We start from the raw sequence: 48,688 nt of genomic DNA, 5'->3' as shown, positions 1-48,688 counted from the left end.
TGAGTGCTGAGTGCTGAGTGCTGAGTGCTGAGTGCTGAGTGCTGAGTGCTGAGTGCTGAGTGCTGAGTGCTGAGTGCTGAGTGCTGAGTGCTGAGTGCTGAGTGCTGAGTGCTGAAAAAATACATGCTCCCATAAAACTTGTCACTTTTTACTATTTATTTTTTTCACTAACTATTTACTCATCACTCATCACTATCTTTAACACATGAAATTCATTGACGAATACAGGGACCCTGAGGTCGCGGCAACAATCATTGCTGAAATCCACAAAACCGTGACCCGCCCGTGGGTCATCATGGAAATCTGCGGCGGCCAGACCCACGCCATTGTCAGAAACGGCATCGACCAGGTACTGCCCAAGGAAATCGAACTGGTTCACGGGCCGGGCTGCCCGGTGTGCGTTACCCCTCTGGAACTCATTGACAAGGCGATTGCCATCGCGCGGATGCCTGATATCATCTTTACCAGTTTCGGGGATATGCTCCGGGTACCGGGAAGTGAAAAAGACCTGTTCATCGCAAAATCCGAAGGAGCCGATGTACGAATCGTTTATTCTCCCCTTGAGGCGGTAAAAATCGCCAGAGAAAATCCCGAAAAGCAAGTGGTCTTCTTTGCGGTGGGCTTTGAAACAACCGCACCGGGAAACGCCATGGCCGTGCTCCAGGCAGACCGGGAACATCTCGACAATTTCAGTATACTTGCAAGCCATGTGCTGGTGCCGCCGGCAATCAACGCCATCCTTTCCTCTCCGGAAAACCGGGTCCAGGGATTTCTTGCTGCCGGCCATGTCTGCGCGGTCATGGGATGGGAAGAATACGAGCCGTTGGCCCAAAAATACAAGGTACCCATGGTGCCTACGGGTTTTGAACCCATCGACATTCTCGAAGGCATACTCATGGTGACAAAGATGCTTGAAGCCGGAACATATGAAGTACAAAACCAATACAAACGCATTGTCCACCGGCAAGGTAATCCGGCTGCACAAAAAGCAATGTTTACGGTTTTTGAAATTATTGACAGGACCTGGCGCGGCATCGGCGAAATTCCTGCAAGCGGCCTTCAGGTCAAAGATAATTTTGCAACTTTTGATGCGGAAAAAAAGTTCGAAGTTTCAGGCATCAACACAAAGGAATCGGAAAAATGCTTAAGCGGTAGAATTCTTCAAGGCCTGATCAAACCAGGCCAATGCCCGGTCTTTGGAAACGACTGCACCCCGGAGCATCCCCTGGGTGCGACCATGGTTTCAAGCGAAGGGGCCTGCGCCGCCTATTACAGTTATCAGAGGACCAGATAAAATGCCATTTGACCCTGAAAAACTCTCCTGCCCCATGCCGATCATCAATCACCAGCGCGTCCAGCTTTCTCACGGCAGCGGCGGCAGAATGTCTGCCGAGCTCATCGACAAACTCTTTCTGCCCAGATTCGGCAACCCGATCCTCAACAGGCTCGAGGATCAGGCAACCCTTGATATAGGGCCAGGGAGACTGGCATTTACCACAGATTCCTTTGTGGTGGATCCCATATTTTTCCCGGGCGGCGATATCGGCGACCTGGCGATAAACGGCACGGTTAACGACATTGCAGTGAGCGGTGCCAAACCGCTTTTCTTAAGTGCAGCCTTCATTCTTGAAGAAGGCCTGCCGATGCTTGATCTGCACAGAATTCTGGTTTCCATGGAAATTGCCGCGAAAAATGCCGGCGTTGTTATTGTCACCGGCGACACAAAAGTCGTAAACATTGGGAGTTGCGACAAGATATTTATCAATACCACAGGGATTGGAATGATACCGGAGGGGACGATGATTTCCGCGGCAAGCCTCAAACCTGGTGATGCGATTATTGTCTCGGGAACCCTGGGTGATCACGGCATGGCAATTATGACCAGCAGGAAGGGGTTATCCTTTCAAAGCAGAATCCTTTCCGACACCGCACCGCTGAATCATCTGGTGGATGCAATGCTTGCGGTTTCAAAAAATATTCATGCATTGCGCGATCCCACCCGCGGCGGCGTTGCCGCAACGCTGAACGAATGGGCCAAGGCATCCAATCTCGGCATCGTTATTGATGAAGAGAAAATCCCGGTGCGAGAGGAAGTACGGGCTGCATGCGAAATACTTGGCATTGACCCGCTTTATGTGGCAAACGAAGGAAAACTCGTTGCCGCGGTGCCTGAGGAATGGGCCGAGCGGATAATCTCCTCGATGAAAAGTCATCCCCAAGGCAAGAATTCTGCAATCATCGGCAGAGTGGTGGAGGATCATCGGGGCATGGTTACGATCAGAACAGCCCTGAGAGTTGAGCGGATTGTTGATATGCCTTTAGGGGAGCAGCTGCCAAGAATATGCTAGCCGGAATAATTCTTCCATCAAAGTTGAATCCTTAAGGAAAGTTCAAGCCTTGCTTTTCTCACCTGTCTCCTGTAAATTTGTGCGCTTTCAACCTACAGAAGAAATGTCTGGTTCTGGAACTTAATTTGAATCCTTTTGAGGATATTTTTTACAATGATATCACTTCTTGATTACGGCGCCGGCAACGTCAGAAGCGTCAGAAACGCCATAAAAAAGCTTGGGTTTGAGGTACGGGATGTCAAAACCCCCGAAGACATTATCCGGGCAGAAAAACTGATATTCCCCGGAGTCGGCAGTTTTGGCAGCGCCATCTCCCGCTTAAAGGAACTGGGCTATATTGAACCCCTCATCGCCCATATTAAATCCAACAAGCCATTCCTTGGCATCTGCCTGGGCCTGCAGACCCTTTTTGAAGGCAGCGAAGAGTCTCTGGGGGTTGCCGGACTGGGAATCATTCCCGGCATGGTGAAACGGTTTACCGATACCGGGCTTTCTATTCCGCAGATCGGCTGGAACGGCATCAAGCCGGCAAAAGCTTCCCCACTGCTTGACGGCTATGAAGGGGAGAAGCTCTATTTTGTCCACACTTACCGGGCTGCAGAAAACGAACAAAACCGCGACTGGATCCTCACTCAGACCGATTACGGCGAAGAATTCATCAGCGGTGTCCAGAAAGGCAATATCGCCGCCTTCCAGTTCCACCCTGAAAAAAGCGGCGAGGCGGGGCTCAACATTCTCAACAACTTTCTTACCTCGGATTCCCTTTTACCGGCAAGCCTTGCTCCCGGACAGCAAGGAAAAACAAGAATTGCCAAAAGAATCATTGCCTGCCTCGATGTACGGACCAACGACAACGGCGATCTTGTGGTGACCAAGGGCGACCAGTACGATGTCCGCGACCAGGGCGAGGTGCGGAATCTCGGAAAACCCGTGGAACTTGCGCGCCGGTATTATGAAGAAGGCGCCGATGAAATAACCTTCTTAAACATCACCGGCTTCCGGGATTTCCCCATGAAAGACCAGCCCATGCTCGAGGTCTTGAAACGCACTTCAGAAAACGTCTTTGTGCCGCTTACCATCGGCGGCGGGATAAGGGAGTATACTGCATCAGACGGCATTTACTCTTCCGCTCTTGACGTGGCCTCGGAATATTTCCGCTCCGGTGCCGACAAAATTTCCATCGGCAGCGACGCAGTTTACACTGTTGAAGAATATCTGCGCACCGGCAAAAAAACCGGCAAAAGTTCCATCGAACAGATATCCCATGTCTACGGCAACCAGGCAGTGGTCATCTCCGTGGACCCGCGCAGGGTATATGTGTCGAGTCCGGAAGAGACCGCTCATCACACCATAAAAACCGATCTTCCCGGACCAGAAGGTGAGGGATACTGCTGGTATCAGTGCACGGTGAAGGGCGGCCGCGAAGGCCGGGACGTGGATGCGGTTCAATTGACTCAAACCTCTGAAACCCTTGGAGCCGGAGAAATTCTCCTAAACTGCATTGATAAAGACGGCACCAACAGCGGCTTTGATATCGAACTGATAAATATGATCAGGAAGGCGGTGACCATCCCGATCATTGCCTCAAGCGGCGCTGGCCGGGTTGAACATTTTTCCGAGGTTTTCGCAAAAACCGATGTGGAGGCAGCCCTGGCTGCAGGAATCTTTCACAGAAAAGAAATCCCGATCAGTGACGTAAAAAAACATATGCGCGACAAAGGAATCGAAACCCGATGAATTACCCCGCAGCAGGAAAGCTATGACTTCGAGCTACGGGGCATCAGGAGTCAGAAACCAGAAGAACAGACCTTTAAAGTTCCCATTCTTTTGTTTTTTATTCTGAATTCTGGCTCCTGGCTTCTGGATACAAAAAATCCTTCTTACGCGTTGCTTTCAGCGGCTCTATCGAAACGCTGCAAGCAACGGGGTATTAAACCCTAAGAAAGAATAAAAAAAAGGCGGTCCGGAGTAAATTTCCAGACCGCCTTTTTTTGTATATCAGAGAAACCGTCTATTTCTTCTGATTTTCAAGGGCTTCGTTAAATTCTTTTATAAGCCCTTCGAGTCCCAGTTTCTGTTTTTCAGTCAATTCACCGAACCGCACGCCCCGCCGCCGGATCTTTCTTTTTTCCGATCCATGCTGCACGAGAAGCTGGTAAAAAGTATTGCTTTCGTCATTGATTACAGCATCAAATACTGTTTCCATGGCCACCCTTTCCACATTGAACTCGTAGCCGAAAAGATGGAAAAGCTCATCAGGGTCCTGGGGCCAGTTCTCGCCATCGTAATAAATAAAAGCCAAACCACCCATGCTGATGTCGATTATCAAACCCGGCATCACTTTAATGTCCTGCCGAAAAATAGCAAATGATCCCAAATCAACGTCATAACGTCGAAACTGGCGTTTCTCGTCAAAATTTGTTTTATCTGCCGCCATAAAAAAACTCCCCCATAAAATTTATGGAATAGTAACACTAACACTTCAGTCAATCAAGATATTGATGCTCTCCTGGGTCAAACGCCGGCAGCTTGACCAGGACTTTACGCGGGAATCAAATAATATCGTCTTCCTTGCTTCGAAAGATCTTCGGCAGTTTTGAATAAATGAGACTCAGGTTGGCGGGTGAAAATGACATTGGAATTCGTTCCTTGCTGGTCCGGATCAAAAAAGCCCCCGGAATTCTTCTCATAGATTATCCCGGGGGCTTTTTCCTGATTTACTTGCGAATATACGATTTTGAGGTCAGACAAATTTAGAACGATTCAGTCCGTCTTCGAACAATCCTATTCCCAACCATTCATTGCGGTTTCATAGACCTGGATCACGTCTTCAAGGGACGGTTTGCGGGGATTGTTTTCAATCGGCCTGGTGACGGTGAGGGCAATCCTGGCCATTTCTGGAATTTTTTTCGCAGGAATTTTGAGATCAGCAAGGGTTGCCGGGATGCCGACATCGGCATTCAGATTATACACAGCCTCAACCGCAGCCAGGGAAGCTTCCCGCAAAGAAAGGCCCTCAGTGTCCTCGCCCATGACTTCCGCAATGATTGCGAATTTTTCCGGGTTGCCGATAATATTGTAAGCCACAACATAGGGAAGCAGTACGGCATTTGCCAGTCCATGGGGAATACCGAACATGCCGCCCAGGGGATAGGCCATGGCATGAACCAGACCGACTCCGGCAGTGGCCAGGGCCTTGCCGCCAAGCAGGCTTCCCATAAGCATTGCTTCACGGGCCTGCATATTGCCGCCATGGGCATATGCCAGGGGCAGATTCCTGCTGATCAGATCGATCGCCTCAATGGCGTACATGTCGGAAACCCTGTGTGCCTGGGTTGAGGTGAATGCCTCAAGTGCATGGGTAAAAGCATCGATGCCGGTGCTTGCGGTGATATGTCTGGGCATGGAAACCGTCAGTTCCGGATCGAGAATCGCCGCATCAGGATACAACGGATCACCGTTCATGCCACCTTTGGATTTTGTTTTTTCATTGATAAACACCGCCGTAAAGGTAACTTCAGCGCCGGTGCCCGCGGTGGTCGGCACCATGATCTTCGGTACTCCGGGTTTCTTGATTTTACCGAGCCCCAGATAATCCTCCGCCTTGCCGCCATTGGTAAGCAGAATACTTACCGCCTTGGCGACATCCATGGCCGAACCACCGCCCACGCCGACCACGCAGTCACATTTGGCCTTCGTGGCAAGGGTGGCGCCGTTATCGGCAAGCTTCAAGCCCGGTTCCGGGTCGATAGCATCGTAGATCTCAAATTTCATTTTAGCTTGTATCAACGGCGCAGTGATTTTTTCCACAAGACCCGCGCCCTTTAATCCCGGGTCAACCACCATGAAAACTTTCTTGCCGCCCAAATCCTTGACCATTTGCGCAAGATCATTGATTGCTCCCTGTCCAAAGCGAATCCGGGTCGGCTGATTGATCAAAAATTTGTCTGCCATGATATTCGTTCCTTTATAGTTTAAAAAAAATGATACGAATGATACCTTAAAATAGTATAGTCCGGTTGGATGTCTGCTGATCTCTCCAAAAAAATGCATGCTGTTTTGGAGTGTATTGAAGCGTGTTTCAGTATTTTCTTAGTCAAAACCTACCAGGAAATTACTTACTACCAGTACTTAACTAAAGCAGATTCTACTGCAGGCCGCAATCGAATGGCAACTTAAAAAAAGACGGATACTTTTTTATGGAAAATAAAACGAGTCGCTCGGAGCTGAAACGCCGAGCCCAAAGAATCGAAGACCTTGCCCAGGAATTGGTAAAACTCTCGGTGAAAAATATTACAAATTTACCGTGCCCTGAATATCTGGTACCAGAGATACTTGCGGCGCAAAAAATCAAGGGCGGCGCAAAAAAGAGGCTTATAAAATATATTGCCAAAGAACTGCGAAATATTGAGACTGATCCGATTCTCGATTTTCTTGAAGAAAAAAGAGGTTCCAAGCTCAAAGAAAATCGGGACTTTCACGAACTTGAGCATCTTCGTGACACAATTCTTAACGAAACCATCGCAGCGTTTGATGAGGCAAGAAGCCAGAATGAATCATTATCACCCAAATGGGAAAGCCCTTCTCTCGCATCTTTGAGGGAAACTTTTCCTGATCTGGATTTGCTTTCGATTCAACAACTGGCGTTCCGCTTTGCAAGAACCAGAAAAATCACCCTGAACAGAGAAATATTCAGAATGCTCAAAGGGGCGTTTGAAAAGGCAAAGTTTGGGATTTAACTCCCGAATGACTGTTTTCCTCCACTGCCAAATACTGGAGGTATATATTTAAAAAGATCGGTGCCCCCGACAAGGGCGACATTGAACCGCAGAACATCGAACAAGGAATAATGAACTGTAGATGTTTTCCAAGGATATAGATCAAATCATTTAAGAAGATATATTTTACCATTTGTTTTGCAGAATTCACCAAAACAAAATCTATATGCAATTACCCTCTATAATTGCGGTATATATTCTAATGGTCAGATTAGTTCGTTCGACATTCGATATTCCTTGTTCGATATTCGTTATTCCTAAACATACTCGTGTAAATCCTGAAAATATTATAATATCACCTAAAACTGGACACTATTAGGAACAATTATGGACTACAGAACCGGAACCATGGGCAGGGTATTCTCCGCCCGTTTTGATCACCAGGATGATTTTCTTGGAGAGTTGAAAGAACTGATCGTCAGAGAAAATATCCGCTGCGGCTGGTTCCAGGTTTTGGGGGGAATGCTTGAAGCTGATGTGGTGACCGGACCCAAGGAACCGGTGATGCCTCCCGAGCCGGTATGGAAACACGAAGACACAGCCCGTGAGGTATTAGGCGCAGGAAGCATTTTCTGGGATGAAGTAGAACCGAGAATTCATCTCCATGCCGCTCTGGGCCACCACGGCGACACCTTGACTGCATGTGTCCGCAAAGGCACAAAGGTCTATTTGATTCTTGAAGCAATAATTTTTGAAATCTGCGGCATCGATGCCACCCGGCCCTGGTTTGAAAAAGGGGGATTCAATCGAATTACTTTCAAGTAACATTATTTTTTCATTGACTCCACCCTAACTTTTCCCACATTATTGTTTTTGAGATATAGACGAATGACACAAATTCGAGGCGCATGTCAGGTCCTGAACAAAGGCAGGGACCTGCAGAACAGCCTTGCAGCGCGGTGAGCAGGCAACCGCAGAGAAAGACACAGCATGCCATGATGAATCGGATTTATAAAGCTGTGTATAATAATGATATGTTTCACCTTTAAGGGAGGATTCAAACATGGCAACAACGCCAAAAACCAAAACAATTAAAACCAAAGCCACTGCAAAGCCCCAAAAAGCCGTCGCAGCCGTTGCAACACCAATCGCCACCAAAACAGCAGTACCGACAAAAAAGGCGGCCGCTCCCAAGCCGAAAAAAACAATTCCATCAATTGAATTCAAGGTATGCGCTCCGGGCGCCAGTAAAGTTTTTCTTGCCGGAGATTTCAACGAATGGAACACGAGTTCACTGAAAATGCAAAAATCCAAGGGCGACATTTTCAAAAAAAGCATGAAACTTAAACCGGGGCGCTACGAATACCTTTTCCTGGTTGACGGTTCCTGGTGGACCGACCCGGAAAGCCCTGAGAAATGTTCCAACCCCTATCACGGAGAAAACTCGATCATCACCGTCAGCTGAAAAGGCTGAGAGTCGTAAAACAAAATGAACCGCGGCAGATAATTCATGACTGCGAGCCAGGAGGTATCTGAATCCAGGAGTCAGGAGTCAGGAGTCAGGAGTCAGAATAGCTTGTACCGGACATATTGCAACATTTGTCTTCTGGATTCCTGATACTGACTCCTGGATTCGAAAGTTTATAAGCAGAACATTGCTTGGTGCCAAAATCTTTATTATTCAGCAAGTGGCATGGCATTAACCCTAAAAAAATAACAAAAAAGGCATCCCGGATCGCGGAATGCCTTTTTATTTTTGAAGTTTATCTGGATCTCAGCATAAACATACAAATTTATTTCATCGTTATAATTTTTGCTTAGATATCACTCATTTTAAATATTTTCAACTTTTTTCTAACGCTGCAACAACCTGCGATTTATTCGCCTCCAACCTCGATTTTCAGGAGTTTGTCGCCAGGTTTCACTGCAACCCCCGCCTCGGTGGAAATCTCCGCGACCTTTCCTGACACTTCGCTGTTAATCGGGGTCTGCATTTTCATTGCTTCAAGCATGACCAGCTGATCGCCTTGCTTGACAGTATCGCCTACCTTGACACTTATTTCACAGACATTGGCCCCAAAAGGCGCCCGGATATCTCCGGCCTTGGCAAGAGCTACAATCTCCTGCTTGCTCAACTGCGGAGCTGCGGCCGAGACCGTGCCCTCGGCAACTTCAGCCTGAAACTTGAATACCCGCTGATGATGGTCGATATTCAGATAGGTACTGAACTCTCCGTCTTCATTCTCCTGTTCAGGACCGATCTCGATAATATGTTCTTTGCCATAATGATCTTTGAACTTAATGGTTTCACCGAGCTTGAAACCGCCGGTCTTGAGAAGAATACTCGGTGGCAGAACATAGACTTTTCCAAATTTTTCTTCGAATTTAAAAAAGTTAACCGCATCATTAGGATGCTGCAGATAGGTGACAAGCTGCTGCTCGGTGGGTTCAACTCCGAGTTTTGCGGCAAGGGCTTTTCGTTCCTCTTCGATATCCATATCGCCGATATCCTCTACACCGCCCTGTTTTTCAAGAATGGTCTTCCAGTCGGCGCCGAACACCTTTTCATATATCCAGTCGGGAGGCTGATAGAATGGAAAAGGCCCGTATTTGCCAAGCAACAGGTTTTTAAGATCCCCGGAGGGATTCCCGTAACGGTCACCGCCAAGGACATTGCTCACCGCTGTTGTCCAGAGAATCTGCGAGCCGGGGGTGACACTCCACCAGTTGCCGAGCTCTTTCTGGACTTTAGGCAATTCATCGTGAAGAATGGTGGGCATCCTGTCAAGGAAGCCGCCCTTGACGGCCTGCTCAAAGCTGCTCCCCATTGCGCCGCCGGGCAGCTTATGAATCTGCACCGTGGGCAGGAACCCCTTGAACTGCGACTCAAAATATTCATAATACTGGCGTTCATCACGGAGAATATCGGATGTTTCAATAACCGCAGCAACATTGACACCAACCGCGGTCTTGCCGTAGTCCTTCAAGGTATCGATTACCGTAAGAATCGGCGGCGGACCGAAATAGCCGGTAAATGCATGGTCTGCTGCATCAACAATGGTTGCTCCGTTCAGCACTGCTGCAGTAATTCTGCCGATATCATTGCTGTCGGTGTTATGGCCGTGGTAGTGAATGACCATATCCGGATATTTATCCTTGATGGCAGCGACAAGATCCCCGATGCGCTTGGGAGTCCCGAGTCCGCCGTGGTTCTTGATACAGAGGAGAATATCTTCGCCGGTGACATCGATGATCTCACCGACCTTCCTGACATAATATTCATCCGTATGCTCCGGACCGGTGGAAAAACAGATGCTGGGTTCGAGTATTTTGCCGGCCTTCTGCACTTCCTCGAAAACCGCCTGCATATTGGGGATATGGTTCATGAAATCGAACACCCGCCACACATCGACATATTTAGCAAATTCACGGACGACAAGGCGAATGACATTCTGAGGATACGGCCGGTATCCAAACAGATTCACCCCCCGGCACAAGGTCTGAAACATGGTGTTGGGCATCTGTTCCCTGAGCAGCTCGAGTTTCAGAAACGGATCCACCTGCTTTCTCAGGATATCCACATGAACGGAGGCGCCGCCGGTGATCTCAAGGGAGAAGAAATTAGCATCCTCCCTGGCTTTGGCAGCCAGAAGGTCCGTGTGCAGGAGTATCCTGTTTTTAAAATCCGACTGGGAAAGGTCGCGGGCGGTATTGGTAATGTAATACCCGTCCGCTGCCCGCATAATCCTTAATACTTCCTTGATATCCATACCCTGAACAATTCGTTCCATGGTGACTCCTTATCGTTTAACTGCCGTACAGGTCTGCCGGCGAAAAAATTACGTATCTGTCGATCCTCAACTTATATGGCGTAGGGGTTTTCCTTTTTATGATGAATCTCGGCTATCAAGCGCGCCAGCTTGTTTCCCTCGGTGCATTTTTCCTCATAATCCATAAGATACTGATGGGTCTCAAGATAGGACGTATTAAAATCCCCTTTCTGAAAATCCACGTCGTTTACCAGATTTATATAAAAAGGGATCGTCGTCTTGGGCCCGGTGATGACAAAATTCTTCAAACAGCGGCGGAGCCTGTCAACGGTTTCGTTCCAGCTGAAACCGAATACAGTCATTTTAACCAGCAGGGAATCATACGCTTCAGGAATTGTGTAGCCCTGGTAAACAAAACCGTCCAGACGTACACCGTATCCCCCCGGCGAACGATAGACGGAAACAGTCTTGCCGGCTTCGGGCATAAAATTATTCTGCGGGTCCTCGGCATTGATCCGCATCTCGATGGCATGCCCTCTGAGCTGGATATCCTCCTGCTTGAAAGCGAGTTTTTTACCCAGTGCAAGTTTAATCTGGGTCCTGACAATATCTATGCCGGTAATCATTTCGGTGACCGTATGCTCTACCTGAACCCTGGTATTGATCTCCATGAAATAATATTTCATATCCTTGTCGATGAGGAATTCAACGGTGCCGGCATTGGTATAATTTGCCGCCCGGGCGGCCTTGACCGCGGTATGACAAATTTCATCAAGAAGTTTCTGATCCTTGATCAGCGAAGGCGCAATTTCTACGAGTTTCTGATTACGGCGCTGAATGGAACAATCCCTGGTGCCCAGGTGCACGGTGTTTCCGAAATTATCGGCAATGATCTGAACCTCAACGTGCTTCGGCGTGAGTACGACCTTTTCGAGATAGACGCTGTCATTACTGAATGCCGCCTTTGCCTCTGACCTGGCAATGGGAATCTCTTTAACCAGCTGGCTTTCATCCTCGATTCTGCGGATTCCGCGTCCACCGCCACCGGCAGTTGCCTTGAGCATAATGGGATAGCCGTATTTCGCTCCGAAGGCCTTGGCCTCATTGAGTCCGTCATCTCCCTGGGCAAGATTCTGAGTTCCCGGAACCATGGGGATTTGCGCATCATGCATAATCCTGCGCGCCGTAACCTTGTCGCCAAGGTTACGGATAACTTCCGGAGTCGGTCCGATAAAAGTTATACCGGCATCCTGACAGGCCTGGGAAAAATCCGGGTTTTCCGCGAGAAAACCATAGCCGGGATGAATGGCGTCGGCCCCTGCCTTGCGGGCTGCGGCAATCACCTTGTCGATATTTAAATAATCAACCCGTGGTCCTTTACCAAGCCAGATGGCTTCGTCGGCAACTCGTATATGCAGGGCATCATTGTCCGGAGTTTCATAAACCGCAACAGCAACGTAGCTGAGCTCCTGAATGGCCCGAATCACTCGAATCGCAATTTCACCTCGATTAGCAACCAGTATTTTTTTCAACAGTACACCTCATTTATAGTAAGCATTCTCGAACTGAACTTCTTGTCGATCTTGTTCAAATGTTATCAAGTGCAAGCTGGTACCATAACCCTAAAAACCCACCACGACAATTACCGATCATCGAAAAAAAATATTAAGAATGTTCAGATTACTGCGGCCTTGAAGATTGTGAATTTCACCTTAGTGTCAACCAGCAAAATTTTCATATATAGCACACCTGAATTCTCCCGGCAATAAAAAGATAATCACCTTTCTGCAGGCAGATCCAGTCAACAGACTCAAACCCTAGAGACCTTGGGAGACAGGGCTTTTCAGTCGTACAGACTTTAGTTTTTTTTCCGACCATTAACTTCAGATAAAAACCAAAGGATCACGAATTCATTCCAATTTCTGAAGCAAACCGGACTGCCTGTTCACCTTCGACTGTATCGCCTCACGAAGTATTTCCCTGCCTCCCCAGATTTCGACACTGCTCCTTGCCCTGGTAACTGCAGTATAGATAAGCTCACAGGTGAGGACCGGAGAAACGGCCTCCGGCAATATGAGCAGCACATGATCAAACTCCGAACCCTGACCTTTATGGACGGTTATTGCATAGCAGGTATCGTGCTCAGGAAGCAGTTCAGGCATGAATTTTCGCTCCGAGCCATCGGAACCACGGAAATAAACCTTTTTTTTCCCCAGGGCTTCACTGTCTTCAAAGACAACACCCACATCGCCGTTAAAGAGCCCCAGTCCGTAATGATTTTTAGCAACCATCACCGGTCTGCCAACATAATAGTCCCCTCCTCCTGCCGCAGGCGTCTGCTCCAGAATCCTTTCAATGAGCGCGTTGACCGCCATAGCTCCGTATCTGCCTTTTCGGTGGGCACACAATATGCCGAACCTCCCCAGAGAATTGAGGGCGTCCCGGGGAGATTCCCCCATCTCGAATCGTGGGAAAAAGTCATGCACTCTTTCGGCCAGACTCATTTCAAATTCTTCCTGAGAAGAAAATTCTTTCCAGGCTATGTCCTCAAGCTCTTTCCGGGACAGAACCTCCATAACCAGGTCCGGTTCCTGCCGGTTTATTGCCTGGCTGAGAATCCGGATGCCACTGCTGTCTTTAAAACGATAATTCTCTTTGAGTTCGACAACCGAATCGTGGAGTCCGGCCCCCCTTAATAAGATTTCCGGTTGAAAACTCCGCCCCCCGGTGTTTTGGTATTCAAGAATAAATTTTTCGGAAAAAGGCTCTGAGAATGTGCGGTGGGCAATGTCCGCGAGTATTGCTCCTGGCTCAACGGATGCCAGCTGATCACGATCGCCCATCAGAATCAGCCGGCAGTTTGCGGGCAGGGCCTCCATCAGATGGAACATCAAGGAAATATCAACCATCGACGCTTCATCAATAATCACCGTATCGGCAGGCAATTGATTTTCCGAATGATACTTGAAAGCACCCGTCCTGACGCCGGCACCGAGAAGCCGATGGAGGGTGGTCACCTTTTCAGGCATTTCATATCTGCCAGCAGCATCGGATACAATTTCCTGTTGCAAGCACTTCAAAGCATCCTGCATCCGGGAAGCGGCTTTACCGGTGGGCGCGGCCAGCATTATTTTCGGTGCCTTTTCACCCCTGGCCGCGGCAATGTAAATCAGCAAAGCGATTATCTTGGCTGCGGTGCTTGTTTTGCCGGTCCCCGGGCCGCCGGTAATTACACAAAACCGCCTGCTGACTGCGGTAAAAGCTGCAACCCGCTGCCAATCAGTCTTGTCGGCGTTATGTGGAAACAGCCGATCAAGACCTTTAGCCAGCTCCTCTGGATCAATATCGCCCAATTGGATGCTGGATCTCTGCAGGATGAATTCCGAAATCTGCGTTTCATAATTCCAGAAACGCTGGAGATATAATTGGGGCGGCTGAATTATCAGAGGAGTGGAATCTCCCGGTCTGCCGACCACACCACTTGCAGTCAGATCCGCGAGCCATGCTTCAAAACCGGGGCAGTGAATTTCAGCATCTCCGACAACAAGATCCCTGGGAAGAGGCTTCCCGGCAATACTTGAAAGATCGAGGCAGGCATGGCCGTTTCGCGTATAATAACTGACCAGTGCGGCTCCCAGCAACAGGCCGTCTCCAGGTTTTTTGGCGATCCTGTTAATAAAACCGGCAAAATGCCTGTCAAAGGAATCCAGAGTCAATTGCTTTAATGTATCCATTCACCACACCTGTGCCCGTGTCTTAAGTCTGGTTTCACCGCACACTTGGCAAACGGTTTATTCTTGACACGAAATGGCATATATTGTATTGAAATTATTTGAAATTAGTAGTTTTAATGATATACTTCGGCACAAGTTCAAAGATGATCTTCACAAGATCGGGACTTATTCCCGACCGATTATACATTTTTAATGTAAAAACATGCAAAAAAGTTACAGGGGAATGCTTTCGTACACACGCCTAAAAATTTCCAGACCAGGCTGTACGCCGATTAATCCTTTTTATTGGAATATCCTCGATATCTCAGCTAAAATAAACGCATCCTTCCTTACCACATCCTATAATTTTATGAATACAACTACCACCTACAATTACCTATATATTTTCAACAAAATTCTTGCTTCAAGTACAGGCCACGCTCCCAGGAGGCTTCCAACATGCCGGACTTTGTCTTAACATCAAAAATACTCGAAAAAGCCAAGAACATACTTGTGAACTCGCTGATCAAAGCCGGGGTTCGCACAGTAATGCTCATTGACAGCGCCGGAAATATTCTCGTGAACTGCGGCCAGGAGGCTGATGATATCGATTCCATATCCCTTGCGGCCCTTGCCGCAGCCAACCTGGGAGCCACATCTCAAATAGCCAAACTCATTGGCGAAGACGACTTTTCACTCCTTTTTCACAAAGGCAAAAACGGCAACATTCATTTCGGGAGGATCGGTAAGGAACTCATTCTTGTAACTATTTTCGGAGAAGACGTTTCCCTTGGGCTGGTCCGGTGCAGAATTTCAGATTTATCAGAATCAATCAGGCTAATTTTCGAAGGATAGTCGATGGCCCTTATCGATCTCAGCAAAAAAGAAGTACATTGCAAAGTTGTTTATTACGGCCCGGGCAGATGCGGCAAGACAACAAACCTCCTCTATATCTACAATGCCATGACCAGTAACAACAGAGGAAAGATGCTGACCATCGACACCAAAGGTGACAGGACTCTTTTCTTTGACTTGCTGCCCCTTAATTTAGGGAAAATAAGTGGCTTTGATGTCCGGATACAGCTGTATACCGTTCCAGGACAGGTGATGTACGAGGCGACACGAAAACTGGTTTTAAAAGGTGTTGACGGGCTGGTTTTTGTTGCCGATCCATTAAGGGTCCGGCAACAAAAAAACATCGATAGCCTTGAAGACCTTCGCCGCAATCTCCACGATTACGGCCTCAACTTCGATGACATGCCTCTTGTTATGCAATATAATAAAAGAGACTTGGTGGACACCCCTATTCCTACCCTGTCTGTTGAAGAACTCCAGCACGACCTCAACCCCGAACTCAAACGTAAACATTTTGAATCAGTTGCCATCAAGGGGAAGGGAGTGTTTGAGACGCTTAAGGAAATCAGCAAGCGAACCGTCCATCGGGTGGCAACCAAGCATTTATTAAAAGGGATATAATTGACCGTGGAGAACAAAGCCTCATGTCCTCAGTCTTCATTTTGCAGAGTTCGGAGATGAAGCCCCTTGCCGCAGGAAATTTCAACCATCACCTCAAGTCCAACGAGGCGGTGCTGAAGCGGCAATTCTTACAATCAATGCCCTTTTTTGCGTATATCCCGTTTTCGAGGCTGAAGATACAAACCAGACAGATTCGTATGACGACAGGAGTTTTTGCACACCCCCTGCGAAAGAAGATAGAACGCCAAGGAGAATGTTATGGATAAAAACGGATCCCCGACCAGGGAAAGCTTAACAACCGAAATCGACGATGCGGTTGATGATCTTTTCAGTGAATTCGAACAAATTGAAATAGATCCCTTGACCAGCGAGGTCATGAAAACCGCCTCTGCAACAGAAGATGACCAGGACACCCTGATTTTCGATGATGAATCTTTTGAATCCTCTTTGGAACTCGAAAGCGACAACGACCTGGGTCAACAGGATGTCCTTGAAACAGCCGATGATCTTTTAAGCCAATCGGACCATGCCATTCTCTCCCTGGAATGGGAAGTTTCTCCTGAAACAATACAACATGCAAAAGATTCCCTTACCGAATTGCAGGGTAAATTCGAAAGAGAAAAAACCCCCGGGACCTCCGAAGCCTTGTCACTCATGAACGGTGTTCTTGATGCATTGCTCGCCTCCCCTCTCACTGTGCCGACTTCTGCACCCAAGACTCTGAAAAAGACCCTCGATATCCTCAAAAAAATATCGTTGGAAAACCTATCGAAAGATGCAATTCAGTCTTCCCTGGGATCTGTTCTTTCTGAATTAAAAGCCGCCCAGCCAAAGACTGAAGAATTACACATGGAGCTTGAAAAAGAATCTTCCGAAGATCAACCGGATGATTTTAATCTCGTTGCTGAAGGCGATAAAGGCACACTGGTCATCGAAGGGCAAGAGGACGATACACTCACGCTATCCCAGGCCGATGAAAACACCAAGCAACTTAAATCCCCTGATCAAAAATCCATCCGCCCTAAAAAGAGGGTTGAAGAAAAAAGAGTGGCGGCACCCGCGCCGCGCCTCCCTGGCACTTCGGCAATTCCCGATGAACTTGGCAAGGTAATCCAGTCAAACGTTGTAATGCTCGGTCGCTGTATTGATCGCATCATGCCCCTTGAGCAACTCTTCGCCAGAACTCCGGGGTATGACAAACTCCACCTGATCAATAAAAAACTTCGTGAACAGCTTGAAATCCAACGGGATTCCCTGGCCAACGCCCTGGGGGGAGATTTCTCATCCCTTCCGCCTCAGCAGGGTGCGCCGATTCAAAAAACCAGAATATCCCAGCAAAGCTCCGGGGAATCTCCATGTCCATGGTCAAAATTGACCGTTGCAAAATGGAAGGGTTCTTTTGTCGCCTTTCTGGTAGAGCAGGTCGCATATGTTAGCGATAATCAGATCAATGCCTATGAAAAATTTAAAAACCGGCAGAGTTTCCCGTTAAAAAACCTTAAGAGTTGGCCATGGTCAAAGCTCAAACCATTATTGGGCGGCGATATCAGCACCAAAACCGATGCAGAGCTGAAATCGATGATGCTCCCTATTCTCGACCATCCAGGTGTTTTTCAAAATTTTGCGGAGCCGGCAGACGAAAATTTCATCATGCTTCTTTCGCATCATGAAATCGGCGGTGTGGTCTTTCTCGACTCACAAACCAACAACATAAATGTATCACAGCAATGGCTCTGGGAGGCAAATCCTCAAAAAAGTTCCGTGTTAGCCGGTCACCTGCAGATACACGGAGAATTTCTACCTGTTGTGGATGTCTCCCGGCTTGAATCATAAAACAAGACAACTTAATTATGTCCAAATCAACACAAGAAGAAATCAGCAATAAATTCGCCGAGGCCGAACTCTATAAAACCCACGGCCTCATCAAGGAGGCTTCGGATGTTTATCATTCACTTCTTGAACAACTCGGCAAGAATGATGCAGCTATTATCAGCGAGATTAATAATCTCCTTTCCGAGCTGGACGAACCCAGCCAAGGTCTCACCCATTTCAGTAAACAAAAGGAAAAAGCATCCAAAACAGATCCCGCAGAGGAAACCCAGCATCGTTTTGAAACAGGCGTCGGCCTCATGGACGCAGGTTTTCCTGCCGAAGCCCTTAAGGAGTTGCTTGGTCTCCTGGGTAATAAACACTTTTCTGAATCAACTTTACATATTAAAATCGGCGAGTGCTATCTCAGTTTAAACGATGAATTCAAGGCCATTGAGCATTTCGAAAAAGCAAGAGATTCAAAAGTTCTTGACAGGGGCATAGAAAGACTCGAAGTCCTTGACCGTCTGGCGCTGGCCTATGAAAACATCGGTGCCTTCCCTGCGGCGATAAAAGCCCTTGAAGAAATTGTCAAGATCAACCCCAAATTCAGAAATGCCAAAAAGCATCTTAAGCATCTCTCACAAAGCGCCCAGAAATTCGGCCGTTTCTATCACCTCATCCAGGAAAAACATCTCAAGGTCGAGGACCTTGAAAAAGCCATACAAGTCGCCAAAGAAAAAGGCAAACCTGTGGATGCGGTGTTGATGTCCGACTTCAATATCGATAAGCATGAACTCGGCCAGTCTTTAAGTGATTATTACGATTGTCCTTTTCTGGAATTCAACGAACTCGAAATGCTTCCCACCCCTTCCTGCATCAAGGGTATCAAGGAAAAATTTTTCAGGGCCAATAATTGCGTACCGGTTTCCGAAGATAACGGCAAACTGGTCATTGCCGCAGATAACCCCTTTGACATGGTTAAAACCGATAATATTCGATCGGTTTTCAAATCCGCTGATGTCAGATTTGCCGTGGCTCTTAAGGATGATATTGATAAATTCATTGATTTTTTCTACGGCAAATATTCCGTCGAACAATCGTCCGATGATCTCTTCGACCAGCTGGAACTCGTTGAAGAGCAGGAAGATGATAAGCTTGATGAATACGACACAGCCATTCATGCTGAAGGCGTTGTCGTCCAGCTGGTCAACAAAATCATTGAAGACGCCATAAAAAGTAAGGCCTCGGATATTCACATTGAAACCCTGTCGGGCAATAACGGCACAGTGGTTCGCTTCAGGACCGACGGCGACTGCAAACAATACAGGATTATCCCATATCAATACAAACGTGCGGTTGTTTCCCGAATCAAAATCCTCGCCCGACTGGATATCTCGGAAAGAAGACTCCCTCAGGACGGCAAGATCAAATTCAAGACCCGCACCAGAAGAACCATTGAACTCCGCGTTGCGACACTCCCCACAGCATCGGGTTATGAAGATGTGGTGCTGAGAGTACTTACCGACACCAAGGCCATGCCTTTAGAGAAAATGGGCTTCTCAGAGCATAATTTCGCCCTCGCGAAAAAAATGCTTGAAATGCCCTACGGCCTTATCCTGGTTGTCGGCCCCACCGGTTCCGGAAAAACCACAACCCTGCATGCCGCCCTGGGTCAGGTCAACCGTCCCGAAAAAAAGATATGGACCGTGGAAGATCCAGTGGAAATCATTCAGGACGGACTCCGGCAGATCCAGGTTCAACCAGGGATTGACCTGACTTTTGAAAAAGTCCTGAAGGCCTTTCTCAGGGCCGACCCGGACATAATCATGGTCGGCGAAACAAGGGACGAAGAAACCGCTAAAACGGTTATTGAAGCGTCTTTAACCGGACATCTTGTCCTGACAACCCTGCATACAAACTCCGCACCCGAAACGATCACCAGACTTCTCGGCATGGGGATTGAATCCTACAGTTTCGCAGACTCCCTTATCGGAGTTATTGCCCAGCGGCTGATCAAACGCCTCTGCCCAAATTGCAAGGAGGCTTACAAACCGGAAAAAGAAGAAAAAAATATGATCATTGAGGAATTCGGTGCGCATCCGATTTCACCTTTGACACTGTTATCGTTTAACAAGATCACACTTTACAAACCTAAAGGGTGTAAAAAATGCCATAACTCGGGATATTCCGGACGCCTGGCAATTCATGAGGTTCTTACGGTGGACGACGCAGTCAAACAACTTGTTGAAAGACGCACGACGGTGAGCGAGATTAGAAGCCAGGCACTACAATCAGGCATGTTCACCCTCAAACAGGATGGCATCCAAAAAGTAATCCTTGGAGAAACCGACTTCAAACAGGTTCGAGCCGCCTGCATAAAATAATCTCAAACTGCCATCATATTCTTGACAATCTGTCGATAACATATTTTTTTTGGCACGATAACCGTTAATAAAGTCGATTCTACACCATAAGCAGTTATTCCACTGTTTATGATTTTCAAATATCCCTTAGTGCGGCGGATGGATGAGAATAACCGTTGCCGCTGCATTTGGAAACAAAGATGGACAATGTTTTAATTGTTGACGATGATGAAGGATTTCTGCTCAGTCTTGAAGATCTACTCAAAGGCAGTTCGCAGCCATTCTCCGTCCTGACCGCCAATAACGGAAAAGAAGCCAGCTCTATCCTTGATTCCGTTTCAATCAATCTTGTGGTGACCGACCTCAAGATGCCCGAAATGGACGGATTCGACCTGTTGGCCAATATCAGTTCCGCGCACCCCGATGTCCCGGTGATTGTCATGACTGCGTACGGTACACCGGAGATGGAAAATCGACTGAAGGACATGGGCGCTTTTCAATATATTGAAAAACCCATCGACTTTAATATCCTTCTCAAAAAAATATCCGACGGTTTGTTCGCCTGCTCCAAAGGCCACATCGACGGCATATCGCTTCCCTCCTTCATGCAATTGCTTCAATTGGACAAAAAAACATGCACACTCACCGTCACCTCCAAAAACCGGACCGGCATGTTGTTTTTTCAGCAAGGTGAGCTGACAAACGCATCAACAAACGGCTTGAAAAGTCTTGAAGCCGCGATGGAGATCTCCAGCTGGGAGCAGACAAAAATTGAAATCATCAATATCTGCAAAAATCAGAATAAAACCATAGATGTCCCCCTGGGTTTCATTCTCATTGAAAGCGCCCGACTCAAGGACGAACGGGAAAATAAACCGGCAGATGATGAGCAAGCCGAGAATGACTCTTCTTCCAGTCCGGATGGCGAACTTGAACCTATCCCCGGGGTGAACCTTGACAACCTTGATTTTGACAGATCAGTCCCTGTCGATGCCGTGTCCGAAGAAGACCTCATAAAGGTATTGGAAGCGGAAAACCAAAATGAGACAGCTCGTCCCTCACAAAAACCGCCTCCCCCAAAAAACAACCTTCGCATGCTTCTCAGTACTATTGATTCTCTTCCCGGAATACAGAAAATGATTGTCATCGCCAAATCAGGGAAAGTTCTTGCAAAGCATAACGTCGAGGTAAAAAAATTCGGGAATTTCATTGCATACGCCACCGCAGCTTCCCGACAAACCGCGGCAAGTATAGGGTTCAGTGGTCCGAGACATATCATCATGAACCAGTCGCAGGGTGGAAAAATTATCATACTTCCAGGCCCGGCCGCAACCATCGGCCTTGAACTGGATGATGGCGAATCAGCCGGCGCCATTATCGATACCCTGTCGCCAGTTCTCAAAAAAACCAAAATAACCTAAAGGCCTATTGGATTAATCAGGAAATCTTTTTTATGGAAGCACTGCTTAAAGAAATTAAATCACTTCCAAATATCATCGGTTCTTTTATTTATGTTGAGAATCAGGGAGTGGAACATACTGATCTTCCTAGGATTTTCAGAAAGGATGGCTTGGAAAAGGTTGGTCGTTCGCTGGACAGAATCTTCACCTTGAATGCGCCTTCCGACCTTGCTGTTGACAGCCTCGAAATTAAATTCAACGAATCCGTGGCGTTTGTTCAGCGAATTAACCAGGGCTCTTCAATAATTACCTTTTGCGACCCAAGCGCCAATCTTTCATTAGTCAGCATGACAATGAACATGCTCCTTCCTGAGTTGAAAAACTCATTAGCCCATCCCAAGGAAGATGAAGATTTGCCGGAGCTTGGCGATGATGACCTGTTGCTTCCCTCCGAACCGGGAGCTGGTTTTTTTGAACATTTTGATGAAACAAAAGCAAAAAACGCCTCAAGCTCAACTTCGCCTGCGGCTGCAAAATCCGCCGACCCTGCTCCTGCCGTAAGTGATTCAACAACCGATGAATCCCAATCACCGGGAACGCCCCAAGAAGCTGGCCCGGCAGATATTGATCAGCTTTTCAAGGTAGGGCCTTTTGCTGTGACGCTAGAAAAACTCCAGGACGCTCTGACCAGGGCCATCGGCCCGATCGGCGGTTTGATAATGCGTGACATGGTGGAAAAATGGCTCAAGGAAGGACCGTGCACAAATGACCGCCTGAATGCCCTGGCTGATCTTCTTTGTTCAGAAATAGACAACTCAAGACTGGAAAAGGAATTCAAGTCTGAAATAGCAGGTCTGCTGCCTTAAATAAGCCTGCGCCAACCCGGATAAGCGACTGTCAACGGAAATAAGGGATGATAGGCCTTTCCGGATCTACCTGAATCGAATCTGTTTCAACGCTTGACTCCAACTCCTTCCTACGCCTCGAAACCAAATTTTCCAGCCTGCTGTCGTCAGTATTTTTTTCTGAAAAAGACATTTCCAGCCGGGTATGTTTTTGCATATCCTCGGTCAGCATAGCCTTTCTGAATTGATCGATATTGTCCTCTCTTTTTAAGGACAGCAAATTATCCTGGCCAACAAAAGGTAAATCAATTTCGAGGGATACAGCACTTTTCATGATTTTCTGTGACTGCGGTTTTTCTGCGACTTGAACAGGTGTCGGAGGTGTTACTGTCTTTTTCGGTTCAGCAATAACAACTTTTACCGGAGCAACCGGAAGGTCTGTTGATTCATGTGGCGCTGGTTTTTCTGCGACTTGAACTGGCGCAGGAGGTGTTACTGTCTTTTTCGGTTCAGCAATAACAACTTTTACCGGAGCTTCTGCTTTTTTCTGAACAACTTCAGGAGGCGGAGTCGGTTTGCTCTTTACTTCCTTCGGGGTAATTTCTTTTTTCGGGGGCGACTTTACCGGCAGCGACGGGGTTGGCTGAACTTGAGCGACCTTCTCGACTGCGGGCGGCGAGGCTGGAACCGGCACCTTTTTCTCGGGAACAACAACGGGCTTTACAGCAGTTACAACTTCCTTGTGCAGCACCGTCGGACCGCTAGAACCTGTTGATTGTCTGGCAAGTTCCAGAGATTTCTGGGCCCGCTTGCTTTCAGGTGAGATGCTCAATCCTTTTTCATAAACGGCTATTGCAGCGTTGGAATCACCCTGCACCATATAGATGTCGCCCATCCCAAAAAGATATTTAGCGGATTTTTCATCCAGTTTTGCAGCTTTTTTATAATATTGCAGGGCTTCGTCGTAATTACGAAGCCTTTCAAGGGTATAGCCATTCATATAATTTATTTCCGCATCATTGGGGCATTGCTTGATAGCTCCTTCAAGCAATTCCTTTTTTTTGATGAGGTTTCTCTCTTTGCGAATGGATTTAAAAGCAGCATCGCAGTCCGCAGCCTCGACAATTCCCACCGCGACCAAGCCGACAGCAAAAATCCCTACAAAAATTGCCGCAATTGTTTTTCGGGTTATATCCATGAATCCATCAGCGGTTTTTATTTTACTGCCAAATAAATAAAACATTACATTTCTTCTTTAATAAAAAAGTTGATATTAATTATTTACGGGTCAACATCTTATGCATACTTACTCTGAGTCGATCAATTGCCTGTGCCAGTGAACCGATTTCATCCTTGGCATCCCTCAAGTCTATCTCTTCTTCCAGATTCTTTCCAAGGCTTATTTCCTTTGCCCGGTTACTCAACCGCACAATCGGCATAACAATCCTGTTATTCAGGAAAACCCAGACAATAAATAATGCGACAACCAGAACGCTGCCGCCGGACAACAGGATCATCAGGGCATTGGTTTTTACCGATGAAAGTGCCTGTTTGATAGGGATATAAACGATATCAGCAGAGATCGTTTCACCCATTTTCCAGTTATACCCCCCTTCTTCGCCGTAAAGGACAACCTGATCTTTCGGAGCGTCTCCGGGATCTCCATGGCAATCAAGGCAATCTTTCGAGTCAATCCTGATCGGTTTTGCCAGATAATAATATTTCTCGTCATTCTTGCTGAGGATCCCTTCCTGTTTAGTCAGACCGGCATTGTCCCGGAAAGTATTAATTATTCGAGCCTCGGCCTCATCCGCTTTATTATCCGGCTGCAGAGGATTAATGGTCGCCTGTTTGAATTCATAGCCGGGCAGACTTTCCTTGAATATTTCCCAGGTTTCCTTGGCCACAACAAATTCAGACATTAATTCCGGATAAAACCTGTCCTTTTCAAGAAGTTCATTAATCAAAGGCCGCTGCGTATCATGAAAATATTTTCGTGCGGAAAATATATAATTGGCAATCAACTCCCCTTTTGTTTTGGCTTCATTCATTGCCGCCTGCATACTGAATTTGTAGCTGGCAATGCCGATCACCAGAAGAGCTGCTAATCCGAGTCCGCCCAACAATGCAATAAATTTCGGGCGCACTCCAGATTTATTTTTGGAAGACATCTCTACTCCCCCCTTTTTTTAAGCAAACGCAAAATAAATTATATTCATATCACACTGTGTGATCGTTTTAACAAAAAGATCGTGGTAAATCTATTTAATTTAAATCATATTTCCAAATTGAAAAAAGAAGACAGGACAATTTACTGTTGTCAACAGAATCCTGTTTGAAATCATTGTGGGTCCATCTTCTTTTTCTCCGGCGGATTATTGGGCATCTTTCTAACCGGCCAGCGGACTGACTTAAATATCTTCTGTCCCTTCTGGATCTCAAATTCAGGTAGAATAATATTGCCAAGAGACCCACCGGCCCCACCGAATACATCAAGCTCGATTCTGTGTTTTCCAGGGAGTAACGGTATCCGAACCAGGGCCAGTCCGCCAGGTAAGGTTTCCCAGCCGCGGGTATCCGCCTCTTCGGTAAGAAAAAACAGGAGCCTCACTGCGGCGCCTGCAAGTTCCCCATTCTCCCTACCCACCGCCTGGGCAATAACCTCTTTGACCCCCACCCGTGCCGCTTCTTTGACTATCATGATTTCCGCCCGGGCGGACAAAGAGGAACGCAACAGAGCGCCCATATCGGTTGACACGGTCATACCTGTCGCCTCAAGATCCCGGTTCTTCACCCGCATGCCATAATCAGTCGGGGAAGAAGTATATTTTGGCCAGGAAAAACGTATGGAGGGCGGCACTATTATATTGCTCGCCACCTTCACCGGTGCCCTGCCGATTTCCACAAAAACGATGAGTTCAGTGGAATCCGCCTTCTGCACCTTTTCCATGTCTGCGGCGGACAGATAGGGAGTGTATACCCCAAAATCGTCTTTATACCCCAATCGCCAGGCCAGTCCGTAGAGATGCCGGGCAAGGTTTTTTTTCTGGGGCATATCATCAAAGAGCTTTTTGAATTCGATGTAAGCATCATCGTAATCCAATAGAAACTCGTAACACGAACCGATCAAAGCGCGCGCGGCGTATTCCTTTCTGAGCACGTCGGGAAAGACCGCGAATAACTTCAGGGCCTGCTTGGCCTCAACCAGTGCTGCCTCATACTGGTCAAGGAGCAGGAAATTCATCATCAGATAGGAGTGTACCCAGAGGCGTTCACTGTATTCGCCCTTGTATTCCGTAAACCATTCAGAGGTCACAATGGAACCGGTCTGCCGGCTTATGCTGATCACCTCCTGTTCGGTGATCAGCTTTGAGGCGGCCAGAAATTCCTGCACACTTTCTTCATATGCAGCCAGATTGAAGAGGATAGTCCCTCTTTCCATATGATAAAGCAGGCGATCACGGGTCGGGTAGTCATCCATGCCGGCAAGCGCTTGGTTTGCCCCTGCGACGTTTCCGGCATGGAATTCATCCCGGGCATCCCTGAGCTTTTGTGAGGCGCAACCGCCCACACCCAGGCTCAGGAATAAAGCCACGGCTAGAAACAGCAGGCAAAAACGCTGGTCAGATCCTGCCCTGTTGAGGGTGCTCCGTTTAGATAGAAACATCTGAGTATCCGGCTGAAAGGCTCTTGATTACCATCCGATAAAAGGTTTTGAAGCCTCACGGATAACCTCGGTGCTGTCAGCCCATTCGATAATCCCGGTCTCAATATCGGTAAGCTCAAGATTCAGGCTGTAATATTGCAACACCTTCTTTTTCAACCTGGCCTGTTTGGGTTCTTTCTTTTCCATGGATCGCAGGGTGCCGGTAAGCATAAATTTGGCGCCGATCTGTTTTGCAAGTTTGATCCGGGTTTCCGCAGCCACCTGACCGCCGTGCTGGTAATCCGCTTCCTTGGCTATGTTTCCCCGTTGGGTCTCGTTGATAAAACGCACCTTGCCGGAGGCAATCAGGGCCTGCCGGATATCATCACTGATGCCGCTGGTGCTGATATGTTCGTCGGTCCTGTTGGCAATACCGTAGACTATTACAACCGGACGGTCCGTGGCTGCGGAGAGCGGCGGCTTGGCAAGCAGGGAACTTACCATATCGTTGACAATGCTCTTCTTGTCGGAAAAATGATAGCCTTCATCATAAATCACCTTTTCATCGGCATCCACGGTCCTGGTGGAAACCGTGCATCCCAGCCCGGCCAAATAGAACCCGCACAATAACACTACACAGACGACTTGCAAAAAACGTTTCATAGTCTCCACCTCCAAAATATTTTTCCTATGCATTATTTCGTTTTTGATTACGTTGGATTATCAACGTTTATTACTTGTAATACCACTTTAACAAACCCCTGCACAAATTACCTTTGATAAAATCTATGGATAACGAATGCAAAATGAGACTTCGAAAAGACGGATTTCATCGAGTTGTTGCGTCATAATTTGTTAATTTTGTGCGATGGACCTGTTGCGACAGCTTTTTTTACGCCCCTTGAGTATCACCCAGAAATTCTCAAATCTTTTTTGAAGACTAAAATGTCCCTCGCAACATCACCTCTAGCCCTCAAGGGGCCAAATTGCCGGGCCTCAACTCCTGAGATTCCCTGGCGCTCACAGGCAGGGTGAGGGTGACGATGGTGCCCTCTCCGTGGGAACTTAAAATATCAATGCCGCAGTTCATCTGGGTCATCATCTTTTTGGAAATAGCCAACCCCAGGCCGGTGCCGTGAATCTTAGTTGTATAGAAGGGTTTAAAAACATTCTGCAGAAGTTCCGGGGTCATCCCGCAGCCATTGTCTTTAACATATAATTGCACCACTGTATCATCAGCGAAAGTCTCGATGACCAGAGTTGCGCCTTCCTTGCCTTCCATGGCATCGGTTGCATTGGCAATCAAGTTCATCATAACATGCTGCAATGCCCGTGGATCAACACTTACCACCCGGGCGTTTTCCGGAAAATTGACAATGATCCCGATATCCTTACTCTTCAGATCAACACCGATGAGCTGGAATAAATCTTCAAAAAACTGTGCCAGATCCACAGTCTTCATCTCCGGTTTTTCAAACATATTGAAATTTTTCAGCGACTTCAAAAGGATTTCAATTTTTGCGACCTCACCGAAAATCCTCTTGAAATAGACTTCAAATTCTTCCGGGGAATACTTGTGGATATTGTTCTGAACTACGGTGAGCGCCGTTTTGATTGAATTCAAAGGATTGCCGATTTCATGGCGTATACCGGAAAACAGGTAGCCGATATTATTCATGATTTCCGAAGCTTCGTCAATAGCCTCCAAACGATGCTGGTCGGTGATATCCCGGATGAAAACAAAAACATATTTCCAATTCTGGGCCAGACGATAGACACTGTAGCCGAGTATTCTATGACCGCTGTGTTTCTTGGTTCTGGTGCTGCGCGTCACTCCTGGCTGTTTCAGCTCCTCAATCTCGTTTCGCAGCAACTTGTAATAATCTTCATAGCTCGATGCCGCATCCACATGCTGGAAAATCTTCACCGCATGAATATTCCTGAAAAATACTTCTTCCTTTTCAAGATCAAGGATGATAATGCCGGTATCTATGTTTTTCATGATTTCAGTAAAAACACAGGTAACCGTATCACCACCGGTCATATGTACACAATCCTTTAACATGCCTGCCCCCAACTCACTGCCGGCAATGACCGGCAAATATATTACTCAGCTCAAGAACCAGTTCCTGCTCCGGCCGATCGTGAAAAATACCAAAACCGGGCCCGCGGCTTTTGTCAACGCCGCGCAGGAAAATATAAAACACCCCGCCAAAATGTTTCAGATACTCATAATCAGCCAGCCTGCTTCCAAGATACCTGTGCAAGGCCACGGTATAAATATGATATTGCAGATCATATGACCGGTCCCGGATTATTTTCCGGAGACGATCCTGGGAATAATCCTCCACCCTGTTGCCGAGATGGTTGGATTTCCAGTCAACGATGTAGAATCTGCCGTTTCGCTGAAACACCAGATCCACAAATCCTTTCATAAACCCCTCAAGGGTCTTTGCCCCAAAACCATGAGACACCTGGTTGTCCTCAACTCCGGAACTCCTCTTTCCGCCCCGGTTGATAATTGCTTTGATCGCACCTGCGCTTACCGACACCTGCGGGAAATAAAACTCCATTTCGTTCAGCCTTGCTGGTCCGGATACCTGTGAGAGTCGACATTCGGGATCATCGGCAAGCAAGGGGGTCATTATCACATTATCCACCATTGCGACAATCGCCTCTTCCCAGGATACCGCGTACCCATGGAGTTGAAGCTTGTCGCGCACCAGTTTTCTGAGGACCTGCCGGTCTTCGCAGGTGAAATCATAATGCTCCAGCAAATCATGCATGAAGGTTCCAGGTCCTGCCCCTTGCGGGAAAGAGAATATGGCGGCCGACTCCGGAGCAACAGCGCCGGGCGTAGTCTCAGAATCCCTGGACGCCTTGTGGATACTGTCATAGTCCAGAATGTCAGCTCCGCCGTGCTCCTGGACCAGGGAAGAAAAACTTGCAATGCGAAAATTTCTGGAAATAACCCCGTCAAAGGCCTTGAACTCAAGGCGCGTCTCATGGGGTTGGATCAATGATAGCTGTCCCGGTTTTCCAGAAGGCAACCTGGTGCTGACCACGGTGTTTCCTGAAGCCTGCTCAAGGGCCGCGATATCGGCGATCAACTCCTCATCGGCAAGAGACTTGAACCGATTGGCAGTATCTTCCATCATCCGGGAAGGTGTTGCAGCCTTCACCTGATGGAACAGATAGGCCGGGGCTGAATATTCTCCGCCGCTCAGCGCTCCCCAGACCATATAACAACGGCAGCTGGCTCTGGTCAACGCCACATACAGCAGACGAATGTCTTCGGAAATTTCTTCCAGCAACGCAAGCTCTTTATGCTGTTCAATATTTTCCGAGCCGATATCCATTATCAGGGCATTGCTGTTCTGCGGATCATGGAATACCACCGGTTTGTCCGTTCCCGGTTTGCCGCTTCTTACACCACCCCAGGAAAAAGGACAGAACACCACCGGATATTCAAGGCCTTTTGCCTTGTGGATCGTGACAATTCGTACACAGTCCCGGTCGCTTTCCAACCTGAGCTGATACTCTTCTTCATCGGCCTGCGGCGAATTGATTTTTTCATTGAGAAACTTGAGAAGCCCGGCCATGCCGAGATGCCGCTCGGTTTCCTGTTTATGGAGGATTTCAGCAAGATGCAGCATATTGGTCAATCGCCGCTCGCCATCCTTACAGGCAATGAGCCGGCTTCGTACCGATTCTTTTGCCATGAACGCCCGGAACATGCCGATAAAACCATTACGCAGCCACTGATCATGGTACCCGCGGAAAGAGGCTATTCTATCCAGCCAGCGGTTTTCATCGATTTCATCAAGGTCCGCCCCTTTAAGACCAAGGGCATCGGTCACCAGGGCGCTTTTCAGTTTCCGTTCATTGCCGGGATCTGCCACCGCCAGCAGCAGACGCTGCATTTCCCCTGCTTCCGGAGACAAGAAAACACTGGCATTGGAATGCAACACACTGACTACTCCGCATCCGGCCAGGGCCTGCTGGGTCAGGCACGCTTCAGAATTGGTCCTGACCAGCACGGCAATATCACTTGCCTTAAGGGGTGTGTTGCCGATCATCGCGCGCTGCTCATGTCCAAGGGTAAGCAGCCGGATTATTTCATGGACAACGGCATTCAAAATCCTTTTCCGGGCGCGTTCTTTGGCAATCAGCTTTGTACTTTTATTCTCCGGATCCTGCTCCCGGCGGACAATCCACAGCTGAAACGGGCTTTCATCCCGGCCGTCGATCAACAACTTTGCCTGCCTGACTTCCACCGGCGGGCGCACCGCCGAGGCGATAATAGCACTGAAGGCAAAAGGCGTTTGCGGCCTGGTGAATATGGTGTTCACCGCCGTGATCAACTCCGGAACCGACCGCCAGTTGGTTACAAGAGTCGCGCGGCTGCCGGCTTTTTGGGATGCCTCCATATAGGTGAAAATATCTGCACCGCGAAAACTGTAGATAGCCTGCTTGGGATCGCCAATCAGGTAGAGAAGGCCTTCTGCTCCATAAATATTGCGGAAAATTTCGTATTGCACCGGATCAGTGTCCTGAAATTCATCAATCATCGCGGCAGGGAATTTTTTCCGGATGTTGTCGGCTATTGATTTCCCTGACGGCCCGGCCAAGGCCCTGGAGAGTTCACTCAGTAAATCATCAAAAGAGTAAAGACTCTCCTGACGTTTTCTCACCAGCAATTCGCGTCTTATAAACTCAATTACTTTCCTTCTCAGATGCTTCACGCGTTTATCATAAAGATCAAGGAGCCGGCTTCTGGCCTGACCCAGATTCTCACATACATCGAAAAACGGATGAACTGGTGGAACATGCCCTTTTTTGACGGAGGCCTCAATATGGCCGGTAGTGAATTTTTCAAATTTATCGAAAAAATCCACAGTGGGGGTTGGCATCGTCAACATTCCGTCCATTGCCGCAAGCCAAGGTTCAATGTTTGATTTTTTATATTTGCTTAAGCTCAACCCCGGATCATTCATTAAAATGCTGTAGATATGATCCCGTGCCTGGTGCCACGATTCCACTGCCGCCGAAAATAACTGGGAAAATTCCTGCTCTGCCAGAGTAATTTCATGCGGGTCTACCTCGGCAAATGCCGGGATAATTTCCAGATCAGGGCGCGAATGACTCTGGCCGATGTATTTGAGCACTGTCGCCGTATTAAAAAACTTCCGGCCGTATTCGACAAAGAGGATGCCGGCCTGATAAAAATGCTCTCTGAAAAAATCACCGGCAATCTCTTCCAGGAGTCCGCGGGTGTCCGAGAGCAACTCACTGTCAAAAAAGGTGCAGGCCTCAAGGGCATTATCCATGAGCATTCTCTGGCAGAATCCATGGATGGTGAAAATCGAGGCCTCGTCATAATCCCGAAGCGCCTCGGCAAGCACCTCAAGACCGGCGTCCATATCTTCCTGGCGGCCGGATAAATCCCTCAGAAACGCCTCATCAGTCTCCCCCCCTTGAAACACCCGTTGGGCGTCACGGATTTTTTCACGGATTCTTGCCTTGAGATCTTCGGTGGCCGCCTCGGTATAAGTCACCACCAGAATTTCAGAAATCCGCAGCCGTTTTTCAAGCAACAGACGGAGAACCAGGGCCGCAATAGTATAGGTTTTGCCGGTTCCGGCACTTGCATCGATGAGTCGTATGCCATCCAGGGGCGTGGCCCAGATATCAAAATGCTTCATGGCAGGAAATTCTCCATTGAGGCAAGAAGGGGCTCGAAAATCTGTTCTGCAAGATCCATGAACTGCCGGTCAAGTGGATTTTTATCCTTAAAACATAAGCCGTAATACTGATCCGTTCCTTCGCCGGGATAATAAGTGCCGAGCCATTTGCCCTGGGCTGCTTCCAGTGCTGCGGATATTTCTTTTCCTTCAGAAATTCGCTTAGCATATTCCTGGGAGGTCTGGGGGAAGAAATGCACCGGCCGGCGCAGTCCATCCAGATAAAGATTAAGAAGCTCCTGTAAAATTCGTTCAGGATCGGCCAGGGGACTGAAGGCAAGCATCCCGTCAGTACCAACAATAAGGGTTTGACAAGCAACCCCCTGGGGTTGCAGAAAATTCAGCAGCAGATGATCAATCCAGGCCTTGATCATGTCTTTTGCCGATATCCTGGCGCTGCGGAACCGGACAAGCCCGGAAGCGGTGATTCCGGAAAGCACCCCGGTGATAGTAAAACCGCCCAATTCAAGATTAATAGTAAGAGGCGACATTGATTCAGATAAATGTTTTCCCAGATTCTGATAGAGGGAATTCACCTGGCGCTGCATTTCATGATAAGCAACCTGGCCGACTGCGCCGGGCGGCAGGACGCCTGAAGCCCTGGCGCTTTCAAAAAAACCCTGCCCTTTGTCCTGTATATACCTTTCCAGGAGTTCCTCTGAAATTATATAGCGATCAAGTCCGGCCAGGTCAAAGGGCTCAATATCATCGGTCATGTCCTCCCTGCCGGGCAGATAGATCCCCAGCCGGTTCTGGCAGAAGAATCGTGCCGGATGAACAAAAAAACCCTTCAACTGCTCAATTGCCAGCTCTCTGCTTTCTGAAGACTCTTTGAGGGATTCTTCAACCAGGGAAACAGCAGCAAATTTATCACCCACCGCGGCCAGGGCTGCCTGATAATTCTCCGGGGAAAAACTCCGCAAACGGCCATTTTGTCGATAATATTCCGGGTCAAAGGCCTGGAGCCGATGTTCGGTGATCATCTCTGGGCAAGAATCCTTGCCGCCAGCCGCTTCATCTTCAAAATAGTCGATCAATTCAGTAACCAGCACCGAGGGTGGCCGCCTGCGCCCGTTTTGAGCGGACTGGCCGACATAACTGATATAGAGCTGCTTTCTGGCCGACAATATGGACTCAAGAAAAAGATATTTATCGTCAAAACGCACCGACCTGTCCCCCGGCAGAGGACTTTGGGCCATCAGGTCAAAACTCATTTTTCTGGAAATCCTTGGAAAATCTCCATCATTCATGCCAAGCAGACAGATGATTTTGGCAGGAACCGCCCGCATGGGAAGCAATGCGCAGAAAGTCACGGCGCCGGATAAAAACCCGGAACCGCTGCGGTCTTCCCCCAGGACCCGCTTGAGATACCCATCAACGACCTGTCGGTCGACCTCCTCTGAAAAATCCGCCTCTGCACCGGTAAACCGCATATGTTCAAACGCCCCCCGGACCAGAAGAATTTCACTTTCTTCTCCTTCCCCTGGCTCAAAACATTCTTCAAGGAGCGCCGCGAGAACCCGCGACCACTGGGCAAGGTTATGCGATTTTTTCACATATGCATCAAGTTCAACAAGCTTCTGGAACAAGTCCATGAACCGTCCAAGCACCGATGACGCGGTCCCTTCCATATATTCATAGGGCAAAATCCCTGCAAATAACTGTTTATCGCCGCCGGAAAACGCATAGCCCAGGAGTAAACGGTCCAGACCCGCTTCCCAGGTATTTTCCTTGAAACCCGGCAAACCGCGCGAGCGCCGGGACTCTTCATCAAGGCCCCATCTGATCTTCACCTCCGCAACCCAGGTCTCGATTGATTCGATATCATCATTGTTCAACTTGAATTTGCGGCGGACCGCGGCGCAGTCCAGTAAAGGTAAGACCTGCGAGACCCCGAACCGACCGCCGGCAAGAGCCAGCATCGCAAAAAATGTTTCGGTTATTCCGCCGTTTTTCAAAAAACTCCGGTCAGCAATTGTATAGGGTATGCGAAGAGGATCGTCCTTTGCCGTATCAAAAACCGCCTGCACCAGAAGCCCGTATTTCTCAAGATCAGGGGCCATGACGATGATGTCCCTGGGCAACAGGTCCGGATATTTTTGGAACAGATGCAGAAGATGGTCCTGGAGTATTTCTACTTCACGCATGGGGCTGTGACAGGAATTGATTATAATGGAGTCATCATCCTGAAAATCAGCTCCGGGGGGCATCCGACAAAGATTCAATATATCGCTCTGCAATTGAAAAAGTCTGCGATTATTCCCGGGATCGGTAAAACAATCCTCTTCAAGGCAATCATACTCATGGATCAGGGTAAATAAATCTCTGCCCAGGCGTCCCATGGAAGAAAGCAGCGGGTTGCCTTTTTCCAGAAACAATTGATCATCGGTTTTACCGTGCAATTTCCGCAAACGCCCTCTTTCCTTCTCTGAAAGAACATCCGCCCAATACTCCCTGCAGGGATTCAATAAAAAGAAATGCACCTGCGTATACGCGGAAAGCGCCTCAAAAACCTTGAGATGGTAAGGCGGCATGGATGAAATCCCGAAGACCACAACCCGCCGGGGAAGGGCGTTGGCGGGAAGCTGCTTGCTCCTCAGGATATTAAGACAGGAGTGGAGCTGGCTGGCCCGGTGATCTTTGGCGGTCCGGGCGGCGATCTCGCGCCACAATTGAGCCTGCCAGCTGTCGCCAGCGCCTGCTTCCCATTGCAGAATAAAATCCGGCCGGTAGATCATATACTGGTCGTATTGATCAGCAAGCTGCACGGCCAATTGAAACCGTTTAATCCCGCCCCCTTCCGAAATATAATTGTTCAGCGGCTGAAAAATTGGTTTGTTGCCAAGATTTTCCAGCAACCCCATAATCACCCAGATCATTATTTCACGACTTTCCTTAACCGATGATGCGGGCTGATCGGGGAGGATTTTCCGGTACATTTCCGAAATAAAGGTATTTGGGAACGGGCAGCAGGCATTGGCCCAGGCGCCGAGATGTTGGGCCAGGGACATGGCAATCCAGCGCGCCATCCCCCTGCTCTGGACGACAATGGTTTCCGGTTCCATCGGCGGCAAAGGCGAGGCCCGGAGCAGATCCGCAAGTTTTTCCGACAGGGTTTCCAGACGGTTGCCCGAGTGCAGAATCAACGCCATGGAGGATATTTTTGAGAGAGGATTAATAACAAATTCGACCACTTTAGGTTTTCAACAATTATTTTAAATATCTTTACAGGAGCTTTTATTAAGGGAAATTATGGTTACTTACCATCATTAATAACCGTACAGACAATTTTCCGGTTATCCCGCGGCCCGTCAAAATCGCAAAGAAAAATATTCTGCCAGCGGGAAAGCCCAAGGACGCCGTCAATCACCGGAATAGTTTCCGAGGGTCCGATGAGCCCGGCTTTAATGTGGGCGTCACCGTTTCCGTCCTGTTGGTCATGGAGCCACACTCCCTGCGGCACCAGTCTCCGCAGACATTGAATCACATCGGTCTGCACGCTGTCATCCCAGTTTTCCTGAATCATGATCGCAGCGGTTGCGCCCTGAGCATAGAGCGTTACAATACCGTTCTCCACCCCGCTTTCTGCGACGACGTTTTGCACCTGCTCCGTTATATCCACAAGCTCTTCGCGGCGGCACGTTGATGTATGAATTATTTCCCGCATGCCAGCAACCTTTTCGGTTATTTTCGAAACATTTATCCGTCCACCAATTACTACGTCATTACCACGATTTCCGACATTAATCCAGCCCCAGAACCGGCGCCGGCATTAATATAATTCCTACCCGAAACAATTCACGCTACGAGATGGCTGGAGATCTAAGGGAAAGGATGTTCCCTGTACTTTGACCCGCGAAAAAACTGAATGACAGATAAGCGCAGACTTCGAAAGCGATTCAGTCCGTTCGTGACGCATATTCGTGAACAATTTCGGAGAAACAAAATACAATTTCACGAAACCTCACATTGCACTTTCGATCAAGGCCATCTCAACAACAAATAGCAACGATAATTTAATATGTTATGACACTTACCGGTAATGTTCATGAATCTTTTCGGGCTAAAGTTATTGCGACGATCAGTAAGTAGAAGTAATATCTGATGTTGCGTTCTTCCGAATTTGAGTTCGCAGGAATATTGACTGTTGCAGGCATTTCTTACAAGTAGAGTTTCATTATTCTCGAAGTTTTTTTAAAAAAAATCTTTTAAAACTTTTTAAAAAGGCCATTTACCCATTTCTTGCCAATGATTATTACTGGAAACACATTCTCCGGCCAGGACCTTTTCAAAAGGGGCATCCCTTTTGACCTTCCGCCGGTAAAGGGAAAACCGAGAAAGAAAATTCTTGATTCTTCAATCAATTCTCTGCCTATACCTGATTCCGACAAACAACAGCTCAAAAAATTCGGATACCGTACTGTAAGGGAAGCCTTCCGCGCCGCTCTGGCAGGTAGACTTTCCTCCAGAAGAAAAGGGGTTGAAGCTCTTGAAAAAACAGTACTTCAGGCCAGCTGTTCCCTTCTGGGCCATCCGCCCTTTGACCGTTCTTCTTTAAACAGTTGGATCAGTTCGGAAAAAAACAAAACCATCGCTCATTTCCTTCGCATTCTTTACGGCAGGCCGTTCACCCTTTCCAGCTATGTTTCATCAGCATCAATCAGAGAGATTCTTTTCCCGGCGGTCATGCACGAAGCGGTTTGCAAATCCGGGGTGAATTCCATCGGCGAGATTTTGGACCTCGAACTCAACAATCTTGCTGAAAAAGGCAAGATCGACCTTACCAGCATCCAGCGTCTGCTGGTATATGTCTTTGACTATTTATTCATCATAAATGAGCCTGAGGCGGAACAGGAGAAGATCTCCCTGGATGTTTATCCGCCGCCATCAGCCCTTCCGAGGATTGACATACGCACTAAAAAACTGCTCTCACCCTGGTTTTCTGAAGAAAAACTCACAGCCGGGGCGGAATTGATAAACGACCACCGCTTGACCCACCTGATGTTTTACAGGAACGGCGGTGCCGGCCTGTTCACCCATGACATTACCGGTAGAGCGATTGTCCTTTTCGAAGAAGCCGAGCACATCCAGCAGGGGTTCAGAATCAGTCATTCGTTATGCGATTTCTGCGGCGCCAATATTCATAATATCGGTCTTTGCCACCACGTAGCCGCCCTGTCCATCGCCATGCTTAATTCCCTGGGCGAAGCGGACAGGAGCCTTAAACCTTTCCCCCTCAGGTATCCATCCAGTCCCTGGTACCGGGCAGGACAGATCCTCTACGACCTTTTCGGTCTGGCTCATGATATTGAAATCACTATTCAGCCGTCAAAAACGCATTGGAACATGAAGATCACCCATAAAAGCGGTGACACCCCGGCTTCATGGCAACTGGACAATGAATCGCTCATTGAGGCGCTGTCGATTTTTCAAGGAAAAATTACTTTTCTGAATATCCCGAAAGCCTTTACTGAGCATACTCAAATCAGCACGCTCTATTCCTTTATAACTTCCCTGGTCCGCTCGAAGACCGAAGCGGAACTCAACGACCAGAATCAGAAGACAATCGGCCAACAAAAAGATGAAAGCTTCTGGCAGTGGCTTACAAGGCAGTTTTACATGAAGATTTCCCCAAAAAATCTTCAACTGGTACGCTCTCCTGACACTGGTCTGTTCTCTCTGCTGTCCATTGATAAAACCTCGGGGAATACAACATTTGAAATGATTATTCCACGAGTCAAAACTCCTGAGCTGATCGACAGCATGGCCGAGCTCGGCATAGCAACTAAACTCCCGCCCGCCAAGGCGTTTTCCAAAGTCAGGCTTAATGATGAAAACTCGCTGCTCACCATAACTCCCTGTCTCCAGCTTGATTCCGGTGAAGTCCTGGTACGGAAAGATCTCGAAGATGTCCGGTACGGGAGATACTATCTCATGGATGAAAACGAATTCCTTCCGGTCAGGGAACAGAAAAAAGAGCATAATCCCGGCCAGAGCAATATTGATGATACCCAGATCCCTTTATGCGACATACCGGCCTATATCACGAACCACCAGGAAGCGCTCCTTAATGGATATAACGACGTTGCCACAGAAATCCATGAGATGAAACTCCAGAAATCACCTGATCATCTCGAGTTCAATTCATACTCCATGGATGACGGCTGGTGCTATCTTTCCGGCAATTATGGTCTTGGAAACAAAAAAATATCCCTGTATGATTTATTGCTCGCCAGGTCTCAGGGCCATGAATTCATCCCAAGCAATAAGGAATGGCTGCAACTCAACGATAGTTCTCTGGAATGGTTTCATAACCTGGGAAGTGATCGGCTTTTCAACGACCTGGATTCAAACACCCAAGGCGTCCGCCTCTCAAGGCAGGAACTGCTTAAACTTTCGGCCTTCATCCCTGATTTACAAATTAACACCAGGGACTCCCAAAGCAAGGCCGACCTCCTGAAACTATTGAATGTTTCCACTTGGCAGGACCACCAGAACATTCCCGGCCTGTCCCCTCATCTGCGAAGCTACCAGAAAAACGGCATCGCCTGGTTGTATCAGCTTTACCAGCATAGATTGGGCGGCATTCTCGCCGATGACATGGGGCTTGGCAAAACCCACCAGGCACTGGGTTTCTTTCAGGCAGTCATTGAAGCTTCCGGAGAAAAAAAACGCTTCCTGGTCATCTGTCCGGCATCAGTTGTTTCCCACTGGGTCGAGAAAATTCAAAAATATTATCCCCAACTGGACTGGCATGTGCATCATGGAAGTAACCGCGACCTTGAAAAAGCCAATGGCCACAGCATTCTGATTACCACCTACGGCATCACTCGAAGAGATGTGAAGGAGTTGGCGGACATCCCCTTCGAAGCCGTGATTTTTGACGAAATTCAACAGGCAAAAAACCGTAAATCCGACATCTACAGCGCTGCGGTGCAGCTTTCCGGCAAAGTCATAATCGGCCTTACCGGCACGCCCCTTGAAAACTCCGTTCATGATTTAAAAGCCCTGTTTAATATCTGCCTTCCGGGTTTCCTCGGCAGTGACGCATCTTTTAAGCATCAATTCGCCGCCCCCATAGAAGAGCATCAAGACAAGGCCAAACGTGAAACCCTTAGAAATCTGATCCGCCCCTTTCTTCTCAGAAGAACCAAGGACCAGGTTCTCACCGAACTGCCCGAAGTAATCGAAGATATCCGCACCTGCCGCTTAAGTGATGATCAGGTCCGCTTATATCGCGAAGCTATTGCCGGGCGAGGCTTCACGCACCTGGATACGATGTCCGGCAACAACGGAAGCAACAATCACTCGTACATGAAACTCCTTGCGATTATCAATTACCTCAAGCAGATCTGTGACCATCCCTGCCTGGTTGGTGGCTGCACCGATCATAAAAAATATTCCAGCGGCAAATGGGATGTTTTCGTAGAACTTCTTGATGAATGTCTCGCTAACTCAATGAAGGTTGTGGTGTTCAGTCATTACACCAAAATGCTCGATATAATTGAACAGCATCTCACCGATACCGGGATCCCCTTCTGCGGTCTCAGAGGAAGTATGACGCTCCACGAAAGAAAAAAAATGATCAACAAATTCAACACCGATCCATCAAGCCTGGTTTTCTCCGCAAGCCTTCTGGCCGGGGGTGTGGGTGTTGACCTCACTGCCGCCCAGGCGGTCATTCACTATGACCGCTGGTGGAATGCCGCAAGAGAGGACCAGGCAACTTCCCGGGTGCACAGGATGGGCCAGAAACATGTGGTCCAGGTTTTCAAACTCGTTACCGCCGGAACCCTTGAAGAAAAAATTAACGTATTAATTGAGAAAAAAAGGAATATGGCCAAGGAACTCATCCGTGAAGATGATGCAGGCATTATAAAAAGACTGAACCGCGAAGAGCTTATTGAACTGCTTTCCTGGGACGAATAAGATCCTGGATACCGATCGTCAGGCAGTCATCCATGCATTAACGCCATAACCAACCTTCAGAATTTCTTCTACCCATCTCCTCTCACATGGAAAAATCAGCTGAATTATTTTCTTCTCCCCGACAGCCATTCAAACACTAGAACTCCACATGATCGCAAGGCAGCTCCAGACAAAAAATTAAAAAAATAATAATTTTTTACTTGATTATTCTTTTTTTATTCTTCTATGCTAATTTATAGTTCAAGATGAAAGACGTTCCAAAAATCGACTAACTACCTGAAACAACTTGGGAAATTCAAGCGATTAATGGCTAATTATCAACTCGAGTGTTTTTTAGAATAACAATTTCACAAAGTCCATTTCAGTTCTGCTTATCTCAAAGGAGGATGATATGAAAACTCTCTATGTGGGCAATTTCCCTTATAACGTATCTGAGCATGAAATTCGTCAGGCATTCGAAAATCACGGAAAAGTTCATTCCGTAAAATTAATCAAGGAAAGAGAAACCGGCAGGCCAAGAGGCTTCGGTTTCATCGAAATGGATGACACCAGCGCCGTAAGCGCCAAGGAAGCTCTCAACAATACGCGTTTCGGCGGTCGCAACCTCCGTGTAGACGTTGCCAAGGAGCGCTCCGCCGGCATTGCCAGATAAACATATAATGCTTCCCTTCCCCCAGGGCAAGGCAGCGGTCATACGCTTCTCGCGTTTGACCTTTGGGGCCCCTCCCCCAAATACATCCCCTTGCTGCCCTGCCCTTTCTTTTTTTCACAGCCGAATTTTTTCATGATTTAGAGGAATCCCGTCGGCCCATACCCATTGAAAACATCTTATTGCAGTTTGCAATCTGGAAACGATCTGATATCTTCCTGAGAAGATTATCTTCCAAGTAATAAATACAATGTTTATATGCTTAGACCCTAAGGAGTTTCTTCAATGCTGCTGCGAACCTGCATCTCCCCTGCCGGCAAATTCATCTACGGAATTCATCAGCCAAGCTACAAGTCAACGAACCTCAGAGAGCAGGACCATTTAACTGCCCTTGGCACCAGTTCCAACGGCATTCCAATAATAAATAATCGAAATTTCCCAGATACCGATATCAGCGTTGACGCGGCAGACCAGATCATTGAAATCCCCAATCCTTTTCCTTTCAGGGGCGCCACTTATATTGGCAAGAAATGGGCGGACCGAGCCGCCTTGAACCCTGCGTCGATGAAACTGCCGGCACAGCCGGAAGTTTCTTTTTCCGAATCCTTGCAGAAACTTGATTGTTCTCTGGGAAACCTGATCAAAACCCTGAGCAGCCTGCCCGAACCGCTGCTGCTGGCTCTGGCAGCGACCTCTACAGATCCAAGGGATCTTATCTGTCTTGCGGAACTATCATGCGAATTTTCCTGTGACCCGGAAACCGACACGCCAAACGGACTCATCTATCAGAAAAACAAATCCGGCACATTTTACCCGGTATACAAAAATCATAACCTGTTTGAAGTGGTTGCCAATAACCCTCATCTCCCGGACAATTACAAAAAAATCATGGTGCTCAGGCCGGGAGTACAGGGTGAAAGCCCCATTGTCGGCGACTGGCAGAGCGAGGATAATTCCAGCAATGTCTTCGAATATCTCCGCGCCAACAGTTATATCCCCTGGGGCCATTATGCATCAAACATGGCAGACAATTCGATCCGTTATCATACCGGAAATCTGACGTTGCAAGACATGCAGGGTCTCAGGCATCTCTATTATCAGCGAACCTTTTTGCGTATTGGCCAGGAACTCGGCATAGCCGTTGATAGACATCGATCACCATTGTCCATCGATGAACTTGAAAGTTTAAGAAAACAACTCATTGCAAGACTGTCACAACCGGAAAACCTGTCCTTACACTTTTCCGCAACCCTCTGGGGATGGAATTACGGCTTTGATTATGCCCCGAGTAATTACCGGCTTCATGCCTCCCATCAGCAGATACATCAGCAATATGCCATGCTCCCGGATTCAGTGGAGACCCCTGATGGAGACATCATGTTTTCTTTCGGATGCGGCGATCTGGTTACCGATTTTATTACAGCGTATAAAACTGAAACTGGCAAAAATTTCTTTGAAAATTATATTCTGGCAACTAAAAATAACCAAAGGATGGATGGCAAGTCCGGCAGTGATGCAAGTCTCATCGTTCATGAAGATGACAATGTCATGCTTTTTGTACCTAAAGCGCAGACTTCCCAGTGGGAACTGCAACTCATGACCTTAAAACAGATCGGTAATATTATTGAAGCGGACAGCCGGACCCGCGCCTCCCTGGACCATGCGATACTCCTCGCCCAGAGAATCTATGCCGGCATGGGCGGGAAAATGGTGACCACTATTGAATTTCCCAAACGAATCAATGCCACGGATCCGGACCAGCGCCTGCTTTATTCTTTTCTGCCGAAACTCCCTCAATCCATGGGCGCCATGAGCGAAGCGCAATTGCGATTTATTAACGGACATTACCCGGAAGATTTTGCCGCGGCCTGTCGAAGGCATCTTCCGAAATTATGACCTAACCCGGCTGAGCCTCGGTTCCTTTCCAAATGATAATTATGTTGAAATATTCTTGAATGCTCCCACCCGAAAAACATTAAAAACCTCTCACTCGATACCGAAGTTGCCGCTTCTTTGCAAAAAGGTTGACCTTTACCGTAAAGATACTTACTGTATTTGATTGATTTGACGTTGAGGTACGGCCATGAATCCCGAAATATTGTAGCACCTCGTACCGCTTCAAGCGGACTAAGGAATCTTCGAATATTAAGGAAATTCACCTGATCAAATTCGCTTGTTTACGCCCTCACGGTCCTAACCCGCAGTGGCAGACGAGCAATATTCGGTTATAATCTCCGCCTTTGAGTTGTAAAAAATTCACCTGACGGGGATAAATGCTCGTTGATCTTGTTCAGCAGTTCCGGCCATTTTTTATTATCCCTCAATAACACTAAACGATTTTCTGTGAGTTAACTCTTCGATCATCGATCCAGGAAATCATCTACGTAAATTTTTTAAGGAGAATTTGATGAAAATTGCAAACGATATGTATGTTGCTATCGATTATTGCCTTACCCTTGAATCCGGTGAGGAAATCGATCGCTCCGAGGAAGGAGAACCCTTAAGCTTTATTACCGGATCCGGAATGATCATTCCAGGGCTTGAAGATCAATTACTGGGTATGTCCATTGGCGAGTCTGCAAACATAATAGTGGGCCCTGCAGACGGTTATGGCGAATTTCGCGAAGATCTCTGCCAGACGGTACCCCGCAGTCATTTCCCCCCTGATGTGGAACTCATACCGGGACAGTTTCAGGCCGAGGGACCCAACGGCCCGGTATCATTTGAAATTAAATCTGTCACCGATGAAGAAGTTGTTGCCGATTTCAATCACCCGATGGCCGGCAAACAGTTGCACTTTGCCATCAAAATTCTCGAAGTGCGTGAGCCTTCGGAGGAAGAAAAAGCCGCTATTGCCGAGGCCGGAGGTTGCGGTTGCGGATGCGGATCGTCAGATGAAGATGACCAGGGTTGCGACTGCGGCTCATCAGATGAAAGTGATCAAGGTTGCGGTTGCGGCTCGGGATGTTCCTGTTGAAAACTCAATGCCGGGCTAAATGGTCCGGCATTTTTTTGCCCCGGCAAAGTTTTTCGATATAATTTCCTTGCCGACATAAGCCAGTTATCTGATAGTATAGGTAACACTTGTCGGAGATTATAACTCTCTATTTACCATTAATAGTTGTGTGCCAGAAACCATTTAAACACCCTATAGCCAACAACAATGAAAGAATTTCTCAACCAACCGGAACTTGAAAAATACACTAGAACATACAATCCCGGAGACTATCTTTTTCGGGAGAATGATGATTCCCAGGACCTCTATATCCTTGTTTCCGGTCATCTGGATGTGTTTAAGGGCGATAACAGCATTTCCGATTTATCCGAGCCCGGCACCATGCTCGGTGAAATGTCCTTCCTGCTGCGCTCCAAAAGAACCGCAACAATAGTTGCCCGGGACACGGTAACCGTAATCAGGATTCCCAGCGAAGAAGTCACCAACTTCCTGGAAGAGTTTCCGGCAATCGCCCAGAAAATCACCAGCATGCTCGCCCGGCGACTCAATGAAACCACCAATGTCATGCATGGGCTCAAGGAATTCTGCGACCAGCTGCCTGATGCGGTAATCATGACCGACAAAAACCAAAAAATTCTTGCGTGGAATACTGCCGCAGAAAGACTCTACGGTCGCTCATGGACACAGATGCGCAGCCGATCCATTGATGAAATATATGACAATCAGGGCGTCTATAAACAATTCATGGCAGAGCTTGCCGCGACAAAATCCGTCAAGGAAAAAATCCTTAAAATCAATCATCCCATTGAACATTGGAAGTTTGTATCCATCAGCACCACGGTTCTTTTGGACGGCAATCACGACACAAGGGGATATCTGTTTATCGGCCGAGATGTGACCAAAACCCATACCATGTCCCAGAAACAAAAAAAAGTTGTCAATTTCTTATTGCCCATTGCCCTCCTGATTATAATTCCACTTGTTTTTCAATTGTGGAAAAATTATCTGCACCAGCCCGAAATCATTTCTACCCAGGCAGAGCAGATCGGATTCCAATCCCGCATCACCAGAGACTATCTCGGCTTAAGTCTGCTTTTATCCAACCCTTTGATTGAGGGGGACAGGTCCCGGTCCACGGCTTTGATGGAAGAATATTTTGCATTGCATGATCCCGGGAGATTCGCCATTACCGGCATCCTTCTCCTGGATAAAGACAACAGAATTGTGAACATATACAGCAAGGAAATCGGCTCAAGTCCTTTTGCCCTTCGGGACACGGAGTATGCAGGAGTGAAATTCAAATCCACCACAGATCAGGAGGAACGCTGTGCAACTGTTTTTCTGATTTCCCGCAACCAGGTTGGTGGCAATGAGGGGGTTGATCTCGCCTTTGATCTTGAAAAAGAAAACGAAGACATTGGGCGGCTTATTTTCCAACTCGATATGAAAATCCTTCAGGAAGAATACCATATCAACGTAAATGATCTGGCTGCCATTCGCTATTGATTGTGCTGCAGCAGATAACTTGCAAATTAGACCTGGAGCTGCTCCGACAGTTTCCCAAGGATCCATCATGACACAGAAAGGCTATTACGGAAACTGGGGTGGCGCGTTTATTCCCGAGATTCTCTACGAAACATTCAAGGAACTTAATATCGCCTTTGAGAAAGCCAAGAGCGACCCGTTGTTCTGGCAGGAATACCTGGACCTCATGTCAACTTATTCCTGCAGACCCACGCCGCTCACCCATGCTGAAAACCTCTCGGCACATTTTGGCGGCGCCCAGATATTTATCAAACGGGAAGATCTCAATCACACCGGGGCCCATAAAGCAAATAACGTCATGGGCCAGGGGCTTTTGGTCAAACGCATGGGCAAAAAGCGGGTAATCGCTGAAACCGGTGCCGGGCAGCATGGGGTTGCCTGCGCCACCATGGCTGCCAAATTCGGCTTTGAATGCACGATTTACATGGGCGAAGAAGATGTCATAAGGCAACGACCCAATGTTTTCTGGATGGAAAAACTCGGCGCCACCGTGGTGCCGGTGACCTCCGGCTCCAGAACCTTGAAAGACGCGATCAATGAAGCATTCCGAGACTGGGTGAGTTCCATGGATACCACCCATTATGTCATGGGCACGGTGTGCGGCCCCCATCCTTTTCCGGAAATGGTTGCCTGGTTTCAATCAATAATCGGCATTGAGGCCCGCGAGCAGATCCTTGATAGATTCGGCAAGCTTCCTTCCCAGGTTTTTGCCTGTGTGGGCGGTGGCTCCAATGCCATGGGAATTTTCCAGGGTTTTCTTGATGAAGATGAGGTGGAACTGGTGGGTGTTGAGGCCGGAGGCCACGGCCTTGAATCCGGCGAACATGCGGCAAGACTTGCCGGCAAAGACGGCTCAGCCGGAGTTGCTCAAGGGTACAAAACCATGTTTCTCCAAAACAGCGACGGCCAGATGAATGACACCCATTCAGTGGCGGCCGGGCTCGATTACGTCGGGGTTTCACCCATTTTAAGCGACCTATGGGAAAAAGGAAAAGTCCGGTTTGAGGCGGCAACCGACACAGAAGTAATCGAAGCGCTTCAATTGACCATCAAAAAAGAAGGAATAATCCCGGCACTGGAATCCGCCCATGCCTTTGTGCAGGCATTCAAGGAAGCGGGCCGCCTTTTCTCCGACGAGGCGATAATCATCAACATGTCCGGCCGCGGCGACAAGGATATCTTCACCATCGCCCATGCCCTGAATGACCCTTCCTGGAAACAGTTTATCATCGATAAAGGTGCGGAATATGCAGCTGAAAAATAATATACAAAATAAACTTGCCGACAAGGACATTCTGCTGATGACCCATATTGTCCTGGGCTATCCGTCCTTTGAGATCAACAGAATGGTCATCGCCCAGATGGTTGAAAACGGCGTGGATCTCATCGAGATGCAGATCCCATTCTCAGAACCCGTTGCCGACGGCTCGATGATATTGAAGGCCAACCAGGACTCCATAGATTCCGGTGTAACAATACGCCAGTGCATCGATTTTGCAGCCGAGATGACTGCAAAACACCAGATCCCGTTTCTGTTCATGACCTACTACAACATCCTTTTTCAATACGGTGTTGAAGATTTCTTCAAGAAATCAAAAGCCATCGGCATCACCGGGTTCATCGTCCCGGATCTGCCCCCGGAAGAAGGCGGTGAATATCTTGCGTTCGCAAGGAAGTACAATATCGCGCCGATCCAGATCTTTGCGCCCACCAGCACCGACCAACGGATGAAAGAACTGGCTACTCATGCCGACGGTTTTATCTATTGCGTTGCCCGCCGCGGGGTTACAGGAAAAAAGACTTCACTGGATGACAACTTTGACAGCTACCTTGCCCGCTGCAGAAAGGCAACCGACCTTCCCCTGGCCGTTGGCTTCGGGATCAGCTCAAAAGCTGATGTGGCAATGCTTACCGGCAAGGCGGATATCGCAGTTATCGGCACCGCAACAATTAAACTCGTTGACGGACAGGGACCTGAGGCAGTTGGACCGTTTATTGCCGGCCTGCGATAGATTCGACCTATCAATAAATAATTTCCTTCTTCAGGAAAAATTTCTTAGCATATATCATAACTACACTTGATCCGACATTTGCCGGAATACAGGCTGCGCGAGCTCGGCGAGATCCCAAGAACCTGATTCACTCCCCCCTCACTCGCATAACCTATTGATTTAATTAGTCAATTTTGTCGGCTGAAAGATTTTTTCCAGATGTATCACTTTTCATGGAGGAATTGTATATGGATACCTATTATGATCCGCTTGATCTTCCGAAATTTTCGGAAATCGGCAAGGATGCCCCTGAACTTGCCCGGAAATTTTTTGATTATTACGGAGCGGTTTTTGCCGAAGGTGAGCTTACCGAACGTGAAAAGGCCCTTATCGCTTTAGCTGTGGCCCATGCCATTCAATGCCCCTACTGCATTGACGCCTACACCTCAGCATGTCTTGAAAAAGGATCGAACACTGCGGAAATGACCGAAGCGATCCATGTGGTCACCGCCATCCGCGGCGGCGCTTCCCTGGTTCACGGCCTGCAGATGAGAAAGGTCGCGGATAAAATGTCCCTGTAAAGAATTATGCCCCTTGAACCTGCCTGTATAGAGAATACTGCAACTGAGCTTACATTCGGTGAGATCCTGGACCAGCAAGGTCTTAACCTGAAACGGGGAAAGACCGCAACTCTCCAGATCAACACCGGGTTTCTTTGTAATCAAGCCTGCCGCCACTGTCATCTTGAAGCCGGTCCCCTGCGCACCGAAGTCATGGATCGACAAACCATGGAAGCGGTAATCTCCCATGCCCAAAAGGTTAAGTACGAAATTATCGATATAACCGGCGGCGCTCCGGAAATGGTGCCGGATATCGATTTCCTCATGGAATCCCTGCGCCCTCTTTGTGGAAAACTGCTTTTCCGGTCAAATCTCACCGCCCTGTTTGAATGCGACAGGAACGATCTTCTTGAGCTCATGAAAAAGCTCAAGGTTTCCATTATTTCATCCTTTCCCTCAACCAATGAAGGCCAGACCGCCTCACAAAGAGGAAAAGGTGTTTTCGCTAACTGCCTGATCATGCTTAAAAAATTAAACCGCAATGGCTATGGAAAGGAAGGTTCAGGCCTGGAGCTTAATCTGGTGGCAAACCCCTCCGGGGCCTTTCTACCGGTTTCGCAATGCAGCGCCGAGAAACAGTTCAAACGCGATCTTGCCCGAAAATGGGACATCACATTTAACAACCTCTATACCTTCGCCAACATGCCACTGGGCAGGTTTAAAAGCTGGCTGCTTTCTTCCGGGAATTATGACCAGTACATGAAAAAACTACGGGACAATTTTAATCCGGAAACCATTGACGGACTTATGTGCCGCAGCCTGATTTCAGTTGGATGGGATGGAACCATCTACGACTGCGACTTCAACCAGGCAGCGGCCCTGTTCCTGGGAGGCTCCAAACAACACGTTGCCGATTTTACCGCGCCACCTCCGGAAGGAACTCCCATTGCCATTGGCGATCATTGCTTTGCCTGCACCGCCGGCGCCGGCTTCACGTGAGGCGGCTCCATCGAAGCCTAGGTCGGGCTTCCCAAAAAACTCCTACTCTTTCCGTTTATAATACAAAGGGAAAAGCCCCATTAAATCCCGGGGCTTTAGGATGAATAGCAGCTATACGTAACAAATGTTGTTTTTCCTTTTTAATATTAATGAGTTACGTTTTCTTTATTTTGACTCTTTTTTTATGTTTGTCAAGCGTTATCAGAATTATTGTTGGTACTGAT

At 47.9% G+C, this 48,688-nt stretch carries 34 protein-coding genes; 21 read left to right on the top strand and 13 right to left on the bottom strand.

The features are described 5' to 3' along the window. Window positions 1-205 precede the first annotated feature (205 nt). The 3 genes from hypD (at window position 206) to hisF (ending at window position 4,085) form a co-directional block, all read left to right on the top strand. Entirely contained in the window at window positions 206-1,294 is a 1,089-nt protein-coding gene (gene hypD / locus KKE17_08005) for a hydrogenase formation protein HypD (GenBank protein MBU1709930.1), read from the top strand. A gap of 34 nt (window positions 1,295-1,328) precedes the next feature. Further along, entirely contained in the window at window positions 1,329-2,348 is a 1,020-nt protein-coding gene (hypE, locus tag KKE17_08000; protein MBU1709929.1) for a hydrogenase expression/formation protein HypE, read from the top strand. A gap of 153 nt (window positions 2,349-2,501) precedes the next feature. Further along, the gene (gene hisF, locus KKE17_07995) at window positions 2,502-4,085 is read left to right on the top strand and encodes an imidazole glycerol phosphate synthase subunit HisF (GenBank protein MBU1709928.1); all 1,584 of its coding nucleotides are present in this window, start codon (window positions 2,502-2,504) and stop codon (window positions 4,083-4,085) included. Between the two features lie 274 nt (window positions 4,086-4,359). Here the strand turns inward: hisF and KKE17_07990 are convergent, their stop codons facing one another. After that, on the bottom strand, window positions 4,360-4,785 hold the full coding sequence (locus KKE17_07990; protein ID MBU1709927.1) for a PilZ domain-containing protein: 426 nt from the start codon (window positions 4,783-4,785) through the stop codon (window positions 4,360-4,362). A 347-nt stretch (window positions 4,786-5,132) separates the two neighbouring features. Further along, a complete protein-coding gene (locus KKE17_07985) occupies window positions 5,133-6,302 on the bottom strand; it encodes an iron-containing alcohol dehydrogenase (GenBank protein MBU1709926.1) in 1,170 nt (389 codons plus the stop codon). A 245-nt stretch (window positions 6,303-6,547) separates the two neighbouring features. Here KKE17_07985 and KKE17_07980 point away from each other — a divergent pair, with 245 nt between their 5' ends. From KKE17_07980 to KKE17_07970, 3 genes are all read left to right on the top strand, one after another. Then, on the top strand, window positions 6,548-7,087 hold the full coding sequence (locus KKE17_07980; GenBank protein MBU1709925.1) for a DUF615 domain-containing protein: 540 nt from the start codon (window positions 6,548-6,550) through the stop codon (window positions 7,085-7,087). A 366-nt stretch (window positions 7,088-7,453) separates the two neighbouring features. After that, window positions 7,454-7,891 carry a DNA-binding protein gene (locus tag KKE17_07975; protein ID MBU1709924.1) on the top strand — a complete coding sequence of 146 codons (438 nt, stop codon included), beginning with the start codon at window positions 7,454-7,456 and terminating at the stop codon, window positions 7,889-7,891. A gap of 238 nt (window positions 7,892-8,129) precedes the next feature. After that, on the top strand, window positions 8,130-8,531 hold the full coding sequence (locus KKE17_07970) for a glycogen-binding domain-containing protein (protein ID MBU1709923.1): 402 nt from the start codon (window positions 8,130-8,132) through the stop codon (window positions 8,529-8,531). A gap of 412 nt (window positions 8,532-8,943) precedes the next feature. Here KKE17_07970 and KKE17_07965 read toward each other — a convergent pair whose 3' ends face one another. From KKE17_07965 to recD, 3 genes are all read right to left on the bottom strand, one after another. Next, window positions 8,944-10,857 (bottom strand): pyruvate carboxylase, encoded by a 1,914-nt coding sequence (locus KKE17_07965; protein ID MBU1709922.1) that lies wholly within the window; start codon window positions 10,855-10,857, stop codon window positions 8,944-8,946. A 71-nt stretch (window positions 10,858-10,928) separates the two neighbouring features. Next, window positions 10,929-12,371, bottom strand: a complete 1,443-nt coding sequence (locus KKE17_07960; protein ID MBU1709921.1) for an acetyl-CoA carboxylase biotin carboxylase subunit — start codon at window positions 12,369-12,371, stop codon at window positions 10,929-10,931. Between the two features lie 375 nt (window positions 12,372-12,746). Further along, window positions 12,747-14,570 carry an exodeoxyribonuclease V subunit alpha gene (gene recD, locus KKE17_07955; GenBank protein MBU1709920.1) on the bottom strand — a complete coding sequence of 608 codons (1,824 nt, stop codon included), beginning with the start codon at window positions 14,568-14,570 and terminating at the stop codon, window positions 12,747-12,749. Between the two features lie 438 nt (window positions 14,571-15,008). Here recD and KKE17_07950 point away from each other — a divergent pair, with 438 nt between their 5' ends. The 6 genes from KKE17_07950 to KKE17_07925 all read left to right on the top strand — a co-directional run bounded on the left by KKE17_07950 (window position 15,009) and on the right by KKE17_07925 (window position 22,466). Further along, entirely contained in the window at window positions 15,009-15,404 is a 396-nt protein-coding gene (locus KKE17_07950) for a roadblock/LC7 domain-containing protein (protein ID MBU1709919.1), read from the top strand. Between the two features lie 3 nt (window positions 15,405-15,407). Continuing rightward, the gene (locus KKE17_07945) at window positions 15,408-16,025 is read left to right on the top strand and encodes a GTPase domain-containing protein (GenBank protein ID MBU1709918.1); all 618 of its coding nucleotides are present in this window, start codon (window positions 15,408-15,410) and stop codon (window positions 16,023-16,025) included. Window positions 16,026-16,283: 258 nt separating this feature from the next. Beyond that, window positions 16,284-17,858, top strand: coding sequence for a hypothetical protein (locus KKE17_07940; GenBank protein ID MBU1709917.1), 1,575 nt, complete (start codon window positions 16,284-16,286; stop codon window positions 17,856-17,858). 17 nt (window positions 17,859-17,875) lie between these two features. Continuing rightward, on the top strand, window positions 17,876-20,221 hold the full coding sequence (gene tadA, locus KKE17_07935; protein ID MBU1709916.1) for a Flp pilus assembly complex ATPase component TadA: 2,346 nt from the start codon (window positions 17,876-17,878) through the stop codon (window positions 20,219-20,221). 179 nt (window positions 20,222-20,400) lie between these two features. Continuing rightward, window positions 20,401-21,621 (top strand): response regulator, encoded by a 1,221-nt coding sequence (locus KKE17_07930; GenBank protein ID MBU1709915.1) that lies wholly within the window; start codon window positions 20,401-20,403, stop codon window positions 21,619-21,621. Window positions 21,622-21,653: 32 nt separating this feature from the next. Then, on the top strand, window positions 21,654-22,466 hold the full coding sequence (locus KKE17_07925) for a hypothetical protein (GenBank protein MBU1709914.1): 813 nt from the start codon (window positions 21,654-21,656) through the stop codon (window positions 22,464-22,466). A 31-nt stretch (window positions 22,467-22,497) separates the two neighbouring features. Here KKE17_07925 and KKE17_07920 read toward each other — a convergent pair whose 3' ends face one another. The 8 genes from KKE17_07920 to KKE17_07885 form a co-directional block, all read right to left on the bottom strand. Beyond that, window positions 22,498-23,688 carry a tetratricopeptide repeat protein gene (locus tag KKE17_07920; protein ID MBU1709913.1) on the bottom strand — a complete coding sequence of 397 codons (1,191 nt, stop codon included), beginning with the start codon at window positions 23,686-23,688 and terminating at the stop codon, window positions 22,498-22,500. A 34-nt stretch (window positions 23,689-23,722) separates the two neighbouring features. Further along, window positions 23,723-24,616 carry a DUF3365 domain-containing protein gene (locus tag KKE17_07915; GenBank protein ID MBU1709912.1) on the bottom strand — a complete coding sequence of 298 codons (894 nt, stop codon included), beginning with the start codon at window positions 24,614-24,616 and terminating at the stop codon, window positions 23,723-23,725. Between the two features lie 170 nt (window positions 24,617-24,786). Next, window positions 24,787-26,112, bottom strand: a complete 1,326-nt coding sequence (locus tag KKE17_07910) for a hypothetical protein (protein MBU1709911.1) — start codon at window positions 26,110-26,112, stop codon at window positions 24,787-24,789. 27 nt (window positions 26,113-26,139) lie between these two features. After that, the gene (locus KKE17_07905; protein ID MBU1709910.1) at window positions 26,140-26,754 is read right to left on the bottom strand and encodes a penicillin-binding protein activator LpoB; all 615 of its coding nucleotides are present in this window, start codon (window positions 26,752-26,754) and stop codon (window positions 26,140-26,142) included. Window positions 26,755-27,064: 310 nt separating this feature from the next. Next, a complete protein-coding gene (locus KKE17_07900) occupies window positions 27,065-28,156 on the bottom strand; it encodes a hypothetical protein (GenBank protein ID MBU1709909.1) in 1,092 nt (363 codons plus the stop codon). A gap of 13 nt (window positions 28,157-28,169) precedes the next feature. After that, a complete protein-coding gene (gene recB, locus KKE17_07895; GenBank protein MBU1709908.1) occupies window positions 28,170-31,796 on the bottom strand; it encodes an exodeoxyribonuclease V subunit beta in 3,627 nt (1,208 codons plus the stop codon). Then, window positions 31,793-35,029 carry an exodeoxyribonuclease V subunit gamma gene (gene recC / locus KKE17_07890; GenBank protein MBU1709907.1) on the bottom strand — a complete coding sequence of 1,079 codons (3,237 nt, stop codon included), beginning with the start codon at window positions 35,027-35,029 and terminating at the stop codon, window positions 31,793-31,795. Before recC ends, recB begins: the two co-directional genes overlap by 4 nt. A gap of 62 nt (window positions 35,030-35,091) precedes the next feature. Beyond that, window positions 35,092-35,502 (bottom strand): secondary thiamine-phosphate synthase enzyme YjbQ, encoded by a 411-nt coding sequence (locus KKE17_07885; protein ID MBU1709906.1) that lies wholly within the window; start codon window positions 35,500-35,502, stop codon window positions 35,092-35,094. A gap of 581 nt (window positions 35,503-36,083) precedes the next feature. Between KKE17_07885 and KKE17_07880 the strand changes: the two genes are divergently transcribed. The 9 genes from KKE17_07880 (at window position 36,084) to arsS (ending at window position 48,464) form a co-directional block, all read left to right on the top strand. Further along, window positions 36,084-39,764 (top strand): DEAD/DEAH box helicase, encoded by a 3,681-nt coding sequence (locus KKE17_07880; protein MBU1709905.1) that lies wholly within the window; start codon window positions 36,084-36,086, stop codon window positions 39,762-39,764. A 391-nt stretch (window positions 39,765-40,155) separates the two neighbouring features. Continuing rightward, a complete protein-coding gene (locus KKE17_07875) occupies window positions 40,156-40,416 on the top strand; it encodes an RNA-binding protein (GenBank protein ID MBU1709904.1) in 261 nt (86 codons plus the stop codon). A gap of 282 nt (window positions 40,417-40,698) precedes the next feature. Further along, complete coding sequence (locus KKE17_07870; protein MBU1709903.1) at window positions 40,699-42,309, top strand: hypothetical protein; 1,611 nt, start codon at window positions 40,699-40,701, stop codon at window positions 42,307-42,309. Window positions 42,310-42,820: 511 nt separating this feature from the next. Then, window positions 42,821-43,390, top strand: a complete 570-nt coding sequence (locus tag KKE17_07865; protein MBU1709902.1) for a peptidylprolyl isomerase — start codon at window positions 42,821-42,823, stop codon at window positions 43,388-43,390. 186 nt (window positions 43,391-43,576) lie between these two features. Beyond that, the gene (locus tag KKE17_07860; protein MBU1709901.1) at window positions 43,577-44,875 is read left to right on the top strand and encodes a cyclic nucleotide-binding domain-containing protein; all 1,299 of its coding nucleotides are present in this window, start codon (window positions 43,577-43,579) and stop codon (window positions 44,873-44,875) included. A gap of 67 nt (window positions 44,876-44,942) precedes the next feature. Continuing rightward, window positions 44,943-46,178: a tryptophan synthase subunit beta gene (gene trpB, locus KKE17_07855; GenBank protein MBU1709900.1), complete on the top strand. Its 1,236-nt coding sequence runs from the start codon at window positions 44,943-44,945 to the stop codon at window positions 46,176-46,178. Continuing rightward, entirely contained in the window at window positions 46,162-46,926 is a 765-nt protein-coding gene (gene trpA, locus KKE17_07850) for a tryptophan synthase subunit alpha (protein ID MBU1709899.1), read from the top strand. The genes trpB and trpA overlap by 17 nt, the downstream gene beginning before the upstream one ends. A gap of 227 nt (window positions 46,927-47,153) precedes the next feature. After that, complete coding sequence (locus tag KKE17_07845) at window positions 47,154-47,486, top strand: arsenosugar biosynthesis-associated peroxidase-like protein (GenBank protein MBU1709898.1); 333 nt, start codon at window positions 47,154-47,156, stop codon at window positions 47,484-47,486. 6 nt (window positions 47,487-47,492) lie between these two features. Continuing rightward, complete coding sequence (arsS, locus tag KKE17_07840; protein MBU1709897.1) at window positions 47,493-48,464, top strand: arsenosugar biosynthesis radical SAM protein ArsS; 972 nt, start codon at window positions 47,493-47,495, stop codon at window positions 48,462-48,464. Window positions 48,465-48,688: the final 224 nt, after the last annotated feature.

The organism is Pseudomonadota bacterium (assembly GCA_018823135.1).
Taxonomy (GTDB): Bacteria; Desulfobacterota; Desulfobulbia; order Desulfobulbales; family CALZHT01; genus JAHJJF01.
This window is presented reverse-complemented; position numbering and strand designations above follow the sequence as displayed.

Coding starts and splice junctions, on each gene's coding strand:
- hypD (MBU1709930.1), top strand. CDS start 206: ATGAAATTCATTGACGAATACAGGGACCCTGAGGTCGCGGCAACAATC.
- hypE (MBU1709929.1), top strand. CDS start 1,329: ATGCCGATCATCAATCACCAGCGCGTCCAGCTTTCTCACGGCAGCGGC.
- hisF (MBU1709928.1), top strand. CDS start 2,502: ATGATATCACTTCTTGATTACGGCGCCGGCAACGTCAGAAGCGTCAGA.
- KKE17_07990 (MBU1709927.1), bottom strand. CDS start 4,785: ATGGCGGCAGATAAAACAAATTTTGACGAGAAACGCCAGTTTCGACGT.
- KKE17_07985 (MBU1709926.1), bottom strand. CDS start 6,302: ATGGCAGACAAATTTTTGATCAATCAGCCGACCCGGATTCGCTTTGGA.
- KKE17_07980 (MBU1709925.1), top strand. CDS start 6,548: ATGGAAAATAAAACGAGTCGCTCGGAGCTGAAACGCCGAGCCCAAAGA.
- KKE17_07975 (MBU1709924.1), top strand. CDS start 7,454: ATGGACTACAGAACCGGAACCATGGGCAGGGTATTCTCCGCCCGTTTT.
- KKE17_07970 (MBU1709923.1), top strand. CDS start 8,130: ATGGCAACAACGCCAAAAACCAAAACAATTAAAACCAAAGCCACTGCA.
- KKE17_07965 (MBU1709922.1), bottom strand. CDS start 10,857: ATGGAACGAATTGTTCAGGGTATGGATATCAAGGAAGTATTAAGGATT.
- recD (MBU1709920.1), bottom strand. CDS start 14,570: ATGGATACATTAAAGCAATTGACTCTGGATTCCTTTGACAGGCATTTT.
- KKE17_07950 (MBU1709919.1), top strand. CDS start 15,009: ATGCCGGACTTTGTCTTAACATCAAAAATACTCGAAAAAGCCAAGAAC.
- KKE17_07945 (MBU1709918.1), top strand. CDS start 15,408: ATGGCCCTTATCGATCTCAGCAAAAAAGAAGTACATTGCAAAGTTGTT.
- KKE17_07940 (MBU1709917.1), top strand. CDS start 16,284: ATGGATAAAAACGGATCCCCGACCAGGGAAAGCTTAACAACCGAAATC.
- tadA (MBU1709916.1), top strand. CDS start 17,876: ATGTCCAAATCAACACAAGAAGAAATCAGCAATAAATTCGCCGAGGCC.
- KKE17_07930 (MBU1709915.1), top strand. CDS start 20,401: ATGGACAATGTTTTAATTGTTGACGATGATGAAGGATTTCTGCTCAGT.
- KKE17_07925 (MBU1709914.1), top strand. CDS start 21,654: ATGGAAGCACTGCTTAAAGAAATTAAATCACTTCCAAATATCATCGGT.
- KKE17_07920 (MBU1709913.1), bottom strand. CDS start 23,688: ATGTTTTATTTATTTGGCAGTAAAATAAAAACCGCTGATGGATTCATG.
- KKE17_07915 (MBU1709912.1), bottom strand. CDS start 24,616: ATGTCTTCCAAAAATAAATCTGGAGTGCGCCCGAAATTTATTGCATTG.
- KKE17_07910 (MBU1709911.1), bottom strand. CDS start 26,112: ATGTTTCTATCTAAACGGAGCACCCTCAACAGGGCAGGATCTGACCAG.
- KKE17_07905 (MBU1709910.1), bottom strand. CDS start 26,754: ATGAAACGTTTTTTGCAAGTCGTCTGTGTAGTGTTATTGTGCGGGTTC.
- KKE17_07900 (MBU1709909.1), bottom strand. CDS start 28,156: ATGTTAAAGGATTGTGTACATATGACCGGTGGTGATACGGTTACCTGT.
- recB (MBU1709908.1), bottom strand. CDS start 31,796: ATGAAGCATTTTGATATCTGGGCCACGCCCCTGGATGGCATACGACTC.
- KKE17_07885 (MBU1709906.1), bottom strand. CDS start 35,502: ATGCGGGAAATAATTCATACATCAACGTGCCGCCGCGAAGAGCTTGTG.
- KKE17_07880 (MBU1709905.1), top strand. CDS start 36,084: ATGATTATTACTGGAAACACATTCTCCGGCCAGGACCTTTTCAAAAGG.
- KKE17_07875 (MBU1709904.1), top strand. CDS start 40,156: ATGAAAACTCTCTATGTGGGCAATTTCCCTTATAACGTATCTGAGCAT.
- KKE17_07870 (MBU1709903.1), top strand. CDS start 40,699: ATGCTGCTGCGAACCTGCATCTCCCCTGCCGGCAAATTCATCTACGGA.
- KKE17_07865 (MBU1709902.1), top strand. CDS start 42,821: ATGAAAATTGCAAACGATATGTATGTTGCTATCGATTATTGCCTTACC.
- KKE17_07860 (MBU1709901.1), top strand. CDS start 43,577: ATGAAAGAATTTCTCAACCAACCGGAACTTGAAAAATACACTAGAACA.
- trpB (MBU1709900.1), top strand. CDS start 44,943: ATGACACAGAAAGGCTATTACGGAAACTGGGGTGGCGCGTTTATTCCC.
- trpA (MBU1709899.1), top strand. CDS start 46,162: ATGCAGCTGAAAAATAATATACAAAATAAACTTGCCGACAAGGACATT.
- KKE17_07845 (MBU1709898.1), top strand. CDS start 47,154: ATGGATACCTATTATGATCCGCTTGATCTTCCGAAATTTTCGGAAATC.
- arsS (MBU1709897.1), top strand. CDS start 47,493: ATGCCCCTTGAACCTGCCTGTATAGAGAATACTGCAACTGAGCTTACA.